48 protein-coding genes (2 of these 48 cut by a window edge) are annotated in these 56,376 nt (G+C 67.3%); 17 read left to right on the top strand and 31 right to left on the bottom strand.

All coding sequences use genetic code 11. The annotated features are described in order from the left end of the window. From C9412_RS06180 to C9412_RS06120, 13 genes are all read right to left on the bottom strand, one after another. Positions 1–448 carry the 5' portion of a DUF2968 domain-containing protein gene (locus tag C9412_RS06180; RefSeq protein WP_107230818.1) on the bottom strand. 263 nt of this gene lie to the left of the window's left edge, so the window shows 448 of its 711 coding nt (coding positions 1–448); its start codon is at positions 446–448; the stop codon falls past the left edge of the window. 100 nt (positions 449–548) lie between these two features. Beyond that, positions 549–2,702, bottom strand: a complete 2,154-nt coding sequence (locus tag C9412_RS06175) for a TadG family pilus assembly protein (RefSeq protein WP_107230817.1) — start codon at positions 2,700–2,702, stop codon at positions 549–551. Between the two features lie 8 nt (positions 2,703–2,710). Continuing rightward, positions 2,711–3,196 (bottom strand): DUF3613 domain-containing protein, encoded by a 486-nt coding sequence (locus tag C9412_RS06170; protein ID WP_107230816.1) that lies wholly within the window; start codon positions 3,194–3,196, stop codon positions 2,711–2,713. Further along, the gene (locus tag C9412_RS06165) at positions 3,193–4,080 is read right to left on the bottom strand and encodes a hypothetical protein (protein ID WP_107230815.1); all 888 of its coding nucleotides are present in this window, start codon (positions 4,078–4,080) and stop codon (positions 3,193–3,195) included. Before C9412_RS06165 ends, C9412_RS06170 begins: the two co-directional genes overlap by 4 nt. Further along, on the bottom strand, positions 4,080–5,015 hold the full coding sequence (locus C9412_RS06160) for a type II secretion system F family protein (protein ID WP_107230814.1): 936 nt from the start codon (positions 5,013–5,015) through the stop codon (positions 4,080–4,082). The genes C9412_RS06165 and C9412_RS06160 overlap by 1 nt, the downstream gene beginning before the upstream one ends. 28 nt (positions 5,016–5,043) lie before the next feature. Next, the gene (locus tag C9412_RS06155; protein ID WP_107230813.1) at positions 5,044–6,000 is read right to left on the bottom strand and encodes a type II secretion system F family protein; all 957 of its coding nucleotides are present in this window, start codon (positions 5,998–6,000) and stop codon (positions 5,044–5,046) included. 2 nt (positions 6,001–6,002) lie between these two features. Next, positions 6,003–7,352 carry a CpaF family protein gene (locus C9412_RS06150; RefSeq protein WP_107230812.1) on the bottom strand — a complete coding sequence of 450 codons (1,350 nt, stop codon included), beginning with the start codon at positions 7,350–7,352 and terminating at the stop codon, positions 6,003–6,005. Continuing rightward, on the bottom strand, positions 7,337–8,593 hold the full coding sequence (locus tag C9412_RS06145; RefSeq protein ID WP_107230811.1) for a fimbrial protein: 1,257 nt from the start codon (positions 8,591–8,593) through the stop codon (positions 7,337–7,339). Before C9412_RS06145 ends, C9412_RS06150 begins: the two co-directional genes overlap by 16 nt. A 27-nt stretch (positions 8,594–8,620) precedes the next feature. Continuing rightward, positions 8,621–9,979 (bottom strand): type II and III secretion system protein family protein, encoded by a 1,359-nt coding sequence (locus C9412_RS06140; RefSeq protein ID WP_107230810.1) that lies wholly within the window; start codon positions 9,977–9,979, stop codon positions 8,621–8,623. Positions 9,980–9,997: 18 nt separating this feature from the next. After that, positions 9,998–11,038 (bottom strand): Flp pilus assembly protein CpaB, encoded by a 1,041-nt coding sequence (cpaB, locus tag C9412_RS06135; RefSeq protein ID WP_107230809.1) that lies wholly within the window; start codon positions 11,036–11,038, stop codon positions 9,998–10,000. 23 nt (positions 11,039–11,061) lie between these two features. Further along, the gene (locus C9412_RS06130) at positions 11,062–11,538 is read right to left on the bottom strand and encodes a TadE/TadG family type IV pilus assembly protein (protein ID WP_107230808.1); all 477 of its coding nucleotides are present in this window, start codon (positions 11,536–11,538) and stop codon (positions 11,062–11,064) included. Beyond that, positions 11,535–12,080: a prepilin peptidase gene (locus C9412_RS06125; protein WP_107230807.1), complete on the bottom strand. Its 546-nt coding sequence runs from the start codon at positions 12,078–12,080 to the stop codon at positions 11,535–11,537. The genes C9412_RS06130 and C9412_RS06125 overlap by 4 nt, the downstream gene beginning before the upstream one ends. Before the next feature lie 89 nt (positions 12,081–12,169). Next, a complete protein-coding gene (locus tag C9412_RS06120; RefSeq protein WP_107230806.1) occupies positions 12,170–12,361 on the bottom strand; it encodes a Flp family type IVb pilin in 192 nt (63 codons plus the stop codon). 690 nt (positions 12,362–13,051) lie between these two features. Between C9412_RS06120 and C9412_RS06115 the strand changes: the two genes are divergently transcribed. The 4 genes from C9412_RS06115 (at position 13,052) to C9412_RS06100 (ending at position 21,247) form a co-directional block, all read left to right on the top strand. After that, positions 13,052–14,032: a helix-turn-helix domain-containing protein gene (locus C9412_RS06115; RefSeq protein WP_107230805.1), complete on the top strand. Its 981-nt coding sequence runs from the start codon at positions 13,052–13,054 to the stop codon at positions 14,030–14,032. 235 nt (positions 14,033–14,267) lie between these two features. Continuing rightward, positions 14,268–19,931 (top strand): ESPR-type extended signal peptide-containing protein, encoded by a 5,664-nt coding sequence (locus C9412_RS06110; RefSeq protein WP_107230804.1) that lies wholly within the window; start codon positions 14,268–14,270, stop codon positions 19,929–19,931. A 61-nt stretch (positions 19,932–19,992) separates the two neighbouring features. Further along, positions 19,993–20,835 carry an OmpA family protein gene (locus tag C9412_RS06105; RefSeq protein ID WP_107230803.1) on the top strand — a complete coding sequence of 281 codons (843 nt, stop codon included), beginning with the start codon at positions 19,993–19,995 and terminating at the stop codon, positions 20,833–20,835. 121 nt (positions 20,836–20,956) lie between these two features. Further along, on the top strand, positions 20,957–21,247 hold the full coding sequence (locus tag C9412_RS06100) for a hypothetical protein (RefSeq protein WP_057495982.1): 291 nt from the start codon (positions 20,957–20,959) through the stop codon (positions 21,245–21,247). An 85-nt stretch (positions 21,248–21,332) separates the two neighbouring features. Here C9412_RS06100 and C9412_RS06095 read toward each other — a convergent pair whose 3' ends face one another. Beyond that, positions 21,333–22,160 (bottom strand): class I SAM-dependent methyltransferase, encoded by an 828-nt coding sequence (locus C9412_RS06095; RefSeq protein WP_107230802.1) that lies wholly within the window; start codon positions 22,158–22,160, stop codon positions 21,333–21,335. 63 nt (positions 22,161–22,223) lie between these two features. On the opposite strand from C9412_RS06095, the gene C9412_RS06090 reads away from it, so the two are divergent. Further along, the gene (locus C9412_RS06090; RefSeq protein WP_107230801.1) at positions 22,224–22,625 is read left to right on the top strand and encodes a MerR family transcriptional regulator; all 402 of its coding nucleotides are present in this window, start codon (positions 22,224–22,226) and stop codon (positions 22,623–22,625) included. A gap of 97 nt (positions 22,626–22,722) precedes the next feature. On the opposite strand, the gene C9412_RS06085 is transcribed toward C9412_RS06090, so the two are convergent. The 3 genes from C9412_RS06085 to C9412_RS06075 form a co-directional block, all read right to left on the bottom strand. Continuing rightward, positions 22,723–23,439 (bottom strand): MgtC/SapB family protein, encoded by a 717-nt coding sequence (locus tag C9412_RS06085; protein ID WP_057495985.1) that lies wholly within the window; start codon positions 23,437–23,439, stop codon positions 22,723–22,725. Between the two features lie 102 nt (positions 23,440–23,541). After that, positions 23,542–25,314 (bottom strand): chloride channel protein, encoded by a 1,773-nt coding sequence (locus C9412_RS06080; RefSeq protein ID WP_258190020.1) that lies wholly within the window; start codon positions 25,312–25,314, stop codon positions 23,542–23,544. A gap of 62 nt (positions 25,315–25,376) precedes the next feature. Then, positions 25,377–27,458: a TonB-dependent siderophore receptor gene (locus tag C9412_RS06075; RefSeq protein WP_107230799.1), complete on the bottom strand. Its 2,082-nt coding sequence runs from the start codon at positions 27,456–27,458 to the stop codon at positions 25,377–25,379. Between the two features lie 131 nt (positions 27,459–27,589). Between C9412_RS06075 and C9412_RS06070 the strand changes: the two genes are divergently transcribed. Next, positions 27,590–28,510, top strand: coding sequence for a M14 family metallocarboxypeptidase (locus C9412_RS06070; protein WP_107230798.1), 921 nt, complete (start codon positions 27,590–27,592; stop codon positions 28,508–28,510). Positions 28,511–28,602: 92 nt separating this feature from the next. Here C9412_RS06070 and C9412_RS06065 read toward each other — a convergent pair whose 3' ends face one another. After that, on the bottom strand, positions 28,603–29,454 hold the full coding sequence (locus tag C9412_RS06065; RefSeq protein WP_107230797.1) for a LysR family transcriptional regulator: 852 nt from the start codon (positions 29,452–29,454) through the stop codon (positions 28,603–28,605). Positions 29,455–29,614: 160 nt separating this feature from the next. Between C9412_RS06065 and C9412_RS06060 the strand changes: the two genes are divergently transcribed. Together C9412_RS06060 and C9412_RS06055 are read left to right on the top strand one after the other, a co-directional pair. Next, a complete protein-coding gene (locus C9412_RS06060; RefSeq protein ID WP_107230796.1) occupies positions 29,615–29,968 on the top strand; it encodes an SMR family transporter in 354 nt (117 codons plus the stop codon). Continuing rightward, entirely contained in the window at positions 29,968–30,291 is a 324-nt protein-coding gene (locus C9412_RS06055; protein WP_107230795.1) for an SMR family transporter, read from the top strand. The genes C9412_RS06060 and C9412_RS06055 overlap by 1 nt, the downstream gene beginning before the upstream one ends. A gap of 157 nt (positions 30,292–30,448) precedes the next feature. On the opposite strand, the gene C9412_RS06050 is transcribed toward C9412_RS06055, so the two are convergent. The 3 genes from C9412_RS06050 to C9412_RS06040 form a co-directional block, all read right to left on the bottom strand. Then, positions 30,449–33,394, bottom strand: coding sequence for a TonB-dependent receptor (locus C9412_RS06050; RefSeq protein ID WP_107230794.1), 2,946 nt, complete (start codon positions 33,392–33,394; stop codon positions 30,449–30,451). A 68-nt stretch (positions 33,395–33,462) separates the two neighbouring features. Then, complete coding sequence (locus C9412_RS06045; RefSeq protein ID WP_107230793.1) at positions 33,463–34,407, bottom strand: FecR domain-containing protein; 945 nt, start codon at positions 34,405–34,407, stop codon at positions 33,463–33,465. Continuing rightward, positions 34,404–34,922: a sigma-70 family RNA polymerase sigma factor gene (locus C9412_RS06040; protein WP_107230792.1), complete on the bottom strand. Its 519-nt coding sequence runs from the start codon at positions 34,920–34,922 to the stop codon at positions 34,404–34,406. The genes C9412_RS06045 and C9412_RS06040 overlap by 4 nt, the downstream gene beginning before the upstream one ends. Positions 34,923–35,070: 148 nt before the next feature. On the opposite strand from C9412_RS06040, the gene C9412_RS06035 reads away from it, so the two are divergent. Both C9412_RS06035 and betT read left to right on the top strand, forming a co-directional pair. After that, on the top strand, positions 35,071–35,451 hold the full coding sequence (locus C9412_RS06035) for a VOC family protein (protein ID WP_107230791.1): 381 nt from the start codon (positions 35,071–35,073) through the stop codon (positions 35,449–35,451). 146 nt (positions 35,452–35,597) lie between these two features. Further along, positions 35,598–37,577, top strand: coding sequence for a choline BCCT transporter BetT (betT, locus tag C9412_RS06030; protein WP_107230790.1), 1,980 nt, complete (start codon positions 35,598–35,600; stop codon positions 37,575–37,577). Between the two features lie 150 nt (positions 37,578–37,727). Here betT and C9412_RS06025 read toward each other — a convergent pair whose 3' ends face one another. Continuing rightward, positions 37,728–40,355 carry a TonB-dependent receptor gene (locus tag C9412_RS06025; RefSeq protein ID WP_107230789.1) on the bottom strand — a complete coding sequence of 876 codons (2,628 nt, stop codon included), beginning with the start codon at positions 40,353–40,355 and terminating at the stop codon, positions 37,728–37,730. Positions 40,356–40,547: 192 nt separating this feature from the next. After that, entirely contained in the window at positions 40,548–41,525 is a 978-nt protein-coding gene (locus C9412_RS06020; protein WP_107230788.1) for a zinc-binding dehydrogenase, read from the bottom strand. A gap of 433 nt (positions 41,526–41,958) precedes the next feature. On the opposite strand from C9412_RS06020, the gene C9412_RS06015 reads away from it, so the two are divergent. The 4 genes from C9412_RS06015 to C9412_RS06000 all read left to right on the top strand — a co-directional run bounded on the left by C9412_RS06015 (position 41,959) and on the right by C9412_RS06000 (position 46,215). After that, entirely contained in the window at positions 41,959–44,322 is a 2,364-nt protein-coding gene (locus C9412_RS06015) for a ribonucleoside-diphosphate reductase subunit alpha (RefSeq protein WP_107230787.1), read from the top strand. A 61-nt stretch (positions 44,323–44,383) separates the two neighbouring features. After that, positions 44,384–45,424, top strand: a complete 1,041-nt coding sequence (locus tag C9412_RS06010) for a ribonucleotide-diphosphate reductase subunit beta (RefSeq protein ID WP_107230786.1) — start codon at positions 44,384–44,386, stop codon at positions 45,422–45,424. A gap of 25 nt (positions 45,425–45,449) precedes the next feature. Next, the gene (locus C9412_RS06005) at positions 45,450–45,917 is read left to right on the top strand and encodes a flavodoxin (protein ID WP_107230890.1); all 468 of its coding nucleotides are present in this window, start codon (positions 45,450–45,452) and stop codon (positions 45,915–45,917) included. After that, a complete protein-coding gene (locus C9412_RS06000; RefSeq protein WP_107230785.1) occupies positions 45,889–46,215 on the top strand; it encodes a thioredoxin family protein in 327 nt (108 codons plus the stop codon). The genes C9412_RS06005 and C9412_RS06000 overlap by 29 nt, the downstream gene beginning before the upstream one ends. A 260-nt stretch (positions 46,216–46,475) precedes the next feature. Here C9412_RS06000 and C9412_RS05995 read toward each other — a convergent pair whose 3' ends face one another. Next, entirely contained in the window at positions 46,476–47,807 is a 1,332-nt protein-coding gene (locus tag C9412_RS05995; RefSeq protein WP_107230784.1) for an Nramp family divalent metal transporter, read from the bottom strand. A 117-nt stretch (positions 47,808–47,924) separates the two neighbouring features. Here C9412_RS05995 and mntR point away from each other — a divergent pair, with 117 nt between their 5' ends. Beyond that, positions 47,925–48,389: a manganese-binding transcriptional regulator MntR gene (gene mntR / locus C9412_RS05990; RefSeq protein ID WP_049465391.1), complete on the top strand. Its 465-nt coding sequence runs from the start codon at positions 47,925–47,927 to the stop codon at positions 48,387–48,389. 78 nt (positions 48,390–48,467) lie between these two features. On the opposite strand, the gene C9412_RS05985 is transcribed toward mntR, so the two are convergent. From C9412_RS05985 to fabR, 3 genes are all read right to left on the bottom strand, one after another. Beyond that, positions 48,468–49,016: a thioredoxin-like domain-containing protein gene (locus C9412_RS05985; protein WP_107230783.1), complete on the bottom strand. Its 549-nt coding sequence runs from the start codon at positions 49,014–49,016 to the stop codon at positions 48,468–48,470. Further along, complete coding sequence (locus C9412_RS05980; RefSeq protein ID WP_107230782.1) at positions 49,006–51,165, bottom strand: TonB-dependent receptor; 2,160 nt, start codon at positions 51,163–51,165, stop codon at positions 49,006–49,008. The genes C9412_RS05985 and C9412_RS05980 overlap by 11 nt, the downstream gene beginning before the upstream one ends. A 269-nt stretch (positions 51,166–51,434) precedes the next feature. After that, a complete protein-coding gene (gene fabR / locus C9412_RS05975; protein ID WP_107230781.1) occupies positions 51,435–52,091 on the bottom strand; it encodes an HTH-type transcriptional repressor FabR in 657 nt (218 codons plus the stop codon). A 92-nt stretch (positions 52,092–52,183) separates the two neighbouring features. Between fabR and C9412_RS05970 the strand changes: the two genes are divergently transcribed. Both C9412_RS05970 and C9412_RS05965 read left to right on the top strand, forming a co-directional pair. Further along, positions 52,184–53,254, top strand: a complete 1,071-nt coding sequence (locus C9412_RS05970; protein ID WP_181358730.1) for a ferredoxin reductase — start codon at positions 52,184–52,186, stop codon at positions 53,252–53,254. A gap of 11 nt (positions 53,255–53,265) precedes the next feature. Next, positions 53,266–54,414, top strand: coding sequence for an acyl-CoA desaturase (locus C9412_RS05965; RefSeq protein ID WP_107230779.1), 1,149 nt, complete (start codon positions 53,266–53,268; stop codon positions 54,412–54,414). Between the two features lie 5 nt (positions 54,415–54,419). Here C9412_RS05965 and C9412_RS05960 read toward each other — a convergent pair whose 3' ends face one another. The 4 genes from C9412_RS05960 to C9412_RS05945 all read right to left on the bottom strand — a co-directional run. Next, positions 54,420–54,755: a tetratricopeptide repeat protein gene (locus C9412_RS05960; protein ID WP_107230778.1), complete on the bottom strand. Its 336-nt coding sequence runs from the start codon at positions 54,753–54,755 to the stop codon at positions 54,420–54,422. Continuing rightward, positions 54,752–55,330, bottom strand: coding sequence for a flavin reductase family protein (locus C9412_RS05955; RefSeq protein WP_107230777.1), 579 nt, complete (start codon positions 55,328–55,330; stop codon positions 54,752–54,754). The genes C9412_RS05960 and C9412_RS05955 overlap by 4 nt, the downstream gene beginning before the upstream one ends. Next, the gene (locus tag C9412_RS05950; protein ID WP_107230776.1) at positions 55,330–55,956 is read right to left on the bottom strand and encodes a Fe-Mn family superoxide dismutase; all 627 of its coding nucleotides are present in this window, start codon (positions 55,954–55,956) and stop codon (positions 55,330–55,332) included. Before C9412_RS05950 ends, C9412_RS05955 begins: the two co-directional genes overlap by 1 nt. Before the next feature lie 349 nt (positions 55,957–56,305). Further along, positions 56,306–56,376, bottom strand: the final stretch of a protein-coding gene (locus C9412_RS05945) for a thioredoxin family protein (protein ID WP_107230775.1). Its footprint extends 1,453 nt past the window's final position; only the last 71 of its 1,524 coding nucleotides appear in the window; the start codon falls outside the window, past its right edge; the stop codon is at positions 56,306–56,308.

Below are 56,376 nucleotides of genomic sequence, written 5' to 3'. Positions count from 1 at the left end.
CCAGACGCTCGGTGTAGCGCTTGCCTGCTTCAAGGCGGGTGGTGTCGATATAGACCTGCGCGAGCTGCTCGGACTGCTGCGCGAACGTGCGGTAGACGCGCTCGGCATTGTCCACGGCGTCGGTCTTGATCACGCGCCAGAAGTTCTTTTCCTGGAACAGCGCGACGTAGTAGGTCAGCGTGCTGGCGTTGAACAGCAGGCTGGCGCCGTAGTTGCCGTTGTAGGTGGTGCGCAGCTCGGTCAGCTGGCGCGCATCCATCAACTGCTTGAGCTCATCCACGGTGTTGCGCACGACCGGTGCAGTGCGGGCCGCCGGTTCTTCCGTCGCAGCGGCGCGGTCGCCACGGGCCGCCATGGCCGCCGGTGCCACCAGCATCATGGCCACGGCCAGCACTGCCGCGCTGCGCGCGTGCCGGGCGAAGACCGCGCCCCCTGAAGTTTCTCGCATGTCTAGACCATCCACGGGTGAAGTGTGGGTTGAGATGAAGGTGGTTCCCCGCCGGGAGTCTAGCATGGGTACGGGCGCCGCCAAGGGCGCCCGTCACGGCTCAATACACCAGTTGCGCAGCGCTGCACTGGATCGATTGCACGTTGACATCGGTGCGGCCCAGCTCCAGCCCCAGCACATTGGCCAGCAGGTTGGTCAGCAGCGTGCCGACGCTGTTGAGGACCGGCTTGAGTGCGGCCAGCACCGGCTTGAGCAGCGTGCACAGCAGGCCGCTGCAGCTGACGGTGCCGTCGGGATTGGTGACGCCGCTGCCGCCGGTGCCGTCGAGGAAACCGGCCGGCGCGGTCTGGATGTAGGAGGCCAGGTTGTTGCGCACGCAGCCGTTGTAGTCGATCAGGTTGCCGAGCAGGCTGTCGCAGCGGTTGATCAGCAGGCCGCCCACCAGGGAGCCGAGCAGGCCGTCGAGGACGCCAAGCCCCTGACCGGTCACCGTCACCTTGAACGCATCCCAGACCGGGCCGTCCTTGTGACAGGTGGCCAGGTTCAACAGTCCGCACGCATAGGGCAGCCCACCGGGTACGTTCCAGCTGTTGAGCGGCGCCAGTTGCCGGCTGGGGTCTCCGTCGCGCAGCAGGGGAATCAGCTTGTCCACGTCATAGCGGGTGTTGGGCGGGAAGGTGGCCTGCAGATAGCGATCAGCAAGCGCCTTGGCGGTGTCGTTGGCACTCATGCCCTGCTTGGGTGAACTGAGCATGCCCGACAGCACGCGCAGCAGTTCATTGACCAGGTCGGAGACCGCGTTGCCCAGGGCCAACGGATTGATCTGGGTCGAGCCGGTCTCGCCGGCAGCCAGGGTCAGGCTCTGCGAGCTGGTCAGCGCCGGCAGGGTGATCTTGTCGGTGATCAATGGCTGGCCGAGCAGTTTCAACAGCTGCTCGTTCTGCAGCGTGGCGTCGCAGACATTGCTCTTGGAGAAGCGCTGCGCGGGCGCAACATTGCCCACGCAGGCGCGCAGCACCGAAGAGTCCACCTGGATGGTTGCCTTCTGCGGGCTGGCGCCGCACTGTATGCCGGTCAGCGTGCCCATCGCGTTGGCGACGTCCACGTGCAATGGCAGGTGCAGTCGCGTGCCCAGCAGATTCAGCAGCGGGCCGAGCGCGAACAGATTGTTGCTGTCCACATCCACCATCAGCCGCACCTGGGCGTTGTAGGCGCGGGTGCCGACGCCGCCCATCGCGATCGACGGGGGTTCGACCACGCCTGCCTGCACGTTGATGCCGAGCAGGTTCAGGCCCTGCACGGTGACGGCGTTGCCGGCGTTGGCGATGGAGATGGCGGTGGTGACCAGATTGAGAACGTTGATCTGTGATTCCAGCGCGCTACCGACCGTACCGTCGGGCGAGACGACCTCGGCGAACAGACCGCCGCCGCCGGACTGGCTGCCGAGCACGATGTTGAGCTTGTTGATGTCCAGCTGGGTGGCGACCAGATCCGACAGCGCCCGCAGCTGCAGGCCGACCGTGGTATCGCGGCCGACCACGGTGGCGGTGGCGTCGACCAGCTGCGCCAGCGAGATCTTGTTCACCGACAGCAGTCGATTGAAGTCGGCCACGCTGAGGTTGGCGGTGACCGGGATGTTCAATGCCTTCAACAGACCCGACGGGGTGACGTTGGCCTGGGCCAGGCCGTCGTAGGACAGCACAGTGGCGTTGGTCACATCCAGGCCGACCATGCGCAGGGTGGACAGCAGCAACGAGTCGCCCTTGGTACGCAGCAGCTGCGAGCCGACCGCGAACACTGCGGTGGGTTCGGAGCGGCGGGCCACCGCCTCCACGCTGACCGTGGGCAGGCTCGTGTTCTGGCCGAAGAACGGCAGCACGCTGCGCTCGGCGACAACCTGCACGGCATTGCGCGGGTTGCTGGCGTCCACGGTGGCGGCAAAACGATTGCCGGTGCCGCGGCTGGCGCTCCAGTTGCCGCAGCGGATCTGCAGTGTGCCGGCGAAGCCGTTCTGGGTTACCGCGCTCTGGCGTGCGGCGCTGTTGTCGCTGTTGTCCGCGCTGCACAGTTCCAGACGTTGCGCGCCGGCCAGCGCGGCCAGGTCGGCCACCTTCTGTGCATCACGCTTGGCCCAGAAAAGGTAGCCGATCTCGATCAGGCCGAGCATGGCCAGCATCGACAGCATGACCAGCATCATGGTGATCGACATGCCGCCGCGTGGGCGGTTGAAGCTGAACTGGCGGGGGCGTCTCATGGCCTACCTCAGCGTCCGGATGAGGATGCGTCCTTGGACCTGGCGACATCGGTTTCGAAGAAGTCGGGAATCTCGTGTTCGAAGCTCTTCAGGTAACGGGCGTAGCTCAGCGTGGCCTGGTCGCCGAGGATCGGCAGCCGCTGCCCGGCGCGCTGCCCGGACGCCTGCAGGCGGAACAGGTTGCGCGTGGTGTCGCCGTCGCGCAGCGGCTCGCGGGCAGGCGCGGGCAGGGGGCTGTCTGCGGCCTCGGCCAGCGGCGCCGGCGCCATGGCCGGCGGCGGCGCGGCCGGTGTGGCCGGTGCGGTCAGATCCACCGTTGCCACTGTTTCGGCCTGCATCGGCTGCGGAGTCGGTGCCGGAGCCGGAGCCGGAGCCGGAGCCGGGCCACCCAGCATCTGCCCGGTCAGCGGCGGCTGCTGGGCGTGTACGACGCTGGCGACCAGTGCACACGCCAGCGCAGGCAGCAGGCGTCGAATCAGAGGCGTCGCGGTCATGGCGTATTCCCAGTTGTGGGGGTGGCGGTGCTGAAGCGTTCCAGCATCGAGGGGGGCAGGCGCTGCGGATCGCGCGTGTCGCGCTGCTCACGGCGCGGTTCGGCGGCGAACCGGGTGCTGCTGCCGGCACGCTCGGGTGCGGCAGCGGCGATGGCACGGTCGGGTGCCGTTGTTTCTGTCGCCACAGATGTGCTTCGCTGTTGCAGGCGCAGACGGATCTGCTGGGCCTGCTGCTGGATGCTGCGGCGGGTGTCCTCGTTGAGGTTGCCCTGCGCAACCAGGCGCTCGGCGGTGGCGCTGTCGCCGCGCAGTACTGCCCAGAGCGCCAGGTTGGCGGTGGCCTTGGCGTTGCCGGGCGACAGTTCCAGCGCCTTGGCCAACGGCTCGCGGGCCTGCTCGAACCGGCCCGCACGCAGGCGGGCGTAGCCGAGATCGCCGAGATAGTCGGTATTCAACGGTTGCAGCTGGGTGGCGCGTTCGAGCGCCTGTTCGCTGCCGGCATCATCGTCGCGACGGGCGGCGATCAGGCCCAGCCCGTGCGCGGCCGCCGCCGCCTGCGGCCCGCTGGACAGCTCGCGATACAAGGCGATGGCAGCATCGGCCTGGCCGGTCTCGCGCAGCGCGTCGGCCTGCAGCAGGCGCAGTGCCGGGGGATCTCCATAGCGTTGGCGGAACGCATCGACGTGGGCCAGCGAGGCATACCAGGCGCCCTGCTGCTGCATGCGCCCGATCAGCTCCAGGTAGGCGTTGCGGCTGTCCTGCGGGGCGGGTTCGGGGGCGGCCAGGGTGGGCGCACGCAGGTACTTGGGCGTGGTCGAGGCGCAGCCGCTGGCCAGGGTGGCCAGGCTGAAGGCAAGCAGGCAGGTGGTGCGCAGGGCAGGCATCAGGCAGATCCCATCTTGGACATGGTGGTGGCCAGCGCAACCAGCGCCGGACCGGCGAGCACCAGCATCAGGGCTGGCAACAGGGTCAGCATCATCACCACGGTCATCTTCACCGACAGCTTGCCGACCTTCTCCTTCAAGGTGTTCCGGCGCTGCTCGCGCAGGCGGATGCTGAACTGCCGCAGCGGCTCCTGCACCGCGCCGCCGTGCGCATGCACCTGCAGGATCAGCTGCATCAGGCTGGCCAGGTCGTCATCGCCGTAGACTTCGCTCAGCCGCCGCAGCGACTGCGCGCGGGTGCGCCCGTGGGTGTAGGCCACATTGGCGTCCTGCAGTTCACCGCCCAGCACCGGCAGTGCATCGCGCAGCTTGTCGCCCAGCGTCTGCAGGCTCTGGTCCATGCTGAACCCCACACCCTGCAGCAGGCGCAGCAGATCGATCAGCAGCGGCAGTTCGTTGTCGACCGCGCGCCGGCGCCGCTTGACCCACGAAGACAGCACGAACTTGGGCAACAGCAGGCCGGCGGCAAGTGCGCCGATCACCACCATGACCTTGCCCAGGCCCTGCGCATCGCTGAAGGCCAGTGCCAGTGCCAGTACCAGCAGCGCCAGCAGCAGGCGCAGGCCCAGGTAGATGGCCGTGCCGCGGCGGGTGTTCCAGCCGGCCAGGTCCAGCAGCAGGCGGTCCTCGTTGGCCAGCAGCGCGGCCTCCAGGCGGCCGCCACTGAGCGCACGGCCGAAACGTTCCAGCCAGCCCAGCGAATCGCGCCGCGTGGCCTCGGCCTCGCGGGTTTCGTCGCGCGGTTGCAGTGCGGTCTTCAGGGTGGAAGACGTGCGCTGTTCGCGGTCGCTGCGGATCCAGCCGGCGATGCCGAGCAGGGCCACGCCAGCGGCAAGTACCAGCAGCGAGAGCATGAACCAGACGCTGGCACTCATCGGGCACCCTCCGGGCGGCAGCAGGCGTTCATAGCGATTTGGCCAGTCGGTACAGCAGGAAGCCGCCGACCAGCTCCAGTCCCAGGGCGATCAGCAGCACTTTGTGGCCGAGCGGATCGTGCAGCACCGGCTGGAAGAACTCGGGGCTGGAAATGGCCATCAGTACCGCGCTGGCCGGCGGCAGCAGGCCAAGCACCCAGGCCGACATGCGCGTTTCGGAGGTGGTCGCCGCCAGTTCCTGCTGGGCCTGTTCAAGGTCGCGCATGAAGTCGCCCATGCGCTGCAGGATCTGGTCGGCGCGTCCACCGATGCGCACGCTCACACCGATCACCACCGCCAACACCTTCAGCACGTCCATGCGGTAGGGTTGCGCGGCCAGGCCCAGCGCTCGGTCCAGATCCATGCCGCTGCGGGCATAGCGCACCGTGGTGTCGAGCAGGCCGCGCAGCGGGGCGCTGGTCTGCATCGAGGCGACCTGGAAAGCGGCCTGCAGGCTGTTGCCCAGCGCAGTGAGGCGTACCAGGTTGTCGAGGAAGTCGGGCATCTGGTGCAGCAGCTGCGCGCGCAGCTTGGTGATCCGCCGCATCACCCACAGCCAGCAGCCAAGCAGGTACAGCAGCAGGGTCAATGGGAACATCCACGCTGTTCCCAGCCGCATCGCGGCGACCACCGACAGCACCACCCCGGGCACCACCAGCAGCAATGGCAGTTTCCAGCCCGGGGCCAGCCCAGCCCGTTGCAGCAGCCCATCCCAGGGCAGCCCACGGCGGCTGCTGGACGCCGGGCGGGCCGGATCGTTGGCAGCGCCGATGGACGCACCGGCCGGCACCGTGCCGGCGCCACTGCCGCGCGCCAGCTGCTGCTCGGTGTGCTGCAACGAGGCCTGGCGCTGCTCACGGCTGCTGGCCGTACCCCACAGCCATGCCGCCAGCGCCAGCAGCACCGAGATGATGCTCAGCACACCCAGCAGCAGGCCGGCACCCATGCTCAGAAGTCTCCGTACAGCGATTCGCGCAGCTGCTGCCGGAACGGCTCCAGCTTGTGCGAATGGGGATGGAAGCCAAGGCCGATCCAGCGATCGGTTTCGCGGCCCGTGCCGTCGATCTGGACTTCGTGACGGAACATCTCCTGGGTGGTGATCAGGTTGTCACTGACGCCGGTGATCTCGGTGATCGACACCAGCACGCGGCGGCCGCTGCCCAGGCGCGAGATCTGCACGATGAAGTCGATGGCGCTGGCAATCTGTCGGCGCAGGCTGTCCTCGCTGCCCTGGAAGCCGGCGAACCCGGCCAACATCTCGATGCGGTACAGGCAGTCGCGTGGCGAATTGGCATGGATGGTGGCCATCGAGCCATCGTGGCCGGTGTTCATCGCCTGCAGCATTTCCAGCACCTCGGCCCCGCGCACTTCGCCCACCACGATGCGGTCGGGGCGCATGCGCAGGCTGTTGCGCACCAGATCGCGGATGCTCACCGCACCCTGGCCCTCGGCACCGCCGATGCGGCTTTCCAGGCGCACCACGTGTGGATGGTTGAGCGACAGCTCGGCGGTGTCTTCCACGGTGATCACCCGCTCGTTGGCCGGCACATAGCTGGCCAGTGCGTTGAGCAGCGAGGTCTTGCCCGAGCTGGTGCCGCCTGACACCAGGATGTTGCAGCGGCCCAGGACCATGGCCTTCAGCAACGCCTGCATCGGGGCATCGAAGGTGCCCTTGGCGAGCAGTTCGTCAGGCGTGAACGGGTCCTTGCGGAACTTGCGGATGGACACCATCGGCCCATCCACGGCCAAGGGCGAGATGATCGCGTTGAGTCGTCCGCCGTTGGGCAGGCGCGCGTCGACCATCGGGTTGGAATCGTCCAGGCGGCGGCCGAGCGGGGCAAGAATGCGGCGCAGGATGCGCAGCAGATGCGTGTCATCGGTGAAGCGCTGCGTGGCACGCTTGAGCTGGCCGCCCTGGGAAACGTGCACATCCTTGAAGCCGTTGATCAGGATGTCTTCGATCGACGGGTCGTGCAGCAGATCGTCCAGCGGCCCGAAACCGGTCAATTCCTTGACCAGGCCCTCGGCAACCACCTGCATCTCCTCTTCGTTGATCGGGATGCGCCATTCCTGGATGAAGCCCACGGTCTGCACCTGCACCCAACGGGCGATGGTGTCCGGGGCCCACGAGTCGATATCGATGCGCTCGTCTTCGATGCTGTTGAGCAGGTGCTCATGCGCGGCCGACAGCACCTTCTGGTACTGCTCGGTCTGCGCGAACGGCAGGTGGCCCGGCGCACTTTCAGGCTGCATCGGGCGGGCCACGGCGTGCGGGAACGGAGTTACCTTGTCTTCCATTGCGATCCACCCAGAGCAAGGGAGAGTCTTTCCCGCAGGCCCTGTGCCTGGACCGGGCAGGCTGCCGGATCCAGGCGCGAGACCAGCGGGGCGAGGGCACGCAGATAAGGGTCGCGCGGTGCATCCTGCAGCAGCAGATGGCCCTGGCTGGCAGCCAGTCGTACACGCGGACGTTCGGGCAGGGTGGCCAGCAACGGAACCTCGAAGCGCCGCGCGATCTGTTCCGGGCTCATGCCGCTGCTGTCGTCATGGCGGTTGATCACCAGCTGCAGGCGCTTCTCACGCTCACGTTGTCCGGCCAGATGCTTCAGCGCCTGGTCCAGCGAAACCAGGGTGGCGATCGATGCGTCGGTGATGAGCCAGATTTCATCGGCCTGGTCCAGCAGCAACGGCGGCAGCTGCCGCAGCGGGCAGCCCCCGGCGTCGCACAGGACGCTGGAAAACACCGCGCGCAGGCGCTGCAGCAGCGCGCCGGGGTCGGACGGTGGCAACGCATCGCTGCCGCTGGCGCGGTCGAGCAGCACCAGCCCCGAGTCGTGGCGGGCCATCGCCGTGCGCGCGAGGGTGGCGTCGATGCGGCTGGCATTGCGCAGCGCATCCTCATAGTGGAAGCGGCTGTCCAGGTTGAGATACAGGGCCAGGTCGCCGGAGGGCTGTGCCAGTTCCACCAGCAGGCCATCCTGCTGCGCGCCGTCGCCCTGGGCCAGCGCACGGGTCTGCTGTGCCAGCACCGAAAGATGCGCGGCCAGGGTGCTGGTGCCGACTCCGGCGCGCACCCCCAGCAGCACGATCAGGCGTGCCTTGTGCGCGTGCTGCGCCACCGCCGCCGGGCGCGGCGAAAGGGCACGGCGCAGCGCCGCCTCGATGCCGGCATTGTCACTGTCCAGATCCAGCACATCGCGCAGGCCGGCGCGCAGGGCGATGACCACGCCTTCGACCTGGCCGGCACCGGTGGCCCCGACCGCCACCAGGGTCAGCTCCGGCTGCGTCTGCTGCAACTGCTGCGCCAGCACGCTGGACGCCGCCGCATGTTCGGGCCTGAAGTCCAGCAGTACCAGGCTTTGCGGACCGCGCTGCAGGTCCTGTGCGGAGGTCGGTGCGCCGCTGTCCTGCCAATGCAGGGTGGTGGTCGGTGGCAGCTTGGCCGCCAGCCGGGGCAGCAACTCGCGATCCATCCCGTACAGGACCAGGTTCATCGGCGGGCCTTGCGGATGCAGCGTCTGGGCGGTGGCGTAGGGCATGGGCGTGGGGTCGCAGGCATTGGGGAATCAGCGCGAGAAGCCCGGCACCGGGTCCCGGCTCACCGGGCCCAGCAGCCAGGCGCCCCACTCGGGCAGGTTCGGCTTGGCTTCGCGCTCGCCGGGCAGCGGCAGTTCGGTGTTGCGTGCCAGCGGCTGCACCAGGCGCGGGGTGACGATGATCACCAGTTCCTTGTCCTGGCGCTTGTAGTCGAAATTGCGGAAGAACGAGCCGATGATCGGCAGATCGCCCAGCAACGGGATCTTGTTGACGTTGGAGACGATGTTGGAGCTGACCAGCCCACCGATCACGAAACTCTCGCCATCACCCAGCTCGACGGTGGTGTCGGCGCGACGGGTGGTGATCGAAGGAATCTGCACGTTGTTGAGCACGATGGCGTTGCTGTAGTCCAGGTCGCTCGCCTCCGGTGCCACCTTCAGCGCGATGCGGTTCGGCGCCAGCACCGTGGGCGTGACCGTCAGGCCGATGCCGAACGGCTTGTAGGTGATGGTGGTGGTACCCAGGCCCTGCGGCTCCAGGATCGGCAGCTCGCCGCCGGCCAGGAAGCTGGCGCTCTGCCCGGACAGCGCAACCAGTGTCGGCTCGGCCAGTACGCGCGCCATGCCATTGCTCTGCAGCAGTTCGACGTCGGCGTTCCACAGGCCCTTGGTGGATCCGAACACCAGACGGAAGGCGGAGGAGATCGGCGAGCTGGCTTCGTTGCTGCTTTCGCCCTCGGTCATGCCGGGCAGCAGGCCGGTATTGCCCGGCAGCGTGGAGCCGGGGCGCGCGAAGCCGTAGGCGAAGCCGCCGTTGCGGTTCTGGAAGTTGATGCCGATCTGTTTCATGGCGGTCTTGTTGAATTCCACCACCTTCACTTCAACCTGCACGACCCCGCCGCTGCTGATGGTGGAGGCATCCACCAGCGCGCCGTCCTTGCCCAGCGCCATCGCCGCGGTCCGCTGCTCCTGCATGTGCGAAAGCATGCTGTCGGTGCTTCCCTGCAACAGGCCCTGCTGGTCCTGCTGGGTGAACAGCAGATCGTTGCCGCCGCTGCCGGCTGCACCCTGTACCGCACTCTGCACGCGCACCTGCACGCGCTGCGGTTCGGCCTGCTTGCGGTGCCACAGCAGCAGGGTGGTGGTGCCGGGCATCTTGCCCACCAACAGTGCCTGGCGCTGGCCGCGCAGCATCACCAGGTCGGCCACGCCGGGGTCGGCAATGGCGACCCGCTCCAGATCCGCCGGCAGGGTCCAGGGGCGCTGCTCGCGCGCCTGCAGCACCAGATCGTCGGCGGCCACGCTCGTTGCCGGTGCCAGCAGCACCAGCAGCAGGGCCAGCCAGCGCTGGCGGGTGGAGGGGCGTGGACTGCGGCGACGTTCGGTCATGGAGGCGCTCGATGCAGGTCAGAGGGAGCCGCGGGGCGTAGAGCTGTCGCCGCGGATGATTTCGATGCCCGACGCGCGCGGGGCGCTGCGACGTGGGGCCGGTGCGCGGGCGGGGCCATCGTTGGTGGTGCGCGCCGGAGCGGCGCTGCGACCGGCCAGCGCATCGCTGTCCAGGCCCGCGAAGGCATGGTTTTCCGGGCGTTGCAGCGCCAGCTGCTGCTCCGCATCCAGCCCGCGCATCGGATCGATCACACCACGCGACTGCGGAAACAGGGCGAGATCAGGCAAGCCGGTATCGGCGGGATTGCGCAGCGCCAGGAACAGCTTGCCCTGCTGGGCGCCCAGCAGCAGCCGGTTGGCATCGGCCACCGGCACGGCCAGCACCGCGCTGCGCGCCGGTTGGGTGGCTTCGCTGGCACTACCGTGGCTGCTGGTGCTGCCGCTGGTGATATCGGCCGCGCGCGGGTCGTTGCGGGCGTCGGTACCGCTGCTGTCGGCGACCTCGGTGGCGACGGGTGCGATGTCCTGCTGGCCGTAACTCAGCACGCGCAGGCGCGACAGCAGCAGACGGGTCTGCGCGGCCTCGCCAGGGCTGCTGACGTTGGGCTGGGCATTGCGCAGGTTCAGGAAGACATCGACGAAATCGCCCGGCAGGATGCGGTTGCCCGCGCCGACCAGCTCGTCCACCGGCACCGCAAGTGCGCGCTCGCCGGGTCGCAGCTGCAGCGAGAAGCCCTGCGCCAGTGCGCTGCCGCTGATGGCGGTGCCTTCGGCGATGTCCTGCACGGGAACCTTGCCGACCACGGCGGCCAGGGAGGTGGCCGCACCGGCCACCGGCGTGGTGCGTTGCGCCAGGCGCAGTCCGTTGGCGGTGATCGGTTCACCGGCGGGCAGGCGGGCCACGGCCTCCACCACGGTGATCGTCTCGGCCGGGCCGTGCGCGGTCGGCGTGACCGTGGCAGGCGCATCCGGCTTGCGCCCGATCATGAAGGCGATCAGCGCCAGCAGCACAGCCAGACCGATCAGGCCGATGGCAGCGATGCGGGTCAATTTGAGCATGGATGCGTCTCCTGTACCGATCGTCAGTTGCCGCTGCCGAGGTCGAGCTGGGCGACCGCAACGCTACGGATGGGCGCCCGCATCACCCACTTGTAGAGCGTGGCGGTGCCGGGCAGAAAAGGGGATGCGGCATAGTCGTAGCTGACGGTCACTGTCATGCACTGCGCCGTGGCGAGGCCTTCGCAGGGGGCCTGCGCCGAAACCACGATGGCGTTGCTGCCGCCGTTGCTGCAGTCAACCGCCTGCCTGGAAAACTGCAACAACCATTGCATCGAGGTGCGCGCCGCCACGCAGGCTGCGGTGCGGCGCTCGCCCGCAGTGCCGTAGCGCAACGACGCCCGGGCCCCTTCCGCCGAGGCGGTGGCCAGGGTCTGCTGCGCGGCCATGATCATCACGCCGGAAAAGGTGAACAGCAGCAACGGAAGCAGGCCGAGCATCAGCATCAGTGCGAATTCGATGCTGACCACGCCACGTTGCCGACGAGGACTGCGCCTGCTCATGACACGTCTCCGTAGGTGCGTACCAGGACCCAGCCGATGGCCGACAGTGCCAGGTACGCGGCATAGGGAATGCCGCGCCGTCCCTGGCGGGCGGCCAGCATGTCGCGCAGCGCCGGGTGCGACTGCCACTGCGCGCTGGCGCGGTCGACCTGGCCCTGCAGGCCCAGCGGCAGGGCGGCGCCGAGCTGCCGCGAAACCAGAATGAGTACCGCATGCAGGCCCGCGGCCAGGCTTGCAGCGATCCAGACCGGCAGCAATGCCTGCCAGCCCAGCATCAGCCCCAGCACCGAGAAGAACTTGACGTCACCTGCCCCCATCCAGCGCATGGCGTAGTACGGCAGCAGGGCGACAAGGCCGAGCACCGCGCCGGCGACGTGGGAACCCCACGGCAGGCGCGGTGCGCTGAACTGGCCGGCGATGATCAGTGCAATGGAGATCGCGCACGCCGCCAGCAGCCAGGCGTTGGGCACCCGACGGGCATACAGATCGCTGATGGCGATCCGCAGGCTTACGCCGATGGCCAACAATCCCAGCAGTGTCATCGCACACCCCATCGTCCGTCACTGGACGGTCTGTCCAAGGCCCAAGTCTTCGCGTGCGGGCCAAGGCCCGCGACCTGTGCGCCGACGCACTACTTGGGTGCGGAGCCGGAGGCCTTGGTGGCGAGCGCGGACAGGTTGTCGAACAGGGTTTCAAAGAAGCCCTTGATCTTGTCGTTGCCGACCGCGATCAGGACGCCGGCGATCACCGCGGCCAGCAGCCCGTATTCGAGTGCGGTCACGCCGTCTTCTTCTTTCAGGAACCTGCGGATGGAAGCGTTCATGACGGTTGTCTCCCTCTACCTGTCTTCGACAGGACACCTGCGTTGGGCGGTGGCCCGGCTCCGCCGGGATCGTCCGTGGACCTCCGCACATCCTGGCGGAGGAGGCACTGCGGGCAACGGCCCGCTGTGCTCAAGCAGGGTGATCGGCTCCAGATGGGACACCCTTCGCGCGCACCCTGCCGCGCAGCGCCGGGCCGCGGGTTGGAAGGTCGTGCGATCGGTGCATGGTCATGCTGTCCCCCTGGGTGTGGCCGCTTCCGCGCGGCCCGATCACCGTGATATCGACTTTGCCTGAATGGCGGTGCGCTGCAACCGGAACCTATATGCAAATTCGGCAGAAAATGCCCGGCTCTTAAGTCTTCATACTGTTTGTGTGACGCAAATCCGTTTTCCGCCAAAACGATTCATCGATGTGTAGATAATGTGCCGCATGGTTTTCGCATGCGAAAATCATGCCAATGGCGAAGACATTTTCTTCACCTGTGTATCGATTTTGTTCAATGCCGTTCATGGGTTTACCGGCGTGGATTATCGGGCATACTCGTATTCAAGGTGCAGTAGTTACCCGGATGGTGTTTGCCGCATCGGCGGCAGCCAGCCCGGCAGCAGTGGCGGTTCCAGGAACGCTGCGCGCCCTGTCAGGCAGTGGGGGCCGCAACGCAATGCGGATCAACGGGGGACAACACTGTCATGGTCGATGGTGGGGTGGGAGACAGCGGCGACGGCGACCTGCGGTCGATAGACCTGGCGACGTTGAGCGGCGTGCTTCGCGTATGTGATGTCGAGCTCCTGCTGCTCGATGGCAACGGGCCGCGGGCGGCATTCGTTTCGCGCGTACACGAGGAAGCCCTGTTCTGCAGCATCAGCTGCGGGTTCCATTGCCGCGGCCGCTTCATGCTGCCGCCGGACTGGGCAATGCTGGGCTACCTGCACGCCACCGACGAGACGCTGAGCTGGTGCCACGGCGTGCCGCTGACCACCGGCATGGCGCTGACCGTGATGCCCGAAGGCATCAGCGAGTTCACCCTGAGCCCGGGCACGCACATGACCCTGATGCTGGTGCCGGTGGCGCGCGTGCAGCGCAAACTGACCGAGCTGAGCCTGCGCAACACGCCGCCGGCCGGCCAGGCACTTTCCCTGTTCAATCTGCCCAGCGAAACGGCGCCGCTGGCACGCCATTACCAGCAGCTGCACCTGGAGCTGGGGCAGGGCGCCGGCCTGCAGCCTGAGGAAACCGAGCGCCTGCTGCATGAGCACGTGCAGGCACTGCTGGCGGCCGGCAGTGCTGATCGCCCGGGTTGCAGCCGTGCCCGACGCACGCATTATCTGATTGCGCAGCGGGCGGAGAACTTCATGCGGCTGAACCTGCGCCGCAATATCTACATGAACGAGATCTGCGATGCCGCTGGCGTCAGCGAGCGCGGCCTGCGCTATGCCTTTGAAGATCTGTTCGGAACCTCACCCAACCGCTACCTGTCGATGCTGCGGCTGTGCGCGGCCTGCCGCAGCCTGTCGATGGCTGATTCCAGCCGCCGCTCGGTCAAGGCCATCGCACTCAGCTGCGGCCTGTGGGATCTCTCGCGCTTCGCCGACAATTATCGGAAGGTATTCGGCGAGCTGCCACGCGATACCCTGATGCGCGCGCCCGCGCAGATCGGCCAACCTGCCTGAGCCAGGTGTATCAAGGGTTCCCGGCGGGTTTCTGCCGGAAATGCCCATCTGCTTGCCGATAGCGTTGCCGCTTCTGCATAACCGGCTGCCGATTCCGGCCGTGGATTTGCCGGAATGCGCGATTGCCGTGCCGGATTGAAGTGCGCGCCCGCCGTGACAACCGCTGAAATGTCAGTCACCTGCCTAGCGGCAAGTCCACTGTCATTCCAGCTGTTCGTCTACGGGGGAAATGCTCATGAACCGCATCTACCGGCGTGTATGGAACCGCCAGCTCAATGCTCTGGTTGTGGCCTCGGAACTGGCCACCGGCGATAGCGGCGGCAGCGCCGCGCGTGATCCGCGCGCCTTCCTGCTGATGCCCACCACCCTGGCGCTGGCACTGCTTTGCGCGCTGGCCAGTGGGCACGCAGGCGCATCGGAAACCAATCAATCGTTGCGCGATCTACAGGCGCTGGCCGCCAAGTACGCACAGCCGATGCCGGTCAAGATCGACGCGGAGGTGGCCTTGGCCGCCGCAGCCCGGCAGGCGCAGAGCAGCCCGGCGATCAGCGCCGATGCGCGTGTCGGCCTGCAGCTGAACACCGCTTCGTTGCCGGTGGTGCGCGACGTCCTGCCGGCCAGCGTGGAAGTGAAGCTGTCGGCGAACCAGGCACCGCGCCAGGTGCCGGTACCGGGTCTGGCCGCCGACGTGCGGGCCACTGTCGGCGTGGGTCGTGCGGTGGCTGCGTCGGCCGGTGTCGACGCCTCGCTGGGCGCGAAGACGGGTGCGGCCGCACGTGCTGGCGCCAAGGTGAAAATTGCCGGCAATCCCATCGCCGCGATCGACACCGGGGCCCAGCTCCGGGCCGATGTCGGCAGGCCTGCCGACGGTTCGCCGTCCGGCCTGAAGGCGGCGGTCGGCGGCGACGCCGATGCGCGCCTGGCGTTGGCCGGGCACACGATCAGCGGACAGGGCCAGGCCAAGGCGGTGGTGGCCGCTGCGCTGCCGGCCAAGGAAGAACTGCCGGGTGAAACGCACGATCGCGCGATCCGTGCCGCCTTCGACACCGGCGTTGCCGGCAAGGTGCGCGTGCAGGCGCCGGACGGGCAGGAAGTGGTGGCTGATCGCAATCTCAAGCTGGCCGGGCAGGCCACCGTTGCCGCGCAGAACAGCGCGCTGGGCGTGGGTGGGTTGGTCAACGGCGGCGTAGCGGCCGTCGGCCACGCAGTCGGCGCAGTGGGCGGTGCCTTGAATGGCACTGTCGGCACGGTCGGAGGCGCGCTGGGTGGCACCTTGAACGGTGCAGTCGGCACGGTCGGCGGTGCAGTGGGCGGAACCCTCAACAACACCGTGGGCGCAGTGGGCGGTGCCTTGAACGGCACTGTTGGCACCGTGGGTGGTGCGGTGGGCGGTGCGCTCAACAACACGGTCGGCGCTATTGGCAGCACTGTCGGCGCCGTCGGCGGTGCAGTGGGCGGCACGCTCAACAACACAGTGGGCGCAGTTGGCAGTACCGTCGGTGCAGTTGGTAGCACAGTGGGCGGCGCGCTGAATGGTACCGTCGGTACCGTGGGTGGTGCCCTGGGTGGCACGCTCAACAACACGGTCGGGGCTGTTGGCAGCACTGTCGGTGCTGTAGGCGGCGCAGTGGGTGGAACCCTCAACAACACCGTCGGCGCCTTGAACGGCACCGTTGGCACCGTGGGTGGTGCCGTGGGCGGCACGCTCAACAACACGGTTGGCGCTGTTGGCAGCACTGTCGGCGCTGTCGGCGGTGCAGTGGGCGGAGCCCTCAACAACACCGTGGGCGCAGTGGGCGGCGCCTTGAACGGCACCGTTGGCACCGTGGGTGGTGCGGTGGGCGGCGCGCTCAACAACACGGTCGGCGCTGTCGGCGGCGCAGTGGGCGGCGCCTTGAACGGCACGGTTGGCACCGTGGGTGGTGCCGTGGGCGGCACGCTCAACAGCACGGTTGGCGCTGTCGGCGGTGCAGTGGGCGGAGCCCTCAACAACACCGTGGGCGCAGTGGGCGGCGCCTTGAACGGCACGGTTGGCACCGTGGGTGGTGCCGTGGGCGGCACGCTCAATAACACAGTGGGTGCAGTCGGCAGCACCGTCGGTGCTGTCGGCGGCGCAGTGGGCGGTGCCTTGAACGGTACCGTCGGCACCGTGGGCGGCACGCTCAATAACTCAGTGGGTGCAGTGGGTGGGGCCGTTGGCGGGACCTTGAACAACGCGGTCGGCACGGTCGGCACGACCGTCGGTGGCGTGCTCAATGGCACGACGGCCGGCGGCCTGGGCGGGCTGCTTGGCAACACCCTCGGCAATGTCGGCGGTGCCGTGGGCAATCTGCTCAACGGCAATCTCACCGGCACCGTCGGCAATCTCGGCAGTGCCGTGGGTGGCCTGGTCGGTGGCACGCTGAGCGGCCTTGGCCTGACCAAGCCCTCCGCGATTCCGCCCACCAGCCCGAAAGCCCCGGCTGCGGCCGACCCGAACGCGGGCCTGATCATCGGCACCGGTGGCCTGGTCGGCAATGTCGGCCAGCTGATCGGGCCGACCACCACCAGCCTGTTCGGCGGCAACGGCTATCTGAGCAACGGCAACCTCAAGCTCAGCAATGCCAACGTGATGCAGACCTACTCGACGGTCAACGTGCTGGGCCTGCCCGTGGTCAACCTGTCGCCGGTCGGCAGCACGCTCAATGGGCTGGGCGGCGCCGTCACCGGTGGCAGCTCGCACCTGACGCTGATCGGTGGTGTCACCTCCGACAGCTACATCTACAACATCAACAACGGCAATCCGGGTGGCCTGCTGGGCCTGCTGCTGCCGAAGGATTCGCCGGCCTGGGCCGCCAAGTGCCTGGATATCGCCCTGGCCGACATCTCCTGCTGGGCGGTCAATGCCGCGCAGGACTACCAGGTGCTGATGGGCGATGGCGCCTTCGCCAACGGCTCGAAGGAAGTGGTGATCGGTGCCAACGCACGCCACGAGCTGCCCAAGGTCGATGCCAACGTGGCCTTCCCCGGCGATGGCGTGAATGATCCGAGCAACCCGACCGGTGTGCCCACGGCCGACTATGCCGCGCGCATGGGCCATTCGGTGATCGTCGGCGACAGTGCCGTCGGCACCGCCAACGGCCAGACCCTGCTGGGTGCCGAGTCCACCTCCAACCAGGCCAATTCGGTTGCCCTGGGCTACCGTTCGGCGGCACTGCGCGGCGCACAGGCCAGCTACACCGCCTACGGTCTGACCGCTCCCCAGGTCTCCGCCGGTGAAGTCTCGGTGGGTACGGCCGGTGGCGGCGAACGCCAGATCACCAATGTTGCTGCCGGTAGTGCCAATACCGATGCAGTCAACGTGGTCCAGCTGAAGGGCGCGATCAGCCTCATCAACGATGTGGCGGCTGCAGCGGTGACCTACGACCTGGATGGCGCGGGTAATCCGAACTATCGCCGCGTCACGCTCGGCGCCGGTACCGGCACCACCACCATCGGCAATCTCGCTGCGGGTGCGGTAACCGCGGGCAGCCTGGAAGCCGTCAACGGAGGGCAGCTTGCGGCGACCAACACCGCCATCGCCAGCTTCTTCGGCGGCCGCGCTGCGTTCGATCCGGCCAGTGGTGCCTTCACCGCGCCGCTGTTCGAGATCAGCACGATCTCCACCACCGGTGCCATTGCCAAGGGGTTGTACGAAAACACCACCGATGCCTTCGCGGCGGTCGATGGCTCGCTGGTCAACCTCAATACGCAGATCACCGACATCCGCAACGGCGGCACCAAGTACCTGCGGGTGAACTCGACCGGTACCGAGGCACTGGCAACCGGCACCGATTCGATCGCGGTCGGCACCAATGCCCGCGCCACCGCCGCCAACAGCATCGCGGTCGGCGCCGGCAGCCTGGCCGACCGTGCCAACAGTGTCTCGCTCGGTGCAGCCGGTGCCGAACGCCAGGTCACCAACCTGGCCGCCGGTACCGCAGCCACCGATGCGGTCAACGTTGGCCAGTTGCAGGCCTCGGAGCAGGGCGCGCTGCGCTATGACCTCAATGGCGATGGCAGCGTCAACTACGCCAGCGCCACGCTGGGCCAGAGCGGAACGGCCACCACCCTGCGCAACCTCGGCCCGGGCCAGGTCAGCGCCACCAGCAGCGAAGCCATCAATGGTGCGCAGCTGTTCGCCGCCAACCAGGCGGTGGCCACCCACCTCGGTGGCGGCGCGGCGGTCAATGCCAGCGGCGTGCTGACCGCACCCACCTATACCCTCAACAACATCGCGGCCAACGGCAGCATCAGCCAAGGCAGCTACAACGACGTCGGCACCGCCTTCGATGCAGTGAGCAACTCGCTGGCCAACGTCGCCGACCAGACCGGCGAGATCGACAAGCTGGCGGTGAAGTACGACGTCGATGGCAGTGGCAACGTGATCAACAGTGTCTCGCTGAAGGGCACCGGCACCGGTGCGGTGAAGGTGACCAACGTCGCCGCCGGCAGCATCCTGGCCGGCAGCAGTGATGCGATCACCGGCGACCAGCTGTTCAGTACGAACAGCACCGTCGCCAACTACTTCGGTGGCGACACGGCCTACAACGGCACCACCAACGTGTGGACCGCGCCGAAGTTCAGCATCTCCACCATTGCGACCGACGGTACCTTCAGCACCGGCGACTACAACAATGTCACCGCCGCCTTCACTGCGGTGGACGGCTCGCTGAGGGTGCTCAACCAGCGCATCACCAACGGTGGCACCAGTGCCTACCTGGCCGTGAACTCGACGGCTGCGGCGGCAACGGCCGCCGGCGCCGAAGCGGTGGCGGTGGGCCCGCAGGCCAGCGCCGCCGGCGCCAACAGCGTGGCGGTCGGCAACGGTGCCAGCAGCAGTGCGGGCAACAGTGTCGCGCTGGGTGCCGGATCGGTGGCCAGCGTGGGTGCGCAGAGCGGCTACACCGCCGCCTATGGCCAGGCCGGTGCCAGCAACTCGGCCGGCGAAGTGTCGGTGGGCAGCACCGGCAGCGAGCGCAAGATCACCCATGTGGCCGATGGTTCCGATGACCACGACGCCACCAACGTCGGCCAGCTGAAGAATGGCGTGAACTACGCCATCGACCAGTCCAAGTCCTACACCGACCAGAAGATCCAGAACATCACCAACGTGGCCGGCAGCTTCCGCGCCAACAACACCAGCAACCTGGCTGATCCGTCCGCCAGCGGTGCCAACTCGGCCGCCGGTGGTGCAGGTTCCACCGCAGCCGGAGCCAACTCGACCGCGCTGGGCAATGGCTCGCAGGCGCAGGCCGACAACTCGGTGGCGCTGGGTGCAGGCTCCGTCGCCAACCGGGCCAACACGGTCTCGGTCGGCGCCAGCGGGGCCGAGCGCCAGGTGGTCAACGTGGCCGATGGCAGCCAGGCGACCGACGCGGTCAACGTGCGCCAGCTGCAGGCATCGCAGCAGGGCACCCTCCGCTACGACACTACCGTCAACGGTGCTACCAACTACAACAGCGTCACCCTGGGCAGCACCAACAGCGGCCCGACCACGGTGCGCAACGTCGCCGCCGGTACCGCGGGCACCGACGCGGTCAACGTGGACCAGCTGAAGTCGGGCATGGCGCAGACCCTGGACTGGTCGAAGGCCTACACCGACGAGCGCATGGGCGGCTTCGAGCGCGACCTGCGCAAGACCGACAACCGTGCCTCGGCCGGTATCGCCTCGGCGATGGCCACTGCAGCGCTGCCGCAGCCCAGTGAAGCGGGCCGCAGCATGGCCTCGATCGCGGCCGGCAGCTACAACGGTGAGTCCGGTGTCGCGCTGGGTATCTCGGGTGTCTCCGAGGGTGGGCGCTGGATCTACAAGTTCAGCGGCTCGACCAACAGCCGCGGCGAGGCCGGTGTGGCCGTCGGCGCCGGCATCCAGTGGTGATCCCCGCCGCCGGGCCGCAGAGGCGGCCCGGCATCGCGGAAACGTCTACAGGGGGAATGACATGAATCAGCATCGCATCGCCCGCGCCGGCCAGCTTGCCGCCGCGCTGGGCCTGGTACTGGGAATCGGCCTGCTGGCCGCCTGCCGCAGCCACGCACCGGCCGCTGACGGCCCGGCCGAAGCCACCGCCGTGCACTTCCCGGAGGCATCGAAGGCCTCGCTGAAAGAAGGTATCTATCCGGACGTTGCCGACCTGCGCCGTTTCGCGCCGGGCATGAGCAAGCGTCAGCTCTACACGCTGTTGGGGACGCCGCATTTCAATGAAGGCATGTGGGGTGTGCGCGAGTGGAACTACCTGTTCAACTTCCGCACGGCGCAGGGCGCGGAGTACTTCACCTGCCAGTTCCAGGTGCGCTTCGACAGCAAGGGCATTGCCCAGGGCGGCTACTGGAAGCCCGAATCATGCGCCGCCGTGCTCGAGCCGCCGCGGCCCCCGGCGCCGCCTCCGCCGCCTCCGGCGCCGCTGCCGGAACAGCCCCTGCGCTTGTCTGCCGATGCATTGTTCGGCTTCGACAGCGCGGTGCTGAGCAGCGAAGGGCAACAGGCCGTGCAGGGCATCCTGGCGCAGGTGCGTGAGGCCAGCCAGGTGCAGTCCATCCGCGTGACCGGCTATACCGATCGCATCGGCAGTGCCAGCTACAACCAGGCGTTGTCACTGCGCCGCGCCGAGGCGGTACGCAGCGCCCTGGTGCAGGGCGGGGTGCCGGCCGCCAGCATCAGCGCCGAAGGGCGTGGCGCGGCCGACCCGATGGTGCAATGCGCGCAGCGCAACCGCCGCGAACTGATTGCCTGCCTGGCGCCGAACCGGCGGGTGCAGATTGCCGGGGTCGCGCAGCCTCGTTGACGTCCTGTGCCGGGGCAGTGCCCCGGCATCCCGAGTCCCCCTGAATCGCCGGCAGGTCGTGGCAACGTCTCCCCCGTCTTCCACGCCTGCCGGCGGCTCAGGTTTTCATACGGTGCACGCCATGAACGCCCAATTCCTGCCCCTTGCCATGAAGACGGAAACGACGCTGAGCGTGTACGGCCAACTCGGCAACCATGCGGTGGTGCGCATTCCCGGGCGGCGCCTGCCGGGCCTGATCCTGCAGGCCGATACCGTGGCCGGGTTCCTCGCCCAGCTGCAGGAGGCGCAGGCCTGCCTGCGCAGTGGCCGCGCACAACGCACCGATGCCGAGCTGGACATGCTGATCGACGTGCTGCAGCAGTGGTATGCGCTGATCGAATCGCGCCTGGCCGACGCCGGCGAGGCGCTGTAGAACAAAAAGGGGACGGAGGGGATTAAGTCGTTCTCGGCGCAACTGGGCCATCAACGACTTAATCCCCTCCGTCCCCTTTTTCGTGTCAGGCGCGTGCGCGGATCAACCAGCAGGCGGCGTCCACGCGCACGCGGTCGCCCTCGACGAACGGTGCGAATGCCGCCAGTGCCTGGTCGCGCAGCGCGGCGGCCTGCGCTTCGGGCAGTGCCCGCAGCGCCTGGCCCACCGGGCCCAGCTGGCCGACGTAGGCCGGCAGATCCTCGCGCGCCATCGAGCACGGCACCTCAACCGCCACCACCTCGGCCTGCTTCCAGCCAGACACCTGAAGCAGGTGCCGCACGCGCTGGCCATCGGCAAAGGCGAACTGTCCCGGCGCGCCTGCTATCCGTGGCGGCAGTGCCAGTGCAGTGCCCACTGCGCGCTCGGCGGTGGTCATGAACGGGTTTTCGTCGGCGCCGCGCCAGGCGATGAAGCGCAGGCCGGCGCCGGGCCGTGCGGCGCGATGCAGGTTGCTGAAGGCTGCGGCGGTGTCCTCGAAGAACATCACGCCCAGCCGTGACTGGATCCAATCGAAGTGCGCGGACGGCAACGGGTGCCGCTCGGCATCGGCCACGATGAAGTCTGCCTCCAGCCCGGCCCTGTCCGCACGCTGCCGGGCCAGCGCCAGCATGGGTGCGGAGATGTCCAGGCCGGTGCAGTGGGCAGACGGGCGGGCAGTGGCTGCGGCCAGCAGGCTGGCACCGGTACCGCAGCCGACATCCAGCAGCTGCGTGACGGTCTGCGGCAACTCGGCGGCGAGCAGGTCGGCCATCGGTTGGAACAGGCCATCAAGGATGGCCTGCTGGGTGACCCAGACCTGGCCTCCTGGGCCGTTCCACAGGGCGTTCTGATCAACAGGGGGTGTACGGGTCATGGCCTTGTCTCGGCAGGAACTTGCCCATAGCTTGGCGGTTGAAGGCGACTTGAGGTCAAGCCCATGCGTGAACTGGATATCGGCGAGGTGGTACGGCGCAGCGGCGTGCCGGCCTCGACCCTGCGCTACTACGAACAGTTGGGATTGCTGCAGACCCTGGGCCGTCGCGGCCTGCGCCGGCAATACGACGAGCAGGTGCTGGAACGGTTGGCGCTGATCGGCCTGGGCCAGGCGGCCGGACTGTCGTTGCAGCAGATTGGGCTGTCGTTGCCGCAGCAGGGTTGCATCACCCTGGACCGTGACGCATTGCTGGCGCAGGCCGAGCTGCTGCAGCGACAGATCACTCAGTTGCAGCGGGTCCGTCGCCACCTTCAGCGCGCTGCCGCCTGCCCGCAGGCACACGATGCCCGCCAGTGCAGTTCGTTCCGGAAACTGCTGCGCGCGCAGCAGCGCATGGGTGGGTGAGCGAACAGCATCCACGCATGGCGTGGATCTACTGCCATCGCCAGAATGCATCCATCCCGCACACGACCTCGGTAGATCCACGCCATGCGTGGATGAATCAATCGCGGGTGCTGACTTCCCACGTGGCATGCAGCACGCCCGGTACCTGTTCCATCCGCGCCAGCACCACGTCCAGCTCGTCGGCACTGACCGCCGTGCTGACCAGCACCGCGATCACGTCGGTAGGCGCATCGGCATGCTCGACCACCTGCACATCACCGACCGGGTACTGCGCCGCTTCGAGTGCGTCGACCAGACGCTCGCGCACCCGCGGCACGGCCTCGGCGTCCACGCTGAGACGGACTTCATAGGTGGCTTCGGTGGCAGCTTCATTGATCGGAATGCGGTTGATCGCATTCACCAGTGGTCGCAGCAGGGTGTTGCCGGCGATGACCAGCACGGTCAGCAGCACGCCCTCGGCCAGCATGTCCGCACCGGTACAGCTGCCCACCGCCGCCGAACACCACAATGTGGCGGCGGTGTTCAAGCCGCGCACGTTCATGCCTTCCTTCATGATCACGCCGGCGCCGAGGAAGCCGACCCCGGAGACCACATAGGAAATGACCCGCACCGCCTCGGCGCTGCCGGCGATGCGCATTCCGAGGTCGACGAAGGCGGCGGCGCCCACCGCCACCAGCACGTTGGTGCGCAGCCCGGCGGTGCGCTGCCGGTACTGGCGCTCGGCGCCGATCAGCGTGCCCAGCACGAAGGCGGCCAGCAGGCTGACCACGGTGTCGGCGAAGGGGCCGGCCTGGAAGGTTTCAATGAAGCGCATGGCCCGGAGTCTACTCCGCCGACGTGACAGTAGATCCACGCCACGCGTGGATATCGGGATGCGCCAGAAACGACGTAATCCCCTCCGTCCCCTTTTTCGGGGTCAGTCGGTGTCCTCGACGCGCTCGCCCATCAGCTCGCGTTGGCGCTTGTCCAGTTCCTCGGCGTAGCGCTTGCGCACGAAGGCTTCGGAGACCACGCCCAGCACCTGGCCGTCGGCGCCGACCACGGCCAGTTCGTCGGCCTGGGTCTGGTCGAAGCGCTGCATCACGCTGACCACGTCGGAGGAGGGCGCCAGCGAGATATCGCGGTTCTGCGCCAGTTCGCCGATCGGTGTGTCGGGCTTCACGCCGTCACCATAGGCATGCGGAATCTGCACGATGCCTGCGTAGTGGCCTTCGCTGTCGATCAGGACCACCCGGGTGCCCGAGCCCAGCGGAAAGCGCTGGCGGAACGCGGCGGTGTCGAGGTCGGACGGGGCGGTGGCTACGCCCTTGCGCATCAGTCGGCCAGCATTGAGGTTCTGCACCCAACCGACATCGCGGGCGCTCTTGATGGTTTCGCCGCGCAGGTGCATGCGCCAGGTCGAGAACGAATAACCGAACCATTGCCGCACCAGCGTGCTGGAGACCAGCACCGCGCTCATCACCACGCTGGACAGCAGGAAGTCGTGGGTGCCTTCCAGCACCAGCATGGCCATGGTCATCGGTGCGCCGACCACGGCCGCCGCCAGTGCAGCCATGCCGGCAAGGGCGGCCGAGGTGGCATCGACCACCGGCACGCCGGCGGCCATGCCCAGCAGGCCGGCGAACAGCGCGCCCACCAGCGTGCCCATGAACAGCGAAGCGAAGAACAGGCCGCCGCGGAAGCCGAAGCCGAGCGAGATGCCCGAGGCCAGGCACTTCAGGGTCAGCAGGCCGCCGATCCAGATCAATGGCAGGTGGGTGGTCAGGTCCAGGTGCAGCGCGCCATGTCCGGACGACAGCACCTGCGGGCTGGCCAGCGCCAACGGAATCAGCAGCAGTCCGCCAACCACCGGCCGTCCCCACGCGGGCAGCGGGCTGCGCTTGACCGTGCCTTCGATCGAGGCGATCAGCCGCATGATGGCAATGCCGACCATCGCGCAGCAGCAGCCGAGCAGGCCGTAGATGGCGTAGTCGGCGGCGCGCACGTCGATGGTCGAGGCGGCAGGCAGCAGGTAGGCCTCGATGCCGGCCTGGTCGGCCACGAAGGCGCCGGCCAGCGCGGCGACCGCCACCGGTGCCAGCGCAGCGGGGGTATAGGCGCCGATGACGATCTCGAACGCATAGAACGCGCCCGCCAGCGGCGCACCGAATGCGGCGGCGATGGCACCGGCGGCACCGGCGCCGACCAGGATGCGCACATCGTTACGACGCAGGCGCATCACCCGGCCCAATTGCGAACCGCTGCCGGCACCCATCTGCGTGTACGAAGCCTCCAGCCCGACCGACGCGCCGCAGCCGTTGGACAGCAGGGTCTGGGTCAGCACGATCAGGTTGTCGCGCATCGACATGCGGCCACCGTGCAACGCATTGGCTTCCACCGCGTCGAGCAGGGGGCGCTTGAGCCGGGTCGCCGCCAGGCTGACCAGGCCGACCAACAGGCCGCCCAGGGGCAGCACCAGCAGCGCAGTCCAGGTCAGCGAGGGCAGCGAGCTCAGGCGCATGCCGTCGTCCAGCCCGTACAGCGCGCCCTGCAGCCAGCGTGCGAGGCCCGACTGCAGCAGGGTCAGGTAGCCGGCAATCAGCCCGACCAGCAGCGCCAGTGCGATGAACCACAGGTCACTGCCGCGCAGGCGCAGGCGCAGGCCCTGGAAGGCCAGATGCAGGCGCGATGGCGAAACGGGCGATGACATGGTGGCGGCATGATACGCCGCCACCGTGAGTGCCACCGTCACCGCATCGGGCGGCTACCGGCTCAGAAGCGGTAGCGTCCCTGCACGTAGAAGGTGCGCGGCGCGGCCACCATGCGGCCGGCATTGCCATCGACGTTGCGGGTGTACCAGCGCTTGTCGGCCAGGTTGTTCACGCCCAGCGCGATCTCGCTGTCGCCCAGCCCCGGCACCTGCCAGGCCACCTGTGCATTCCACAGGCGCACGCCGGGCACGCGGCCCACGCGCGCATCGGCGGTCTCGGCCCAGGTGTTGGCGGCATCGGAGAACTGACCACTCTGGTGGGTGCTGGAGACGTTGAAGGTCCAGCCGGCCAGGGCGTAGCGGGCGCCGACGCTGTCGGTATCGCGCGAGTAGAACGGCACATCCAGGCCGCGGTTGTCGCCGGACTGCTGGATCGCCTTGGTCCAGGTGTAGTTGGCGTACAGCTCCAGCCCGGCCAGCGCGCTGTCTTCGGCGAAGTGGTACTCCAAGGCACTCTCAACGCCCTTGTGGTCGGTGGCGCCGATGTTCTGGAAGGTCGGCGGGGTGATGCCCGGCACCTGCAGGATCTGGTTGTCGAAGCGCATCTTGAACACGGTCACTTCCGCGCGCAGCGCGCCATCCTGCCAGCGCGCACCCAGCTCGGTGGTCTTGGCCACTTCCGGGTTCAGCGGGTTGCTGGCCGTCTGCGAATTGAGCTGGATGTTCTGCACCGGCCCGAACGAGGTGGTGTAGTTGCCGAACACGGTCAGCTGCGGGGTCAGCAGGTAGGCGATGTTGAGCGAGGGCAGCGCCTTGTCGTTGCGGCTGCTGAAGGTGGCCGTACCGCCGGCCTGGCGGCGGTCCATGTCGATCCACTCCATGCGCACACCGGGGGTGATCCGCCACTGGCCGACGGCGATGCGGTCGTCGATGTAGAAGGCGTGCGCATCGGTGGCGTTGTCGAAGCGGGTGGTGGCACTGGCCGCGCCGGTGCGGCGGGTGACGGTGTAGCTGCGGTCGTTGCCGCGCTCGCGCAGGAAGCGGTAGCCGGCGGTGATGTCATGCACCGTGCTGCCCCAGTGCAGGCGCTGGGTGTAGCGCGGCTCGATGCCAAGCACGCGGTAGTCGCGCGGCTGCACGGTCAGCTGGGTGTTTGCGGCGTTGATCAGCGAGCTGGCGCGGGTGCTTTCGTTGTAATAGGCCAGCACCTCGAACTCGCTGTTGGCCGACAACGTGTTGGTGTAGCCCAGATCGATGCCGGTGCGGTGGCCCTTCCAGAAGTCGGTCGGCCGGGTGTTCTGGAACGGATCGGCTTCGAACTGCGCACGGGTCAGGCCGCCCGGGGTCAACGAGCGCACGTCGTAGTAGGACAGCTTGGCGCGCAGTTCCTGCTGTTCGTCGATGGCGTAGGCGAACTTCAGCGCCAGATCGTTGAAGCGGTCATCGCTGCCCTGGCGCCAGCCGCGGCCATCCTGGCCGGAGTAGAGCAGGGCGGCGCCCAGCCCCTTGTCGCCGGTGCCGCCGAGGAAGGCGTTGTACTGGGTGCTGTCACCGCCGCCGTGGTCGTAGGCGGTGTAACGCACGCCGGCTTCGCCGTGCAGGCCGGCCCCGGTGGGAATGGCACGGGTGCTGAAGTTGATGATGCCGCCCACGTTCTGCGGGCCGTAGCGCACCGCGCCGCCACCGCGTACGACGTCGATCGACTCGATGTTGGACAGGCTGGTCGGCGCGAACGACAGCTGCGGCTGGCCATACGGCGCCACTGCCAGCGGCACGCCATCGAGCAGCACGGTCGAGCGCGGCGAGTAGCGGCCGGTGAGGCCGCGCACGCCGATGTTCAGCGAGACCGAACTGCCGGCGGTGCCGGAGTTGTCGGTGACCTGCACGCCGGGGATGCGGCGCATGGCATCGCCGAGGCTGGCCGCGCCGCTGGCCTCGATGCGCTGGCGGTCGACCACGGTGCGCGCGCCGGCGAAGCTCTTGACGCTGTCATGCAGGCCGGTGCCCAGCCAGCTGCCGGAGACCTGGATGCTGTCCAGCGTGGTGGCGCCGTCCTGGGCAAGGGCGGTGGCGGCCGGGAGCAGACACAGGGCGAGAGCGGCGGCCAGCGGCAGGCGGGCCGGTTGCGGGGCGTGGGTGGGCATCGGTGCAGGTCGTGGAAGGTCGTAAATGAGAATTATTGCTGATTCCATTCGCCAATGGAATGCGTCACCGGTTCATCCCGATGCCCGGGTGGTAAAGTTCGGGATTGCTTCCTGACCCGCTGAGATCCGCCATGTCCCAAGCTCCCTTCTACCCCGTCGGAACCCCTGGCCAGCCGTGGGGAGCGGCGGAACGGGAGGCGTGGCGCGGTCGCCAGCAGCGCCTGCGTCGCTATGACGAGGAGGTGCTGCCGCGCATCGAGGCGCTGGCCGCGCGCTTCGACAAGGTGGCCTATGGCCAGCTCGACTACGCCGGCGAGACCTACACCCTGTTCGCCCTGCGCAGCCGCGACTGGAACCCGGCGTTGCCGGCCGCGCTGGTCACCGGCGGTGTGCATGGCTACGAAACCAGCGGCGTGATGGGCGCGCTGGAGTTCCTCGAGAAGCACGCCGCCGACTATGCCGGCAAGGCCAACCTGCTGGTGGCGCCGTGCGTGAACCCTTGGGGTTTCGAGCGCATCAACCGCTGGAACTTCGATGCGATTGATCCGAACCGCAATTTCCGCAGCGATGGCCCGGCGCGTGAATCGACCGCCGTCATCGACCTGATTGCGCCGTACCAGGGCCAGTTCGTGCTGCATATCGATCTGCACGAAACCACCGACAGTGACGAGAGCGAGTTCCGCCCGGCGCTGGCGGCGCGCGACGGCAAGCCGTTCGAACCGGGCCTGATTCCCGATGGCTTCTACCTGGTGGACGACAGCGAGAACCCGCAGCCGGCCTTCCAGCAGGCGGTGATCGCCGCGGTGGAGAAGGTGACCCATATCGCGCCGGCCGACGACAAGGGCGAGATCATCGGTTCGCCGGTGGTCGCCCACGGCGTGATCGAGTACCCGCTGGTGAAGCTGGGCCTGTGTGCCGGCATTACCGGTGCAACGTACACCACCACCACCGAGGTCTACCCGGACAGCCCGCGCGCCACCCCGCAGCAGTGCAATGACGCGCAGGTCGCGGCGGTGTGCGCGTCGCTGGACTACGCGCTGGCGCATCGTTGATCGGATAACCGGCATCCCATCCACGCGTGGCGTGGATCTACCAGGCTCTCAGTAGATCCACGCCATGCGTGGATGGCGCGATGGTGGGGGTGTCACCCCAACGCGTCGGCCCACCAGAGGGCGGCCGGCCCCGGCGGCGTGTCGCGGCGCCACAGCAGGTCGCTGTGGATGCGTCGCGGCCAGCCGGGCAGGGTCAATTCCACCAGCTGCCCGCGGTCGTAGCGCTGTACCAGCGCGCGTGGCAGCTCGGCCCAGCCGATGCCGTCCTCGGCCATCTCCATCACCATCAGGTAATCGGTGGCGGTCCAGGCCAGCCCGGTAACCGCCCGCGCAGGGTCGACCTCGGCGCTCAACCGCACCTGCCGGTGCCGTGCCAGCTGGGCAGCGGCGCGACGGCCGGCGTCGGCGAGCGGATGGCCGCGTGCCACATACACCGACAGTTCGCTGTGATGGGCCAACGGCCGTGCCACCAGGCCGTCCGGATAGTGTTCCTGTCGCGGTAACAGGCCGAGCGCGGCGCGGCGGCTGCCGACCAGCTCCAGCACGTCATCGCCTTCGGCATCCAGCCATTCCAGTTCGATCTCCGGGAACGCCTCGGCAAAGCGCTGCAACACATGCTGCGCCGGATCGAGCTGGTACACATCGGAGAACGCCACGGTCAGCCGCGCTTCAACCGGCGCCGCCAGCCGCACGCTCAACTGCTGCAGCCGTGCATCGGCGGCGAGGATTTCCTGTGCGTGGCCCAGCACCTGGCGCCCGGCCTCGGTCAGCTGCGGGTAGCGTCCGCTGCGGTCGAACAGGCTCACGCCCAGGTCGGCCTCCAGGTGGGCGATGGCGGTGCTGACCGTCGACTGGGTCTTGCGCAGGCGGCGCGCCGCAGCCGAGAACGAGCCCAGCGCTGCCGCTTCGACGAACGCCTGCAGGGATTCAGGGGAATAGGGCATTGATCCATCGCTCCTTTCGATGGAATCCATTTTGAATCGACCGTAAAAGACGATGATACTGGCCGCCGTCGCCCCTGTCAGCGGGGCGTTCCGGATCATCCACGCATGGCGTGGATCTACTGATGGCGGGGCGCGGTCCCCGTCCCGCAAGGAGTTTCACATGCCCCGTACTGTTCCCGCCCGTGGCGCGCTGGTCGCCTGGGCCTGCCTTACCGTGGCGATCGTCGCCGAAGTGGTCGGCACCTCGTTCATGGCCCATGCCGCCCGCGACGGCGGCTGGACCGGCTACTTGATCATGGCCGGCGCGCTGGCGCTGTCCTATTACTTCCTGGCCCTGTCGGTGCGCCGCATCGCAGTCGGTGTCGCCTACGCAGTGTGGGAAGGCCTGGGCCTGACACTGTTGACCGTGGTTGGCCTGACCGTGTTCGGCGAGAGCCTGTCGCTGCAGCAGCTGGCTGGCCTGGTGCTGGCGGTGGTCGGCATCGTCTGTGTCACCCTCGGGGAGGCGCACTGATGAATACCCTCGCCCTGTTTTTCGTGATCTGTTCCGCGCTGATCGACGTCGCCGCCAACATGATGGTGGCCAAGTCGGAGGGCTTCCGCCGCTGGCGCTGGGGTGTCGGCGCGATTGTCATGGTCTGGATCGCCTTCGCCCTGCTGGGCCAGGCGGTGCGGTACATGGACCTGGCCACTGCGTATGCGATGTGGGGTGCGATCGGCGTGATCGGTACCGCCACCTGCGGCCGCCTGCTGTTCGGCAACCGCCTGCGCCCGATCGGCTGGGTCGGCATCGGTCTGGTGACCCTCGCGGTGCTGCTGCTGAGTACGGCGAAGTAACGCTTCGCTGTGCCAACCAAGGTTGGCACCTACAGGTGCTGAGTGCCAACCAAGGTTGGCACCTCCAGGTGCAAGGTTGGCACCTGCCAGAGCGTGAGCCGCAGCAAGCAGGCGCCCCGGAGAGGATCTCCCCGGGGCGTTGCCGTTTCCGACGGGCTCAGAAGCGTGCGGTGAAGTTCAACCGCGTGGTGCGCCCCGGGCCGGGCATCAGGCTCATCGCCAGCGTGTCCATGTAGTAGGTGTTGCGCAGGTTGCTGACCACCAGTTCCACCTCGGCCTTCGGAGTGAACTGCCAGCGCGCGTAGACGTCGTAGATCGCGGTGGGCAGGTAGATGTTCTGCAACCCGGTCGAGCCGGTGATGTTCCAGGGCTTGTCCAGTTCGTGGGTGGGGCCGCTGTTGTAGGTGCGGCGGATACCGGTATCCAGCCGCCTGTCGAACAGGCGCAAGCCCAGCGTGCTGTGGATCGAGTACTTCGGCGGATTCTGCGCGTTGACGAACGAGGTACCGAAGCCACCGTCCACGCAGTCAGGGGTGCCACCGAGATTGTTCCACCTTGAGTGCCGCGCCCGCATGGCTGCGGCGGTGGCCGCGTCGCAGGTGCGCGCGCGCTGGTAGTAACTGGCCGACAGGTCCAGGTAGGCGATGCCGGCGTCATAGCCGGACTGCAGCTCGTAGCCGGACACCGTGTAGTTGTCCACGTTGTCGACGTAGAACGCCCAGTTGCTGGAATCGAAGCGGCGGGTGATCGCGTTGTCGATATCGTTCTTGAACCAGGCCACCTTGAACGCCAGGCGGTCGCCGTCGCGCCACAGGTCCTGCTTGAGCAGGCTGAAGCCGATGTCCCAGGAGCGGTTCTTCTCCGGCTTCAGGTCGGCCACCGGTGCCGAGGTGCTGTTGCCCAGCGTCGATTCGAACAGGCTGGGCATCTTCCAGCCTTGCGCGTACTTCACGTAGAAGAACATGTCCGAATCGAGGTTGAAGCGGGCCTCGGCGTAGGGTGCGAAGCCGTGGCCGGAACGACGGATGGCCGGCTTGTAGCCCCAGGCGGTGGGAATCTGCTTGGTATAGAAGGCATTGGCGCCACGCGGATCGGCAATGAAGCCATCAAAGTCGTAGCTCTGGCCCAGCGTGCTTTCGCCATACGGCGTGGCCCGCAGCGAGTCGTAGGTGTAGTTGCCCTGTGCATCCGGGTACCACTCCTTGTACCAGCCCGGCAGCAGCTGGCCGCCCTTGCTCAGGCGCGCGAAGGTGTAGCGCAGATCGCGCGATTCACTGACGAAGGCGACGCGGTTGCGGTCACGGGTGCGGTAGTCGATGAAGCGACCGCCGGCGGTCAACGACAGCCAATCCCAGGGCTGCCATTGCAGCGAGGCCACGGCACTGGCCTCACGCCGTGTTCCCGAGCGCAGGTAGCGGTTCTTGTTGTAGTCCACCGGCAGTACCGGTGAGTTCGGCGCGGTGTCCTCGTGCTGGAAGGCCGCGCCATAGCGCAGGGTCCAGTCGCCCAGGCGATTGCTGAAGCGGGTGGTGTTGCTGCTGTCCACGCCCCAACGCCGGGTCTTCACGTCCGATTGCAGGCCCGGGGCATAGGTTTCGCCCAGGGTGTCAGGCATTGCATCGCCGGGATAGTTCTTGAACAGCGGGGTATTGACCAGATTGCTGTTGAACATCCGGCTGGTAGCGGTGGTGAACCACAGTGTGCTGCTCAGGTCCAGCCACGGGTGCGTCTCGGGGCGATAGCGCTGGCGCAGCGAGGTGGCATTCACCCGCATCTGGCCCGGCTCGAACTGCGCCATGGTGTTGGCCGGGTCGACATAGGTCACCCACTCGTTGGACTCAGGGACACGTCCGATCGCCGACGGCATGATCTCGCCGAAACTGGAGTTGAAGTAGCGGTGGCTCAGCTCAACGCGCTGGTCGGGGCTGGGTGTCCAGGTGAATTTCAGCAGCGCCGATTCGTTGTCGGTATGCGTGTTCAGCACCTCGTCGCCCGGGTGGTAGATCGTGGATACGGCCTGGCCGGACATGCCGGTGCCCCCGCTGGACAGGTGCTGCTCGTCATAGCGTTCTGCGTCGTTGCGGCCAGCGAAGTAGTTGCCCTGGCGGCGCCGCGCATAGGCGGCCACCAGTTGCCAGTCCTCTCCGCGCTGGGCGAAGGCCACGCTGCCGTTCCAGTCACGCGGGTCACGCAGGCTGTTGCGGTTGTCGCTGCCACGCGCGACCTGCTGGAACACGCGGGTGCGGTCGATGCTGTTGTCGGCCACGCCACCACGCACGCGCAGGCCCCAGGCCTGACCGTCGTCGAGGATGTCATCGACGTTCAGCGTTTCCATGTAGACCACGCCGCCGATCGCGCTGGCGGCGTTGGCGGCCAGGCTCGGTCCCTTCTCGATGCTGACCGAACTGATCAGGTCGGGGTCGAGGTAGCTGCGCTGCTGTACGCCGGCATAGCCGCGGTACACGTCGATGGCCTGCTGGCCGCCGTCGATGATCACCGGTACCCGGTTCTGGCCCTGCAGGCCGCGGATGTTCACGTCCAGCGCACCGCCGTTGCGCACGTCGGCGGTGTGCACGCCGACCGCACCGGCCAGCACATCGCCGATCGACTGGCCGCGGAACCGCTCCAGCTGCTGGCGGTCCAGGTGCACGCGCGAGCCGCTGTCGCGGTAGACCGCATCGGCATCGGCCAGGCCCCACGGCGAGGCGCCTTCGCTGGCCTGGCCGGCCACGCGCAGGGTGCCGATCTGGCGCACGCCGGCGTCGGCGGCAGGTGCGGCCCGCAGCACTACACCGCTGGCATCACGTTGAAAGGTCAGGCCGGTGCCTGCCAGCAGCTGCGCGAGGGCGGCATCGGTGCCCAGCGTGGCGTGCACACCCTGGCTATGGCGGCCACGGGTCAGGCGCGCATCGGCGGCAATCGGCAGGCCGGACTGCTGGCCGAACGCGGTCAGGGCCTGGTCGAGCGGGCCTGCTGGAATCTGCCAGCGCACCGTCGCTGCGGTGTTCTGCGCAACGGCGGTGGCGGGCAGCAGGCAGGGACTGGCCAGGGCCAGGTACAGCGCAATGGCTAGGGGGCGAGGGGAGGGGCAGGGCAGTTTCATGGGGGCGGCAACATCCGCAATGGGTTCCCCTGTACTGCCCGGTGAGCGCGCAAAAGGGGAACCGCGCATCAACGCGGATGTACGACGGTCCACCATGGCCAGCGCTGCTCGATGCGGATCGGCAGCGCACGCGTCAGCAACTGCAGGGCCTGTGCGCTGTGCAGGCGCGGCAGCACCGCAGTGACCTTCAGCGCTGCAACGGCGGGATCGCAGCCGAGGTAGCCGCGATGGTGGCGGGCCAGCTCTTCGACGACGCGGACCAGCCGGGTGTCCTGCACCTGCAGGCGACCGTCCTGCCAATCGCCGCGCAGCGGATCGGGCTCGACCGCTGCAAGCCCGCCCATCGGGCCGATCTGCACGGCGCTGCCGGCGGGCACATCGCGTGCCGTACTGAACTGCGGCAGGCAGCGCACCACGCCTTCAAACACATCCAGGCGGCTGCCCTGTGCCTCGCGGCCTACTGCGAAACGGGTGCCGATCGGTTGCAGGCGGGCGCCGGGCACATGGACGGTCAACCGCAGGCCGGCGAAGGCGGCGGCGTGACCGGTCTGCAACAGCAATTCGCCACGCAGCAGATGCACGGCGCGCTGGCCGTCGCCCATGCGGATCGCCACTTCACTGTCGGCGTTGAGCCACAGCTGGCTGCCATCGGCCAGCGTCCAGTGCCCGGTGCGGCCTGCGGCGGTGCGCTGGGTCTGCAATCCGCGTTGGAGTTGCAGCCCGCGCAGGCCCAGCAACGAGACGCCGCCGATGGCAAGGGCACCGCCCAGGCCACGCAGCGCCTGCCGACGGCGCAGCCCCATGGCGCCCAGTGCCTTCGCTGCGGCGGGGGCTGACAGCGGCGCAAACGATTGCCAGACCGATTCGACCCGGTGCCATGCGTGGGCGTGGCTGGCATCGGCGTGCAGCCAGGCGTGCCAGCGCTGTTGCTCCTCGTCATTCCATCCCTGCTCGCGCAATGCGAACCACTCGGCGGCCTGTTCCAGCGCGGGGCTGGCCAATGCCGTGCTCATGCGCTGGCATCGCCGGACAGGCGCAGGCAATGCAGCATCGCCTGCGCCATGTATTTCTTGACCATCCGTTCGGACACGCCCAGCTGCTGGCCGATCTCCGCATAGCCCAGGCCCGACAGTCGCGCCAGCAGGAAGGCACGCCGTGGCCGCTCGGCCAGCCCGGCCAGCATGTCGGCGATGGCGTGCAGCAGCTGCAGCGCCTGCGCCCGTTCCTCTGCCGAAGGGTGCAACGGCTCGGGTTGGGCAGCCAACGCGGTCAGATAGGCGCGCTCCAGATCCGCGCGCTGCCAGTGGTTGACCAGTAGGGCGTGTGCGATGGTGCTGAGGTAGGCGCGCGGCAGCCGCAGCTGACCCGGGTCAACGCGGCGGCTGAGCAGGCGCAGAAAGGTGTCCTGGGTGAGGTCGGCGGCACACTCGGCGTTATGGGTGCGGCGGCGCAGCCAGCCGAGCAGCCAGCCATGGTGTTCGCGGTAGAACCCCGCCAGCGCGGCGCTGGAGGCGGCGGGCACAGCCATCGGCTTCGGTCATGAATGAGAATGATTCCCATTATAGAGTGATCGCGCGTCGCTCGACAAACATTGCGCAGCGGGCAATGGGGTGGCGGGCCCATTTGCGATGCCCGCTGGGCTCGCCGACACTGCGGTTTTCCGCAGGGAGTGCCACATGTTCAGCCACGTTACCGTTGGGACCAACAACATGGATGTCGCGCATCGCTTCTACGATGCGCTGTTCACCGCGCTGGGCGCACGCCCGGGCGTGTTCGACGACAAGGGGCGTCTGGTCTATTTCAAGGACGGCCGCATGTTCATCGTCACCGCGCCGATCGATGGTCAGCCGGCGTGCCACGCCAACGGCGGCACCATCGGCTTCACCCTGGACAGCGCCGAGGCCGTGCGCGGCTGGCAGGACGCTGGCGTGGCGCAGGGCGGCACTGCCATCGAAGATCCGGCCGGCATCCGTAACATGGCCGGGCGCCAGCTGTTCCTGGCCTACCTGCGCGATCCCGATGGCAACAAGCTGTGTGCGGTGCATGTGATGTCGTGACGCGCAGCGGGCAGGGCGGCGCGCGCGTGATAGCACGAAACCACGCGCGCGGCCCGTGACCGCAGGCCGCAACTTCATGCTCTGTCCACTGCGGTTCAGCCAGAATCGGTCGGCTAATTCCTTGATCTACCGGAGAACGCCGCCCCATGGATGTACTGGAGCCGCAACAATCCCCGGTGCGCACCCTTCGGCCTGTGTTCGCCTTCGCGGCGATCGTTGTCGTGGCGTTCGCGCTGTTCGTCAGCCTGTTCCCGCTGGGGGCAGGCCGCCTTCTGCTGAAGGCACAGGACTGGGCTGCACTGAATGTTGGCTGGTACTACCTGCTGGCGATGACCCTGTACCTGGTGTTCGTGGTCGGCGTGGCGCTGTCCAAGTACGGTGGCATCAAGCTCGGCGCCGACCATGACGAACCGGAGTTCAGCTACCTCTCCTGGGCCGGCATGCTGTTCGCCGCCGGTATCAGCATTACCCTGTTCTTCTTCTGTGTTTCCGAACCGCTGACCCATTACCTGCAGCCGCCGCAGGGTGATCCGGCGGCGGGCGAGGCCGGTGCACGCCAGGCCATGCAACTGCTGTTCCTGCACTGGGGCCTGCATGGCTGGGGCGTGTTCGCACTGGCGGCGATGGCCATGGCCTATTTCGCCTACCGCCACAACCTGCCGCTGGCGCTGCGCTCGGCGCTGTATCCGCTGATCGGCAAACGCATCAACGGCCCGATCGGCTACACCGTGGATGCACTGGGTATCGTCGCTACCGTGTTCGGCATCGGCGCCGACATGGGCTTTGGCGTGCTGCATCTCAACGCTGGCCTGTCCCACCTGTTCAACATCCCGCATTCCAACCTGGTGCAGATCATCCTGGTGGTCAGCATGATGGGCGCGGCGGTGGCGGTGGCCGTGTCCGGTGTGGAGAAGGGCGTCCGCTGGATGGCCAATATCAACATGCTGCTGGCGATCGCACTGGTGCTGTTCATGCTGTTTGCCGGGCCGACGCAGTACCTGTTCAGCACCTTGATGCAGAACCTGGGCGACTACCTCGGCAGCGTGGTCGGCAAGAGTTTCGACGTGTACGCCTACGGCGGCCGGCCGGAATGGCTGGGCGGCTGGACGGTGTTCTACTGGGCCTGGTGGATCGGCTGGGCGCCTTTCGTCGGCCTGTTCATTGCGCGCATCTCGCGCGGCCGTACCATCCGCGAATTCGTGTTCGGCGTGCTGCTGATCCCGCTCGGCTTCACCCTGGCGTGGCTGTCGATCTTCGGCAACAGCGCGCTGGACCAGGTGCTGCACCATGGCCAGCAGCAGCTGGCGCAGCTGGCGGTGGATGATCCACCGACGGTGCTGTATGCACTGCTGGACGGCTACCCGTGGAGCCGCACCGTGATCGCGGTGACCGTACTGGTCAGTTTCATCTTCTTCGTGACCTCGGCTGATTCGGGCGCGGTGGTGCTGTCCACGTTGTCGTCGCACGGCGGCTCGCCCGAGGACGATGGCCCGCGCTGGCTGCGGGTGTTCTGGGGTACGGTGATCGCGGTGCTGACCGCGGGCCTGCTGCTGGCCGGCAGCATCGACGCGCTGAAATCGGCGGTGGTGCTGGCGTCGTTGCCGTTCTCGGCGATCCTGTTGTTGATGATGTGGGGACTGACCCGCGCCTTCAGTGACGAGTCGCATCGCAAGCGCGCGCTGCAGTACCGCCCGTCACCGCTGATCGGTGACGACCGCCATCATCAGGGCTGGCGCCAGCGCCTGAGCCAGGCGATGCATTTCCCGGTACGCGACCAGGTCTACCGCTTCATGGATGACACGGTAAAGCCGGCGATGGAGGCGGTGGCCGAGCAGCTGCGCGGGCAGGGCTGGGATGTGGCCACGCGTTTCGAAGCGGGCGACATGGAGCTGACCGTCAATCACGGCGAGCAGCAGGACTTCCTGTACCGGGTGATCCTCAGCGGCTACCTGACCCCCTCGTTCGCCGCACAGCAGCTGCGCAACCAGCGCTATTACCGCGCCGAAGTGCACCTGTATGAAGGCAGTCAGGATTACGACCTGGTGGGGTACAGCCGCAAGCAGATCATCAACGACATCATCAGCCAGTACGAACGGCACCTGCAGTTCCTGCACCTGAGCCGGTGATGCGGTGGGTGCGGACCGTTGGTCCGCACCCACCTGTAGAGCCGAGCCATGCTCGGCTGCCTGGTGCCGAACAGCAGCCGAGCATGGCTCGGCTCTACAGGGGGCGCAGCGCAACGGCCGTCGAGCAAGCTCGACGCTACGGGTGGTCGATCAGAACCGGTAGCGCGCGCCCAGCGAGACGAACTGCCCACGCAGGTTGTACTGACTGATGTCGAAACCGTTGGAACCACCGGCCGGATCGAACGGCGGATCCTTGTCGGTCAGGTTCAGCACCGACAACGACAACGTGGTGTTGGCGATGCCTTCGTAGGCCACGTACAGGTCCAGCTGGTGGTACGGCTTGACGCGGTCGCGCAGGCCCGGGTTGCTGGTCGCCGTCGCTACGCGCTGGTCGTAGCCGCTCACGTACTGCAGGCTCAGCGTGCTGCTCCAGTCGCCGGCCGCCCAGTTCAGCGACGTGGTACCGCGAGTGCGCGGCAGCGCGCCATGGCGGTTGTTGCCGGCGCCGTCATACGGTGCCTGCCCGGCCACCAACGGCTGCTTGAAGCTGAGCAGGTGGGTCCAGCTGCCGGCCACGGTGAAGTTGCCCCAGCCGTCGGTGCGGAAGGTGCGGCTGGCGTCCAGGTCCAGGCCGGAGGTGGTCAGCTCGCCCTGGTTGGCGTACTGGTTGGTGATGAACTGGATGCGTCCCTGCGCATCACGCTGCACCCGGCCCGGGAACAGGGTCGGGTTGTCGACGATGAACTGCGCGCTGTCCGGCTTGACCAGGTTGTCCTGTTCGATGCGGTACCAGTCCAGGCCGATGCTGGTATCGCCATCGGGCGACCACACCGCGCCGACGTTGAAGTTTCGCGAGCGCTCGGCCTTCAGGTCCGGGTTGCCGGTGCGGATGTTGGTCACGCCGCGGCTGCCGCCCGGTTGCAGGGGATCCAGCGGATCGATCACCGAGCCATAGCTGACGGTCTGGCCCGGCGCGATCTCCGGCAATGACGGCGCGCGGAAGCCGCGTGAGAACGAGCCGCGCAGCAACAGGCTGTCCAGCGGCTGCCAGCGCAGCGCCACCTTGGGCGAGAACGCCTTGCCGAAGTCATCGTAGTGATCGCCGCGACCGGCCACCTGCAGTTCCAGAGTGCGATGCAGCGGCACGCTCAGTTCGGCGTAGGCGGCGCTGACCTGACGCTCGCCGTTGACCACGTTGATCGCAGGGCGCAGTTCAGTGCCCGACAGCACCTGCGCACTGGTGCGCGCGTCCAGCGATTCCTTGCGGAACTCCGCGCCCCAGGCGAAGCCAACTGCACCGGCCGGCAGCTCCCACAACGAGGTCGAGGCCTTCACGTTCAGCGAGTGCAACCTGTACCAGCCCGGACGCTTGGTCTGCAGGCGCAGCGCATCAAGCGCCCCCGGGGTGCTCGAAGGATTGAGGAAGTTGTAGCTGCCATCGCGCAGGATCTGCTCGAACCCATACCGGTTGACGAAGTTGTCGACGTACTCGCGTTGCGCGCTCTGCGAGGTCAGCGCGGCCACTTCCCAGTCCCAGCGCTCGCCACTGCCGCGCACGCCGGCCAGGGCGCGGTAGAACACCTGGGTGTTGTCCTTCAGGCGCGGGCCGAGGTCGAAGAAGGTGTACTCGAACGGCAGCGGCGTGCCTCCGGGGTTGTTCGGGTGGCCGACCGGCAGCACCGCCGGCACGTCGATCAGCGTACCGGTGGCCGGGTTGTAGGCGCGCAGGCCGGGGCCAACGGTCAGCGGCGCACTGAAGATCTGGTCGGCCTTGTTGTGGCTGTACAGCACATCAGCGAAGGCTTCGACACTGTCGTTGAAGCGATAGGTCGCGCTCAGCGAGGCCTGCAGGCGCTCGGCGCCGGGCTGCAGGGTCTTGAACGGCTGCGCGTTGAAGGCGCAGGCCTGGCCGGGCAGGGTGCTGCCGAAATCGCTATACGGGCGCAGCTGGCTGCCATCCGGGCAGTTGGCGAACGGTTGCGGCGCGCGCGGGTTGGTCAGCCAGTTGCCACCGGCGGTGGACCAGCCGGCGAGGCGGCCACCGGGTTTGTCGCGGAAATCGCCGCTGCGGGTGTAGGCGCGCTGGTCGGCGTCGAGGCGGTCGCGCTTGAGCAGGTCCAGCCCGAACAGCACGTTCCAGCCCTGTTGTTCGAGGTCACCGAAGCCGGCCAACAGGTTGGCCTTGCGCTCGTTCAGGCCGCCCTGGGGGGCGGTGCCGAAGCCGCCGCCGACTTCCACGCCCTGGAAGTTCCTGCGCAGAATGATGTTGATGACGCCGGCGATGGCGTCCGAGCCGTATACCGCCGAGGCGCCGTCCTTCAGCACTTCGATGCGCTCGACCGCGCTGATCGGCAGCGCGTTGAGGTCGACGAAGGTGTCCTGGGTATTGAGCGCGAAGCCGAAGTTGGACACGCGGTAGCCGTTGACCAGCACCAGCGTGTTCTTCGGCGACAGGCCGCGCAGGCCGATCGAGGCCGAGCCGGCGGCGAAACTGCCGGTGTACTGCTCGTCGAAGCTGTTGCCGGCATTGGCCGACAGGTTGCGCAGCACGTCGGTGAGGGTGGAGCGGCCGGTCTGCTCGATCTGTTCGCGGCTGACGATCTGCACCGGGTTCGGCCCGGCGGTATCGCTGCGCTTGATGTTGGAGCCGGTCACCAGCACGGCGCCGAGGGTAGTGCTGTCCTTGCCGGACTCGGCGGTTTCAGCGGCGCCGGCAGCGCCAGCGGTGAGGCTCAGCGCGATGGCGCCGGCAAGCAGGTTCAGGGTGGTGCGGTACATGGAAGCGACAGCGCCGAACGGGGGAGGAGCCGTCAGTACCGCATGCGAGCGCCTGCGCCTTCCAATGACGAAAGCGCATTCAGTTATACATCACAGGTTCTTAACGAACCGGCTCGGTGGGTGCGGACCGTCGGTCCGCACTCCTCCTGGGGTCAGATCCCTTTCCAACGGAAAGGGATCTGATCCCGGTTGTCACGGGCGCAGCAATACCTTGCCGTTACGCCCCGACCCAGCACCAACCTTCGCCGCCTGGGCGATATCGTCCAGCGCGAAAACCTGCTCCACCGGCAGGGTCAATTCACCCTGCGCCGCACGCTTCAGCAGCTCGCCGACCAAGCGGCGCTTGTCCTCCACCGCCATCGCCTGGCTGACCTTGCTGCCCCAGAAGCCCTTCACCGTGGCTTCCTTGTAGATCAGGCCGCCGGCGGGAATGCGCATCGGCTCGCCGCTCATCACCCCGAACGACACCAGGGTGCCGTGGTGGCCGAGCAGCTCGACCAGATCGGCACTGGCCTCCCCGCCGATGGAATCAACCGCGGCCGCGGCCTGTGCTTCGCCGGTGGCTTCACGCACACGGTCATTCCAACCGTCCACCGAGGTGTCGAACACATGATCGATGCCCAGTGCCTGCAACTGCGCCACGGCCGCAGCGTTGCGCACCAGATTGGCCACATGCACACCGCGCGCCTTTGCCAGCATTGCCAGTGACTTGCCGACCGCGCCGTTGGCGGTGTTCTGCACGATCCACTGGCCGGCCTCGACGTGCAGGAATTCCAGCAGCATCAGCGCGCTCAGTGGCATCGCGATCAGCTGCGCCGCGGTTTCGTCAGCAATCGCCTCCGGCATCGGAATCACCATGCGCGCCGGTGCGATGAAGGCTTCGGCCCAGGTGCCGTGCACCGAGGCGGCGGCAACGCGCTGGCCAAGCTGCAGGCCATCGACGCCTTCGCCGAGTGCATCGACAACGCCCAGCGCTTCACTGCCACCGATCGCCGGCAGCGTCGGCTTGTAGCCGTACAGACCGCGCACGGTCAGCAGATCGTGGTTGTGGATCGAGGCCAGCACGGTGCGGATGCGCACTTCGCCCGGGCCGGGCTCGGGCAGGGTCGTTTCGCCGACGGCCAGGACATCGGCCGGATCGCCGAAGGAGGAATACAGGGCTGCGCGCATGGGCGGTGTTCCAGGGAAAAGGGAAGTTGTATCGAACTGGGGACGCAGGCGCCGTCGACAAGGCAACGCAGGTGCAACACGGCATCCTGCGACGGATGGTCGCGGCATGTGCTGATTACCGCATCTTGTGTTGACGGCTCGAAATATCCCCACTATGTTGTGGCCGTCACTCCCGGTCAGCCGCCGCCGCCGGTCAGCAGCAAACGTCCCGCGGCCCGCCCCCTGAAGGCTTGCCGTGTCGACGCGGCCGCCATCGCGCGGACCCAGATCGCCCCCACGGCCCGGATACCGGCCGCAGGCGCAGGCAGATGCCGACGACCTGGTGTTCCCGCGCTATGGCATCCCACCCCGATCGCCCCGTGCGCCGGTATCGCGTGCAGGGCCGCCACGGCATCGACCGCCGACGCGCGTGCGAGCCTGGAGTTCCACCACCATGACCGACAGTACCTTCCGCGTGGCCGACCTGGCCGGCGCCGGCGACGCCTTGCGCGCTGGCGGCGAGCGCGTACCGACCTGGATCACCAAGGAGGCCGGCAATCGTCGCCTGCCGTTCGACGCCGAACGCCTGCAACGCAGCATCGATGCCGTGCATGCCGAGTTCCCGCAGCTGGATGTGAGCGACTACCGCCGTGTGGTGCAGGCGATGGTCGAGCGCAAGCCCAGCCTCAGTGCAGATGATCTGGTCGATCTGTTGATCCGCGAGGCCGAGTCGCGCGTGGACCTGGTCGCACCGGAATGGGAGCAGTTCGCCGCACGCATCTACCTGCGCCGCCTGTACAAGCGCGCCAGCCGCAACCGCTTCTACGATGTCAGCCTGAAATACGGCTCGTATGTCGGCCTGCAGGAAAGCCTGGCCGACCGTGGCATCTACAGCAACGACATCCTGCGCTGCTATTCCAAGGAAGAACTGCAGCACGCCGGCGAGATGATCGACCCGGAGCGCGATCGCCTGTTCGCCTACAACGGCCTGTACCTGCTGGCCACGCGCTATCTGGCCAGTGATCGCAGTCGCGAGGTCTACGAACTGCCGCAGGAGCGCTGGCTGACCATCGCGCTGTACCTGATGCAGGATGAAAAGCCACGCGAGCGCCGAATGCAGCTGGTCGGCGAGGCGTACTGGGCGCTGTCCAACCTGTACATGACGGTGGCCACGCCGACCCTGGCCAACGCAGGCAAGGTGGGCGGGCAGTTGTCCAGCTGCTTCATCGACACGGTGGATGACAGCCTGCAGGGCATCTATGACTCCAACACCGATATCGCCCGTGTTTCGAAGCACGGCGGCGGCGTCGGTGCCTACCTGGGCTACGTACGCAGCAGCGGTGCGCCGATCCGGGGTGTGCCGAATTCTTCCGGCGGCGTGGTGCCGTGGATCAAGCAGCTCAACAACACCGCCGTGTCGGTGGACCAGCTCGGCCAGCGCAAGGGTGCGGTGGCGGTGTACCTGGATATCTGGCACCGCGATATCGAGGCCTTCCTCGATCTGCGCCTGAACAATGGCGACCAGCGCCTGCGCGCGCACGATGTGTTCACCTCGGTGTGCGTGCCGGACCTGTTCATGGAGGCGGTGGAGCGCCGCGCCGACTGGTACCTGTTCGATCCGCACGAAGTGAAGAGCGCAAAGGGCTGGTACCTGCAGGACTTCTACGATGAGAAGCGCGGATCGGGCAGTTTCCGCGACCGCTATGCCGAACTGGTGGCCGACGAGCGCATCAGCCGCCGCACGGTGAAGGCGATCGACCTGTTCAAGCGGATCATGCTCAGTCAGCTGGAGACCGGCAACCCGTTCCTGTTCTACCGCGACGAGGTCAACCGCAGGAACCCGAACAAGCACGCGGGCATGGTCTATTCCAGCAACCTGTGCACCGAGATCCTGCAGAACATGAGCCCGACGCGGATGATCCAGGAGATCGTCAGCGGCGACCAGATCGTCACCACCCGCCGCGCCGGCGACTTCGTGGTCTGCAACCTGTCCTCGATCAATCTCGGCCGTGCGATCAGCGCACCGGATGACCTGCTGGCGGCCGACGTACTGGAGCGGCTGATCCCGATCCAGGTGCGCATGCTCGACAACGTGATCGACCTCAACGCGCTGCCGGTGCCGCAGGCCACGATCACCAACCGCAAGTACCGCGCCATCGGCCTGGGCACGTTCGGCTGGCATCACCTGCTGGCACAGCAGGCGATCCAGTGGGAATCGCCGGACGCCGAGCAGCTGGCCGACCGCCTGTATGAGCGCATCAACTTCCTGACCATCCAGGCCAGCGCGCAGCTGGCGAAGGAGAAGGGCAGCTATCCGATGTTCGCCGGCAGCGACTGGCACAACGGGCGTTACTTCCGTGACCGCGACTATAGCGGTGCGGCCTGGGACGGCCTCGCGCGTGAGGTGGCCACGCACGGCCTGCGCAACGGCTGGCTGCTGGCGGTGGCGCCGAACATGAGCACCGCGCAGATTGCCGGCTCCACCGCATCGATCGATCCGATCTACAGCGCGTTCTACTACGAGGAAAAGAAGGATTTCCGGCGGCCGGTGGCCGCGCCGGGCCTGTCGCTGGAAACCTGGCCGTACTACGAGAAGGGCGCCTACAAGGTCGACCAGTTCGCCAGCGTGCGCCAGAACGCGCGCCGGCAGCGCCATGTCGACCAGTCGATCAGCTTCAACCTGTACGTGCCCAGCACCATCCGCGCCAGCACGCTGCTGGAACTGCATCTGACGGCGTGGCGTGAGGGATTGAAGACCACCTACTACGTGCGCTCCAACGACATCGACATCAGCGAATGCGAATGGTGCGCCAGCTGATCAATGGTAGTGCCGGCCGCTGGCCGGCAACACGATCGAAAGAGAACGAAGGCAGAAACCCATGGCAACCCCGCTCGACCGCATCAAGATCCTCGAACCGCGCCACCCGAACCGCAGCACCGGCATCATCAATGGCCGCACCAGCGGCATCCTGAACTGGAACGACATTCCGTATCCGTCGTTCTATCGGGCCTACAAGGAGCTGTCGACCAACTTCTGGATCCCCGACGAAGTGGACATGAAGCTGGATGCGCGCCAGTACGGTGAGCTGTCCGGGCGCGAGAAGAACGCCTACGACTCGATCATCGGCCTGCTGGCCACACTGGACTCGCCGCAGACGCGTTTCATCTACAACGTGGCCGAGTACATCACCGACCCGGCTGCGCATGCCAATGCGGCGATCATCGGCCAGCAGGAAGTGATCCACAACGAGAGCTACAGCTACGTGCTGGCCTCGATCACCGATCTGCCGAACCAGAACCGCATCTTCGAGATCGCCCGCACGCACCCGACCATCATCAAGCGCAACGCGCCGATCATGGGGGCGTATGACGATTTCATGCGCGAGAAGACCGCCGAGACCCTGCTGAAGTCGCTGATCCAGTCGTCGATCCTGGAGGGCATCAACTTCTATTCCGGTTTTGCCTACTTCTACAACATGGTGCGGCAGAACCGCATGACCGGCACCGGCAAGATCATCAGCTTCATCAACCGCGACGAGCTGGCCCACACCAAGTTCATCAGCGAACTGATCCGCGCGATCATCGGCGAGAACCCGGAACTGCAGACCCACGAGCTGACCGACTACGTGCACGGCGCGTTCCAGCACGCCATCGAGCTGGAGACCCAGTGGTCGTCGGAAGTGCTGGACGGCATCGATGGCATCGACGTGGACGAGATGGTGCGCTACGTGAAGTACCGCGCCAACAAGATGGCCGGCATGCTCGGCATCGAGCGCCTGTACAGCGACACCACCGACAACGTGATGCCGTGGATCAAGGCCTACGCCGACAATTTCACCGAGACCAAGACCGACTTCTTCGAGATGCGCAATGCAAGCTACAAGAAGACCAACGTCGACAACGGCTTCGACGATCTCTGAGCCGCGCGGGGCGCTGCGGATCCTGCTGGTGGTGGCCTCGTTGAGCGGCAACACCCGCGAACTGGGCCGGCAGATTGCCGAGCGCTGCCGCGCCGCCGGTCATGCCGTGCACTGGCAGGAGGCCGACGACCTGCGCCAGACGCCAGCGCTGGCGGCCGATGATGCCGATCTGGTGCTGCTGGGCAGCTGGACCGACAACGCCGGGCGCACCCCGGCGGAGATGAAGGCCTGGGTGGCCGGTATTGCCGAGCGCGGCGAGCGGCCCCGGCAGTTGGCGGTGTTCGGTACCGGCGAGACGCAGTGGGGGCAGGAGTACTACTGCGGCGCCGTGCATCGGTTGATCCGCTATTTCCACAGCGGCTACCCGCCGCTGGAGATTGAACAGATGCCGCATGGCGCTCGCCATGCCATGGCCATCGAAGCCTGGACCGACGCGGTTCTGGCCCACTACTGGAGCAACACCGATGCAGATCATCGACGCCACCACGCCTGAGCAGTTCCAGCAGGTGCTGGCCGAGCATCCACGGGTGCTGGTGGATTTCCACAAGGACCAGTGCCCGGGTTGCCGGATGCTGGAGATGTCGCTGCATCGGGTGGCCAACAGCGTGGCGGGGCAGGGCACCACGTTACTGCGCGTGCAGTTGGAAGTGCTGGGCGAAGCGTTCTTCCGGCAGCTGGGCCTGCGCCAGACACCGACGCTGGCGCTGTTCCGTGACGGCGATGAACGCACGCGCCTGGCCGGTTTCCAGTCGCCGCAGCAGATCGAAGCGGCGATCGCACTGCATCTGTAAGGAGGTGGATGTACTGATCGCGCCGGATTCCTGCTTCTGTAGAGTCGAGCCTTGCTCGACTGCTGTTTGCGCGGTGCGCGAAAGCATCCACGCATGGCGTGGATCTACCACGGTCATATTGGTAGCGGCGGGCCATGCCTGGCGGCATTTCGCGCGCCCCCGCTTTTGTAGAGTCGAGCCTTGCTCGACTGCTGTTCGCGCGGTGCGAGAAAGCATCCACGCATGGCGCGGATCTACCGGGGCATCGCGGGCATTCCGCGCTAGGCTCCGCTGAAGGTATCCAGCAGCAGCTTCACGTTCAGCGCCACGATCACCAGCGCGATCACCCAGGCGGTGCCACCCAGCCAGCGCGGCGCCACCAGCGCGCCCATCGTCACCTTGTCGGTAACAATCCGCACCAGCGGAATGATCGCGAACGGCAACTGCATCGACAGCACCACCTGGCTCAGCACCAGCAGCTTCACCGCACCCTGGTCGCCGAACATCACGATCACCACCACCACCGGAATGATCGCCAGAGCCCGCGTCAACAGCCGGCGCAGCCAGGGCGGAAGGCGCAGGCGCAGGAAGCCTTCCATCACGATCTGCCCCGCCAGCGTGGCAGTCACGGTCGAGTTCAGGCCCGAGGCGAGCAGTGCGATGGCAAACAGCGTGGCCGCCGCGCCGACGCCCAGCATCGGCGCCAGCAGCTGGTGCGCCTGTTCGATGTCTTCCACATCGAATCGGCCGTTGGCATGGAACACCGCCGCTGCCAGGATCAGGATGCTGGCGTTGATGAACAGCGCCAGGGTCAGCGCCAGGGTGCTGTCGGTCACCGCCCAGCGCAGCGCGCTGCGGCGGCCTTCATCGGTGCGCGGGTAGGCGCGTGTCTGCACGATGGACGAATGCAGATACAGGTTGTGCGGCATCACCGTGGCACCGATGATGCCGATGGCGATGTACAGCGCATGCGGATCGGTCACCACCTGCGCGCGCGGAATGAAGCCGCCCAGCACCGCCATCACCGGCGGCGCCGCCATTGCGATCTGCACCACGAAGCAGGCAAAGATCACCATCAGCAGCGCGATCACGAACGCTTCCAGTGCGCGGAAGCCACGGTTCATCAGCAGCAGCACCAGCAACGTGTCCAGTGCAGTGATCACCGCACCCCACAGCAGTGGCAGATCGAACAGCAGTTTCAGCGCGATCGCGGTGCCAATTACCTCGGCCAGGTCGCAGGCGATGATCGCCGCCTCGCACAGCGCCCACAGTGCCAGGTTCACCGGCTTGGGGTAACGCGCGCGGCAGGCCTGCGCCAGGTCCATGCCGGTGGCGATGCCCAGCCGCGCCGACAGTGCCTGCAGGATCACTGCCATCAGGTTGGAAATGAGGATGACCGACAGCAGCAGGTAGCCGAAGCGCGAGCCGCCGGCCAGATCGGTGGCCCAGTTGCCCGGGTCCATGTAGCCGACCGAGATCATGTAGCCCGGGCCAAGGAACGCCAGCAGGCGGAACCACCAGTGGCCCTTGTCGGGCACGGCCACCGAGGCATTGAGCGCACCCAGGCTGGCCGGGGTGGAGGCCGATGGGTCACGGGGCGCCAGGGTGTTCATGGATCCGAATATAGCTCCTGCTATAGTCATTAGCAATGTGAAACAATCGTCTTTATCGCGTCACTGGTCCAGAATTCAGGTTCAACCCCGGAGTACACCGGAAGGACAGGCGCAGGCGTGGGCAAGACCGACGATTCGACATCGCTGAAAAGCACCCCCTTGATCGAGGCCGAGCGCCAGGTCGAGAGCTTCCGGCAAGTGCGCGAGGCGCACCGTATGGAGCTGGTGGAGGACTATGTCGAGCTGATCTCGGACCTGCTGGCCGACGGCGGCGAGGCCCGCCAGGTCGATATCGCCACGCGCTTGGGCGTGGCCCAGCCGACCGTGGCGAAGATGCTGCGGCGGCTGGCCCGTGATGGCTGGGTGGTGCAGCGCCCGTACCGCGGCGTGTTCCTGACCCCGGAAGGCGAGGCGCTGGCCCATGCCAGCAGACAGCGGCATCAGACCGTGGAGCGTTTCCTGCTGGCGCTGGGCGTGGACGCGGATACCGCACGGCGTGATGCCGAGGGCATCGAGCACCATGTGAGCGAACAGACGCTGGCCCTGTTCGAAGCGTTCGTGCGCAAGGCCGAGGGCGGCTGAGCCACGCTTCCCGTAGAGCCGAGCCATGCTCGGCTGCTGTTCGCGGGATGGCAGGGGGCATCCACGCATGGCGTGGATCTACCATCCAGGCGGGCAGCGCGTGTGCTGCTGCGCGCACGCCTGTTTCGTCCATTCCTTCAACACTGGCTGCAGGCCGTCGAAGCGCCGGCCCTGCCAGCCATTGGCCAGCACCCTGCCGTCGGCATCGATCAGCACCAGGTTCGGTGGGCCCAACCCGGCCAGGGCCTGTAGTGCCGGCATGCGCGCGGCACGGCGCGGGTCCAGCACCGGCCACGGCATGTCCTGCGCGTGCATGTAGCGACGCAGCGCGGCCTCGCTTTCGTCCAGGCTGACGTACACCACTTCGGTATCGGCGCCGGCCTCGCGCAACGCATCGCGCACGCTGCGCAGGGTTGGCACGAAGGCATGGCACGGCGCACACCAGTCGGCGCCGAAATAGAGCGCGACCAGCTTCGGCGGTGGCGACCACTGCATCGGTCGCAGCGAGCGTTGTTCGGGCCGCATCAGCGAGGCGGAGACCTGCGCATGCAGGTCCGCGCCCATGGCCGGTGCCGCCAACAGCAGGGCAGCGGCCAGCAGCAACCTGCGCAGTGGTTCAGAACGCATAGCGCAGGTTGACGTACCACGAGCGCGCGAAACGCGGCCCGTAGACATAGTCGCTGTCACGCAGCGCACCCACTTCCAGATCCTTCTGGCGCTGGTCGAACACGTTCTTGAGCCCCGCCGCCACCGAGACTTCCTGCTGCGCCTGTGCGCCCAGATGACGATGCCAGCGTGCGCCGAGGTCGGTGACCAGGAAAGACCGCGTGCGGTGCAGCTCGCCCAGCCGGTTGTTCAGCACCGACATCGGCCCGGTGTGGCGCAGGGCGACGAAGGTCTCCCACGGCTCGGCCGGCATCCAGCTGAGCTGGGCCAGGCCGGTCCAGCGCGGGGTCTTCAGGTAGTCGCGGCTGTCGATGACGGTGTTGCCACCGTCGCCGCTGTCTTCGAAGATGCGCTGCGGTTCGCGGAAGCGCGAGCGGTACCACGAAGCCCCCGCCGTCAGGCGCCACTGCGGCGACGGTTGCCAACCGAGATTGGTTTCGGCGCCCAGTACGTTCGAGCCCGAAGCGTTGTGGCGCAGCTGGCTCAGTTGGCCATCGTCACCGCGCTGGATCTCGCCCAGTGCGAAGGTGTCGCGGATGCGTGCATAGGAGGCGGTAGCATCCCAGCTCCACACTGGATTGGCCGGGTCCGATCGCCAGTCGAAACCGAACAGGGTGGTCAACGCGCGCTCTTCCTTCAGGCCATCGGTGTTGCGCACGCGCACCTGTTCGCCACCCAGCGTATCGACATGCACGTCCTCGACGAAGATCTCCGGAGCGCGGAAGCCGGTGGCGATACCGGCCCGCCACTTCAGGTTCGGCGTGGCCTGCCAGGCCAACGCGATGCGCGGCGAGAACACCGCGTTGTCCAGCTCCGAGCTTTTGTCCACGCGTGCACCCAGCACCAGGTCCACGTTGTCGCGCAGGCTCCACTCGTCCTGGATGAAGGCGCCCAGGTTGTGGAAGGTCGCATCCTCCAGCACGGCAAGACGCTGCCCGTCGCCGGTGCGGTTGTCGTCGCGCAGCGCCTCGTGCTTGTACTGCACACCAAAGGCCAGCGCGTGCGCGCCCAGCCGCCAGTTCAACTGGCTGTCGATGTAGTGCAGCGGGTTGTGGGTGCGGCCGTACTGGCGCCACGAACGCGAGGCCGCGCTGCCGGCTACGTTCGGATCCAGCTGCGACGGGTCATAGCCGGGCGCGGAGGGATCGGTCACGACATCACCCAGGCCGCCGTAGAAACTGTCGCGGTCGATGTCGGCGAAGGCGTAGGCCAGGCGGAAATCGACGTCGGCATTGATTTCCTGGTCCCACGACACGCTGCCGCGGCGGTATTTCGTATCCAGCGATTCGGCGATGTTGGCCAGGTATTCGGGCTGGTCCAGACGATTGCCACCACGGCGGGTTTCATCGGTCACCTGCAGGTCCAGGCGCAGCCGCGTGCCGGGATTGGGCGCATACCAGGCCTGCAGCCCGCCGACCTTGAGGTTCTTGCGGGTGATTTCGGTGTAGCCGTCGCCGTTGTAGTCGATGCCACTGTTCCAGTTGCGCTGGGCAATCACTGAAAGCCCAGCGTCGGCGTCCTTCGCCACCAGGTCCAGGCGCACATCGGCGTTCTTCTGCGGCGTGCCCTTCAGCACGTCCACACCGGCCTGCACATGGCCGCCGCTGCGCGCAGGCAGGGGCGGGATCAGGTTGATTACACCGGCCACCGCACCCGGGCCGTACAGCGCCGAGCCCCCGCCTTTGACCACTTCGATGCGGTCCACGAACCCGGCCGGAATCTGTTCCAGGCCATAGACGCTGCCCAGCGTGGACAGCAGCGGGATGCCATCGAACAACAGCTGGTTGTAGGCGCCGGGCAGGCCCAGCAGCTGCACTTCGCTGGTGTTGCAGTTCTGGCAGTTGCTTTCCACGCGCAGGCCGTTGATCAGCTCGGCGGCCCGCGAAAAGTCGGTGGCCGCGCGCAGCGCGATGTCTTCCTTGCGCAGCACTTCGGTGCGGATCGGCACGTCCGACAGCAGGCGTTCGCTGCGGGTGGCGGTGCTGACCTTGACTTGCACGCGGTCCAGCTCAGTCGGCTGGGGCGCGGCGGCCAGCGTAGGTAGCGGCAGCGTGAGCGCGATGGCGGCGGCCAGTTGCAGGGGGCGGGGGAGGCGGGAGTCACGCGGCATGAGGGCGTCGTCCTTGGGGAGGGAGGGCGGCGAGGGTGGCCTGGCTGGCGCATATAAAAGCAGGTGCTTTGATATATAGCAAATGCTATATAACTACATGATGGGATCTGCGCGTGGGCCAGGCCTGCGGGTGGATCATGATGGTGTTATAACATTACATTCAGGCGCAACAACCGTGCCGGTGGTCATGTCGTTCTGGGGCGCTGCGGAGGGTGGGGGTCAGAGCCCTTTCCTGCGGAAAGGGATCCGACCCCGGGCGCCGGCCTCGATCAGCCGCGGCGGAAGGCGGCGGGGCTTCGGGCGCCGACGATGATCATGCGGATCATCGTGGAGATCTGTTCGACCAGTTCCGGGTCTTTCTCGGGGGGCTGGTCCATGGCCGAGGCCCCCATCGCGAATACCAGACGGGTGATCGCCATCGAGACCAGTTCCGGCTTGTGCAGGACCGCGCCATCGAGGGCGGCCAGGCGCACCAGGTCGTGCTGCAGCTCTTCTTCGAAATAGTGCAGCTCGCGTTCGACCGCGTGCTTGAAGTCGTCCGAGCCGACCGCGCCTTCGCGCAGCAGCACATGCAGCAGCTTGTCGTCGGCGCGCAGCTGCTCCATGAAGGTTTCCACCGACACCCGCACCACGCTGGTGGCGCTGGAGGTGGCGCGCTGGCGGGCCTCACCGATGATGGTGCGCAGCGAGCGGCCGGCCACGTCGATCAGCGCCACGGCCAATTCGTCCATGTCGCGGAACTGCCGGTAGAAGCTGTTCGGCGCAATGCCGGCCTCACGAGCAACTTCGCGCAGGCTCAGGGTGGACAGGCTGCGGTGCGGCCCGATCAGCTTCAGCGCGGCCGCCAGCAGATCTTCGCGGCTCACCGTTCGGCGGGCCGGGCTGTTGGCATCTTCGTTGGGCGTCAGGGCGGTGGCGGCGGCCATGGGGGTTCCGGTGGAGCGAGGCTGAATCATACCCAATCCGGTTCAATATACACATGTATACACAGCTGTATGTGCGCCCGTATAGTGCGCCCATGAGCGCTGTCGTCCGTCCGTCCCTGTTTTCCCCGCACCGCTGGGTGTCGCCGACGCTGTTTGATTTCTGGGCGGGCCAGCTGAATCCGTTGTGGACCCTGCGCGCGCCGATGGCCCGCCTGGTCCGGCGCGAGCCGGCCGGCGAGGGGGCGGCAACCCTGGTGCTACGCACCAACCGGCACTGGGCCGGCATGCGCGCCGGTCAGCACGTGACCCTGAGCGTGGAGATTGAAGGCCGCCAGTGGCAGCGCAGCTACAGCCCGACCGTGCTGGGGCGGCGTGAACTGGCGATCACCGTCAAGGCGGTCGAGGGCGGCCGGGTCAGCCAGCATCTGGTCCACCACGCGCAGCCGGGCGAGCTGTTCCGACTCGATGCCGCCTTTGGCGAATTCCACATGCCCGCCGCCGCACCGGTGCTGCTGCTGGCCGCCGGCAGTGGCATCACGCCGATGCGCAGCCTGCTGCGCGAGACCTGTCAGCGCCCGCTGGCGGCGCCGGTGGATCTGTTCTATTGGGAGCGCACTGCGGCCCATCTGCAGTTCCGTGATGAACTGCAGGCGCTGGCGGCGGCGCAGCCGAACCTGCGCGTGCACCTGCTGACCACCCGCGACGGCGAGGTGCCGGCCGCGCGTATCGATACCCATGATCTGCAGGTGGCCGGTGATGACACGCCGCTGGCGCAGCGCCACGTGCTGGCCTGCGGCCCGGATGGGTTCGTCGCCGCTGCACGTGCGCGCCTGGCTCACCAGGTGGCCGGCTTCCAGGCTGAAGCGTTTACTCCTCCGGCGCCGATCGATGATGCCGACAGCCAGGGCGAAGTGTCGCTGACCTTGGCCCGCAGTGGCCGCCAGCTGAGCGTGCCGCGTGGCCGCTCGCTGCTGGAAAGCCTGGAAGCCCATGGCATCAAGCCCAAGCATGGCTGTCGCATGGGCATCTGCAACACCTGCACCTGCGATCGCGTCAGTGGCGCTACCCGCCACCTGCGCACCGGCGACCTGCAGTCCGAATCGGCACAGCCGGTGCGGATCTGCGTGAGCGCACCGACCACCGACCTGACCCTGGATCTCTGAGGACGCCTGCCATGACCCGCGCTACCGACCGTGCCCTGAGTACTGCCGAGATGCATGCCTTCGGTGAGGAACTCGACGCGATCCGCGACCGTGTGATCGGCAGCCTCGGTGCCTCCGATACCCGCTACATCCGCCGCGTGGCCGCCGCCGTGCGCTGGTTCGGCGTGGGTGGCCGCGGCCTGCTGTTCCTGGCGGCGTTCTCGCCGCTGTTCTGGATGCCGCTGCTGTGGCCGGCCGCGATCACCGGCACGTTGCTGCTGGCGCTGTCGAAGATCCTGGAGAACATGGAGCTGGGCCACAACGTCATGCACGGCCAGTTCGACTGGACCGGTGACCCCAAGCTCAACGGCAACACCTACGAGTGGGACATCGTGGCCACCGCCGACAACTGGCGCAAGACCCACAATTTCCGCCACCACACCTACACCAACGTGCGCGGCATGGACGATGACATCGGCTACGGTCTGCTGCGCATCTTCCCGGAACAGCGCTGGAAGCCGTTCTACCTGTTGCAGCCGATCATCGCGCCGATCTTCGCGTTGCTGTTCCAGTGGGGTGTGGCCGCGCAGGACCTGCGCCTGGGCCGCTGGCTGAAGGGCCGCATGAGTGCCCGTGCGATGTGGCTGCAGACCCGCCCGGTGGCGCGCAAGATGGCCCGCCAGGTGCTGAAGGATTACGTGTTCTTCCCGCTGCTGGCCGGCCCGTTCTTCCTCACCGTGATGCTGGGCAACATGGTGGCCAACGGCCTGCGCAACATCTGGACCTACGTGATCATCTTCTGCGGCCACTTCACCGCCGAATCGGAAACCTTCCCGAAGGAATGCCTGCGCAATGAATCGCGTGGCCACTGGTACCTGCGCCAGCTGCGTGGTTCGTCCAACATCAGCGGCGGCTTCCTGATCAACGTGCTGTCGGGCAACCTCAGCCACCAGATCGAGCACCACTTCTACCCGGACCTGCCGGCCAACCGCTATGCGGCCATTGCCAAGGAAGTGAAGGAGATCTGCCGCCGCTACGGCCAGCACTACAACAACGGCTCGCTGCCGCGCCAGTTCGGCCAGGTGGTCTGGCGCATCCTGCGCCACGCGTTCCCGAGCAAGCCGCGCCGCCTGCCGATGGCGGACATCATGTCCGCCCCGGCATCGGCCAACGCGGGCTGATCGACTCAGCCCATCTTCGCCAGGGCCGCCTGTTCGCGGTCCAGGCGACGCAGGAATACCTGCATTTCCTTGCGTGCCTGCTGGTCGCCCTTGCTGCCGGCCACGCTCAGCCCGCGCTGCCACGCCTCGCGCGCCGCCTGCGGCTGGCCACTGGCCAGCCAGGCCTTGCCCAGCAGTTTCCACGCGGCCGAATACTGCGGGTCGAGCACCACGCATCGGCCCAGATGGGTCGCCGCGCGCACCGGGTTTCCCGCATCGAGCCAACCCTTGCCCAACCCGAAACGCAGCAACGCGCCGTCCTTGCCGGTGGCGAGCATGCATTCCAGTGCTTCGATGTTCATGGCCGCACCTCCACCAGCAGTTCGGCCGGTCCTGGCTGGAACCGGCCGCGATGGAACAGCAATGGTGCGCCGCCGTTCTCGTTGACTTCGATGATGCGCCCGGCCAGCAGCAGGTGATCGCCCACCGGCCACATCGCGTGGCGGGTACAGGTGAGATGGGTGACCGCACCGGCGATGCGCGGCGGTGCGTCGTCGGCGTCCTCCAGCAGTGCCAGGCCGGCAAAGCGATCGCGCGCCTGTGGATCGGCAAAGCGTCGGGCCAACGCTTCCTGGCCCGCTGCCAGCACGCTGATCGCAAAGCGGGTGGCGCGCTGGAAGGTGGGCAGGCTCTGCGCATGCAGCGCCAGGTTCCACAGCACCAGCGGCGGCTGCAGCGACACTGGCACGAACGAGTTGATGGTCAGGCCCACCGGCTTACCTTGCGCATCACGTGCGCAGACGATGGCCACGCCGGTGGGGAAATGGCCGAGCAGCCGCCGCAGGGCGCGCGGCGGCATCTCGACCGACGGCACCGGCGCCGGGGCGGGGAACACCCCCGCCCACGGCCCGGCGTAGGGCAGTGTCTCGCCGCTCATCAGGCCCGGGCCTGGCGGTAACGCCGGCCGACCTCGGCCCAGTTGATGAGGTTGAAGAACGCGCCGATGTAGTCGGGGCGACGGTTCTGGTAGTGCAGGTAATAGGCGTGTTCCCAGACATCCAGCGCCAGGATCGGGGTGTTGCCGGACAGGCCAACGGCCGCGCCCATCAACGGGCTGTCCTGGTTGGCGCTGCTTTCGACCCGCAGGTGGCCGTCGCGATCGGTGGTCAGCCACGCCCAGCCACTGCCGAAGCGGGTCTGTGCGGCCTTGCTGAAGGCCTCCTTGAAGGCATCGAAACCACCGAGATCGCGCTCGATTGCAGCGCTCAGTTCGTCGTCCGGAGCGCCGCTGTTGGCGCTGAGCACAGTCCAGAACAGGCTGTGGTTGGCATGGCCGCCGCCGTTGTTGCGAACAGCGGCACGCTGCGCCTCGGGTACGGCGTCGAGCTGGGCGATCAGCGTCTCCACCGGCTGCGCGGTGATGCCGGCCTGCTCGACGGCGGCGTTGAGGTTGTTGACGTAGGTCTGGTGGTGCTTGCTGTGATGGATCTCCATCGTGCGCGCATCGAAATGCGGCTCGAGGGCGTCGTAGGCATAGGGGAGCGGGGGAAGCGAGTACGACATTGAAGCGATCTCCGTGGGGAAGGCCAGGGAAGCTGGCCGGTGTGGAGATCGTTATCGCACCTCAACATTGGTTGAGGTCAAGGGCGGCGTGGAGGCGTGGTAGTGCCGGCCGCTGGCCGGCAATCAGGCAACATCGGGATGCCGGCCAGCGGCCGGCACTACCGCTCCTTGCACGCGCCATCCACCTGCGCGCCCTGGTGCTTGCTGCTCCAGGTCTTCAGCTGGCCGGCCAGCGGCTCGAAACGCTGCCGCGGTTGAGGTCAGGCGCGGAAGCAGCTTCTGTAGTGCCGGCCGCTGGCCGGCAATCAGGCAACACCGGGATGCCGGCCAGCGGCCGGCACTACCGCAATCAGCTCAGCCACTCCTTGCATGCACCATCGGCCTGCTCGCCACAGGCCTGCTGCATCCGCTGCTGCAGGC

Source organism: Stenotrophomonas sp. Nf1, assembly GCF_003028475.1.
Classification (GTDB): Bacteria; Pseudomonadota; Gammaproteobacteria; order Xanthomonadales; family Xanthomonadaceae; genus Stenotrophomonas.
The sequence above is the reverse complement of the archived record's forward strand: the minus strand, read 5'-3'. Positions and strand labels throughout refer to the sequence as shown.

What these genes read in the sequence shown, in the direction of transcription:
- C9412_RS06170 (WP_107230816.1), bottom strand. Translation starts at nt 3,196, where the DNA reads ATGACCGCGACGCCTCTGATTCGACGCCTGCTGCCTGCGCTGGCGTGT.
- C9412_RS06165 (WP_107230815.1), bottom strand. Translation starts at nt 4,080, where the DNA reads ATGCCTGCCCTGCGCACCACCTGCCTGCTTGCCTTCAGCCTGGCCACC.
- C9412_RS06050 (WP_107230794.1), bottom strand. Translation starts at nt 33,394, where the DNA reads ATGAAACTGCCCTGCCCCTCCCCTCGCCCCCTAGCCATTGCGCTGTAC.
- C9412_RS06125 (WP_107230807.1), bottom strand. Translation starts at nt 12,080, where the DNA reads ATGACACTGCTGGGATTGTTGGCCATCGGCGTAAGCCTGCGGATCGCC.
- C9412_RS06090 (WP_107230801.1), top strand. Translation starts at nt 22,224, where the DNA reads ATGCGTGAACTGGATATCGGCGAGGTGGTACGGCGCAGCGGCGTGCCG.
- C9412_RS05955 (WP_107230777.1), bottom strand. Translation starts at nt 55,330, where the DNA reads ATGAGCGGCGAGACACTGCCCTACGCCGGGCCGTGGGCGGGGGTGTTC.
- C9412_RS05960 (WP_107230778.1), bottom strand. Translation starts at nt 54,755, where the DNA reads ATGAACATCGAAGCACTGGAATGCATGCTCGCCACCGGCAAGGACGGC.
- C9412_RS06010 (WP_107230786.1), top strand. Translation starts at nt 44,384, where the DNA reads ATGGCAACCCCGCTCGACCGCATCAAGATCCTCGAACCGCGCCACCCG.
- C9412_RS06105 (WP_107230803.1), top strand. Translation starts at nt 19,993, where the DNA reads ATGAATCAGCATCGCATCGCCCGCGCCGGCCAGCTTGCCGCCGCGCTG.
- C9412_RS06055 (WP_107230795.1), top strand. Translation starts at nt 29,968, where the DNA reads ATGAATACCCTCGCCCTGTTTTTCGTGATCTGTTCCGCGCTGATCGAC.
- C9412_RS05950 (WP_107230776.1), bottom strand. Translation starts at nt 55,956, where the DNA reads ATGTCGTACTCGCTTCCCCCGCTCCCCTATGCCTACGACGCCCTCGAG.
- C9412_RS06160 (WP_107230814.1), bottom strand. Translation starts at nt 5,015, where the DNA reads ATGAGTGCCAGCGTCTGGTTCATGCTCTCGCTGCTGGTACTTGCCGCT.
- fabR (WP_107230781.1), bottom strand. Translation starts at nt 52,091, where the DNA reads ATGGCCGCCGCCACCGCCCTGACGCCCAACGAAGATGCCAACAGCCCG.
- C9412_RS05965 (WP_107230779.1), top strand. Translation starts at nt 53,266, where the DNA reads ATGACCCGCGCTACCGACCGTGCCCTGAGTACTGCCGAGATGCATGCC.
- C9412_RS06150 (WP_107230812.1), bottom strand. Translation starts at nt 7,352, where the DNA reads ATGGAAGACAAGGTAACTCCGTTCCCGCACGCCGTGGCCCGCCCGATG.
- C9412_RS06115 (WP_107230805.1), top strand. Translation starts at nt 13,052, where the DNA reads ATGGTCGATGGTGGGGTGGGAGACAGCGGCGACGGCGACCTGCGGTCG.
- C9412_RS06130 (WP_107230808.1), bottom strand. Translation starts at nt 11,538, where the DNA reads ATGAGCAGGCGCAGTCCTCGTCGGCAACGTGGCGTGGTCAGCATCGAA.
- cpaB (WP_107230809.1), bottom strand. Translation starts at nt 11,038, where the DNA reads ATGCTCAAATTGACCCGCATCGCTGCCATCGGCCTGATCGGTCTGGCT.
- C9412_RS06080 (WP_258190020.1), bottom strand. Translation starts at nt 25,314, where the DNA reads ATGTCATCGCCCGTTTCGCCATCGCGCCTGCATCTGGCCTTCCAGGGC.
- C9412_RS06065 (WP_107230797.1), bottom strand. Translation starts at nt 29,454, where the DNA reads ATGCCCTATTCCCCTGAATCCCTGCAGGCGTTCGTCGAAGCGGCAGCG.
- C9412_RS06035 (WP_107230791.1), top strand. Translation starts at nt 35,071, where the DNA reads ATGTTCAGCCACGTTACCGTTGGGACCAACAACATGGATGTCGCGCAT.
- C9412_RS05985 (WP_107230783.1), bottom strand. Translation starts at nt 49,016, where the DNA reads ATGCGTTCTGAACCACTGCGCAGGTTGCTGCTGGCCGCTGCCCTGCTG.
- C9412_RS06040 (WP_107230792.1), bottom strand. Translation starts at nt 34,922, where the DNA reads ATGGCTGTGCCCGCCGCCTCCAGCGCCGCGCTGGCGGGGTTCTACCGC.
- C9412_RS06060 (WP_107230796.1), top strand. Translation starts at nt 29,615, where the DNA reads ATGCCCCGTACTGTTCCCGCCCGTGGCGCGCTGGTCGCCTGGGCCTGC.
- C9412_RS06020 (WP_107230788.1), bottom strand. Translation starts at nt 41,525, where the DNA reads ATGCGCGCAGCCCTGTATTCCTCCTTCGGCGATCCGGCCGATGTCCTG.
- C9412_RS06070 (WP_107230798.1), top strand. Translation starts at nt 27,590, where the DNA reads ATGTCCCAAGCTCCCTTCTACCCCGTCGGAACCCCTGGCCAGCCGTGG.
- C9412_RS06140 (WP_107230810.1), bottom strand. Translation starts at nt 9,979, where the DNA reads ATGACCGAACGTCGCCGCAGTCCACGCCCCTCCACCCGCCAGCGCTGG.
- C9412_RS06155 (WP_107230813.1), bottom strand. Translation starts at nt 6,000, where the DNA reads ATGGGTGCCGGCCTGCTGCTGGGTGTGCTGAGCATCATCTCGGTGCTG.
- C9412_RS06145 (WP_107230811.1), bottom strand. Translation starts at nt 8,593, where the DNA reads ATGCCCTACGCCACCGCCCAGACGCTGCATCCGCAAGGCCCGCCGATG.
- C9412_RS06015 (WP_107230787.1), top strand. Translation starts at nt 41,959, where the DNA reads ATGACCGACAGTACCTTCCGCGTGGCCGACCTGGCCGGCGCCGGCGAC.
- C9412_RS06175 (WP_107230817.1), bottom strand. Translation starts at nt 2,702, where the DNA reads ATGAGACGCCCCCGCCAGTTCAGCTTCAACCGCCCACGCGGCGGCATG.
- betT (WP_107230790.1), top strand. Translation starts at nt 35,598, where the DNA reads ATGGATGTACTGGAGCCGCAACAATCCCCGGTGCGCACCCTTCGGCCT.
- C9412_RS06095 (WP_107230802.1), bottom strand. Translation starts at nt 22,160, where the DNA reads ATGACCCGTACACCCCCTGTTGATCAGAACGCCCTGTGGAACGGCCCA.
- C9412_RS06085 (WP_057495985.1), bottom strand. Translation starts at nt 23,439, where the DNA reads ATGCGCTTCATTGAAACCTTCCAGGCCGGCCCCTTCGCCGACACCGTG.
- C9412_RS06120 (WP_107230806.1), bottom strand. Translation starts at nt 12,361, where the DNA reads ATGAACGCTTCCATCCGCAGGTTCCTGAAAGAAGAAGACGGCGTGACC.
- C9412_RS05970 (WP_181358730.1), top strand. Translation starts at nt 52,184, where the DNA reads ATGAGCGCTGTCGTCCGTCCGTCCCTGTTTTCCCCGCACCGCTGGGTG.
- C9412_RS05980 (WP_107230782.1), bottom strand. Translation starts at nt 51,165, where the DNA reads ATGCCGCGTGACTCCCGCCTCCCCCGCCCCCTGCAACTGGCCGCCGCC.
- C9412_RS05995 (WP_107230784.1), bottom strand. Translation starts at nt 47,807, where the DNA reads ATGAACACCCTGGCGCCCCGTGACCCATCGGCCTCCACCCCGGCCAGC.
- C9412_RS06045 (WP_107230793.1), bottom strand. Translation starts at nt 34,407, where the DNA reads ATGAGCACGGCATTGGCCAGCCCCGCGCTGGAACAGGCCGCCGAGTGG.
- C9412_RS06025 (WP_107230789.1), bottom strand. Translation starts at nt 40,355, where the DNA reads ATGTACCGCACCACCCTGAACCTGCTTGCCGGCGCCATCGCGCTGAGC.
- C9412_RS06100 (WP_057495982.1), top strand. Translation starts at nt 20,957, where the DNA reads ATGAACGCCCAATTCCTGCCCCTTGCCATGAAGACGGAAACGACGCTG.
- C9412_RS06110 (WP_107230804.1), top strand. Translation starts at nt 14,268, where the DNA reads ATGAACCGCATCTACCGGCGTGTATGGAACCGCCAGCTCAATGCTCTG.
- C9412_RS06075 (WP_107230799.1), bottom strand. Translation starts at nt 27,458, where the DNA reads ATGCCCACCCACGCCCCGCAACCGGCCCGCCTGCCGCTGGCCGCCGCT.
- C9412_RS06000 (WP_107230785.1), top strand. Translation starts at nt 45,889, where the DNA reads ATGCAGATCATCGACGCCACCACGCCTGAGCAGTTCCAGCAGGTGCTG.